We start from the raw sequence: 55,986 nt of genomic DNA, 5'->3' as shown, positions 1-55,986 counted from the left end.
AACGTCCGCGTGGTCAGGACCGTCGACCGAGACCTCTACCGCGAACGCAACAAGGTCGAACGGTTCTTCAATCGTCTCAAACACTTCCGCGGCATCGCAACGCGATACTTCAAAACCGCAGCAAACTTCCTCGCCGCACTTCACCTCGCTTGCTCAAGGCTCTGGATCAGACATTATGAGTCCACGACCTAGCCCGGCGCGCCTCTGGTGAGCCGGGTTTTTCTTGCCCGGCCGCGTCGGGACTACGTAGTCTCTGATATGGGAATGATTCCCAATTTGGGGATGGAAATGACGGATCTGAACACACGGCTGGCGGCGCGGTTGCGCAGCGAACGGGAGGACCGCAGGCTTTCGCTGGAGGCGGTTGCGCGGGAAAGCGGCGTGAGCCGGGCCACGCTCTCGCGCATGGAAACGGGCGCAACCAGCCCGACGACGGAGGCGCTGGGGCGGTTGTGCCGGGTCTACGGGCTGCCGATGTCCGCGCTGCTGCTGGCGGTCGAGGAGCAGCCGCAGGCCCGTGTCGCGCGCGACGAGCAGGCCGAGTGGTGGGATGCGGACGCCGGTTTCCGCCGCCGCGCGGTCTCGCCGCCGGCGCGCGGCTTTGCCGGCGAACTGCTGGAATGTCAGCTCGCTCCGGGAGCGGACATCCGCTACGACGGGCCGCCGACACCGGGGTTGGAACACCACCTCTACCTGTTGGACGGCGCGCTTGAGGTCATCCTCGGGGACGTTGCCCATGCATTGAAGGCCGGGGATGCGCTGCGCTACCGGCTCTACGGAAACAGTCGCTTCCGCTGCGCCGCCGAGACGGGCGCGCGCTACGTGCTCGGCATCGTCCGGCCGGGGGGCATGGCATGACGGTCGAGATCTCCGCGATGGACAGGCTCGCCGGCGGCCCGGACCTCGAAGCGCTGGCCGAGGTGCTGTCGGCCTGCGTGCTGGACGGGGCAAGCGTCGGCTTCATCCTGCCGTTCGGCCGCGGCAAGGCTCGTGATTTCTGGGCTTCGCGGATCGCGCCCTGCGTGGCATCGGGCGCGCGCAGGCTGTTCGGCGCGCGGGTGGAGGGGCGGCTCGTGGGCACCGTGCAACTGGTGCTGGACATGCCCGAGAACCAGCCCCACCGGGCCGAGATCGCCAAGCTTCTGGTGCATCCGCAGGCCCGGCGCAGGGGCGTTGCGCGCGCGCTGATGGCGGCGGCCGAGGCCGAGGCGCGCGGGCTGGGCCGCAGCCTGCTCACGCTCGACACCCGCACGGGCGACAGTGCCGAGCCGCTCTATGCCAGCCTCGGGTTCGAGGTGGCCGGGGTGATCCCGGGCTACTGCCGCGCCGTGGACGCAGCGCGGCTGGAGTCCACCACCTACATGTTCAAGCCGCTTTAGACCTGCGCGTCAGACCCACTTCGCCAGCGGCGGCAGGCTCATCAGGACGGCATTGGCGTCATGCCCGGTTTCCAGCCCGAACTTGGTGCCGCGGTCGTAGACGAGATTGTATTCGGCATAGAGCCCGCGATGCACGAGCTGGGCGTCCTTGTCTGCCTCGGTGAAGGGCTGGTTGCGGTGCGCCTCCACCGTGGGCAGGAAGGCCGGCAGGAACGCCCGGCCGACATCCTGCGTGAAGGCGAAATCCGCCTCCCAGTCGCGGGTGTTCAGATCGTCGTAGAAGATGCCGCCGACCCCGCGCGCGCGGCCGCGGTGGGGGATGAAGAAATAGTCGTCCGCCCAGGCCTTGAAGCGGGGGTAGTAGGTGGCGTCGTGCTTGTCGCAATGGGCCTTAAGAGTGGCGTGGAAACTTTCGGTGTCGGCCTCGTATTCGATGCAGGGGTTCAGATCGGCGCCACCGCCGAACCACCAGCCGTGCGGTGTCCAGAACATGCGGGTGTTCATGTGGACGGCCGGCGTGTGCGGGTTCTGCATGTGCGCCACGAGCGAGATGCCCGACGCCCAGAAGCGGGGATCTTCCTTGATGCCGGGCAGATCCTTGCGCGCGGCCATGGCGGCCTGCGCCCGCTCGCCGAGCGTGCCGTAGACGGTGGAGACGTTCACGCCCACCTTCTCGAAGACGCGGCCGCCGCGCATGACGCTCATCAGCCCGCCCCCGGCATCGCCGCCGTCGGGTGCTGTGCGGCGGGTCTCGGAGACCTCGAAGCGGCCGGCCGGGCGCGCGGCGAACGGCCCTTCCACCTGGCTGTCCTCCAGTGCCTCGAAGGCGGCAACGATCTGGTCGCGCAGGCTGCGGAACCAGCCGGAGGCGCGCGCTTTGCGTTCGTCGAAATCTTCGCTCATGACGGGCCCTTCCCTTGCTGCGGCGCGCGGGGCGCCGGTTGCTCCCGCCCTAGCGGGTTTGCCGGCAAAGGGCCAGTGCGTGAATGGACGCGGGCAGGGGGGTGCGATCGGGGCTTGCGTGCGGGGGGCGTGCGTGCGGGGATTGCTGCGGGATTGTCCTTTCGGCAGGCTCGGTTAGGATGTTCCCATGACGCACCGCACGCTTTCCCTCGCCCTGCTTCCCGCCGCCGCGCTTCTGCTGGCCTCCTGCAGCACGCCGCGCGAGCGGTGCCTGAACGCGGCGACTCAGGATCTGCGCACGGTCGATCAGCTGATCCTCGAAACCGAGGCCAACATCGAGCGGGGGTTCGGGCTGACGACGGACTACCGCATCACCACCGGCTTTGACTGGTGCAGGGATCGCTGGGGCCGCATGTATACCTGCCCCACCCAGCGCGCCACGCCGGTGACGCGGCCGGTGGCCGTGGACGTGAATCAGGAGAAGGCGAAGCTGGCCTCGCTCAAGCAGCAGCGGCGCCGGCTGGCCAAGGAGGCCGAGGCGCCCGTGGCCGCCTGCAACGCGCAATTCCCGCCAGAGGCTGCGCCGGCCCCGCCTGCCAAGGCGGGCTGAGGCTGGCCGGCGCAAGGCGTGCCGGGTGACTTTGCTTCAGTGGTTGAAGTGGCTTCAGTGCGCCGCGGTCGTGACCGGATCCAGCAGCGTGCGCCCGCCGTCCACCGTCAGGATCTGCCCCGTCATGAAATCCGCCGCCGGGGAGGCGAGGAACTGCACCGCCTCGGCCACTTCGCTTGCCGAGGCGATCCGCTCCATCGGGGTGGAGGCGATGATCGTCTCGCGGTAGTCCGGCGTGTCTTTCAGAACGGATTGCAGGCTGGCGCTCATCACGCTGCCGAAGGCCACGCCGTTGACGCGGATCCTGTCCTTCGCCAGTGCCACGGCGAGCGAACGGGTCATCTGGTCCAGCGCGGCGGAACTGATCGAATAGGCCATCAGGTCGGGGTGGGTGCGGCGTGCGGCGATGGAGGAAAGGTTGATGATCGTGCCGATGGAGCCCTCTTCGGAGCCGTCTTCCTCGGCCTGGTGCTTCATGCGCTTGGCCACGAGCTGGGACAGGCGCAGCGACGTCAGCAGATTCTGGCGCAGCAGCGCTTCCACGGCGTCGTCGTCGGCGTTGAGCGGATCGGACTTGCAGACCTGCCGGCAGGCGTTGACGAGAATGTCCACCCGGTCGAAGGCATCAAGCGTGGCCGAGAGCAGGTTGGCGATGGTGAGCTTTTCACGCAGGTCGCCCGCGAAATAGCGGATGTTGCCTTCGTCCACCTGCTCGCCGAGTTCCTCCACGAGGCGGGTTTCGTCCATGTCGGCGAACATGACGTTTGCGCCCTGGTCGGCGAAGTGGCGCGCGATCGCGAGGCCGATGCCGTTGGCCGCGCCCGTCACGATGGCGGTTTTGCCGGAGATGGAGAATGACATGATGAGAGATCCTGCTGCTTTGCTGGCTCATGCCCCCCGGCGCTGGGCGGATCTGCGGCGCACGGGCCCTTGGGCATAGAAAATTTTGAAGCCGCTGTCACCGCCTGCTTCCGTAACGTCACGGAAGAGCGTTGCAAGCCTGCCCTCGTAGGGCAGGTGCCGGTTGGCGACCATCCAGAGGCTGCCGCCGGGCTTCAGGATGCGCGCGGCGGTGTCGATGAAGGCCTGCCCCAGCGCCGGATCCCCGGCGCGCCCGGCGTGGAAGGGCGGGTTCATCACCACCACGTCGCAGGGGCTGTCGGGGGTGAAGCTCGTGGCGTCGGCCCAATGGAACCGCGCGCGCGGATCGGCGACGTTGGCCCGGGCGCAGTCCAGCGCAAGGCGCTCGGCTTCCACCAGATCGAGCCTTTCCACCGCTTCGCGCGCGAGGATCGCGCGGGAGAGATAGCCCCAGCCGGCCCCGAGATCGACGACATGGCCCGCGAGCTTGGCGGGCAGCGCCTCGGCGAGCAGGGCGGAGCCGCGGTCGATCCGGTCGGCGGAGAAGACGCCGGGCACGGTGCGGAACCCTTCGGGCGAAGCGACGCGCGTCTCGGCCCAATCGTCGAAGGCGCCGCCGCCGGTGAACCAGAACAGCTTGCCATGCGCCTTGGAAAAGGCGCTGACGGGGCCGCCGGCCAGCTTGCGGGTGGCTTTCAGCAGGCTGTCCACGCCGTCCGTCTTCTGCCCGTCCACCAGCACGAGGCCGCCGTTCGTCGCGGCCACGGCCTGCGCGATCAGCAGCTGCGCTTCCGGCTTGGAGCGCGGCAGGAATACGATGGCGGCGGCATAGGGCGTGGGCGCGGGTGCGTCCAGAAGGTGAAAGCCGCGCGCCGTCAGCGCCGCGTGATCCGGTTGAAAGCTCTGGACGATGTCCAGCCGCTCCTTTGGAAGGGCCGAGAGATCGTCCTCGGCGCGCGCCCGCAGGCAGAGGATGCGGCCCTCGCCAGGCAGCTGGACCTCTTGCGCGGCGAGCGCGAGGGAAAGGCGTGCGTTCTGCATGGGCGGCGGGGCCGGGCCCGCTACTCCTTTTCCATGGTGCATTGCAGGGGATGCTGGTGGCGACGGGCGTAATCCATCACCTGCGTCACCTTGGTTTCGGCGATCTCGTGCGAGAAAACCCCGACGACGGCAACACCCTTCTTGTGCACGGTCAGCATGATTTCGAAGCTCTGCTGGTGGCTCAGGCCGAAGAAACGTTCCAGCACGTGGACGACGAATTCCATCGGGGTGTAATCGTCGTTGAGCAGCAGAACCTTGTACAAGGGCGGCCGGGCCGTCTTGCTGCGTGTTTTCGTCAGCACGCCAGTATCGCCGTCACCCTGATCGTTCTTGTCGGACATCAAGAAGGGCGTTTGTTTGGACATATGATGCAAAGCAGCTTCCGGTTTGGCCTCAGAGGCGACAATATATGCGCTTCTTCGTCAGAGAAAAGAGGGCAGGCCGACTCTGGCCGCCAATGCCTTGAAGATGCTTGAAAAACCCACAACCGTGGCCTTCGACGCCGACGACACGCTCTGGCAGAACGAGCAGTTCTTTCGGCTGACCCAGCAACGATTCGCGCTTCTGCTGAAGGATTTCGCCGACCCGGCCGATCTGGAGGCCCGGCTGCTGGAGGCGGAGCGGCGCAACCTCGGCCACTACGGCTTCGGCATCAAGGGCTTCGTTCTCTCCATGATCGAAACCGCGCTGGACGTCACGGAGGATCGCGTGCCGGGCAGCGTGGTGCGCGAACTGATCGCCGCTGGGCAGGAGATGCTGCGCCATCCGATCCACCTTCTGCCTGATGCCCGGGAGGCCGTCGAGGCGCTTGCGGACAGCCACCGGCTGCTGCTCATCACCAAGGGCGATCTGCTGGACCAGGAACGCAAGCTGGCGCAGTCGGGGCTGGGGGAGCTGTTCGACGGGGTGGAGATCGTATCGGACAAGACGGAGGCGACCTACAGGGAGATCTTCGCGCGCCACGGCGAGGGGGCGTCACGGGCGGTGATGGTAGGCAATTCGCTGCGTTCGGACGTTCTGCCGGCGCTGGCGGCAGGTGCGTGGGGTGTCTACGTGCCCCATCCGCTGACCTGGGTCTACGAGCATGGCGACACGCCGGAGGGCCACCCCCGCTTCCGGGAGATCGAGCGCCTTGGATTGTTGCCGGATTTGATACAGTCTTTTTAGAGATTTCGGCGCGGCGTTCGGGGCGCGCCCGGAACATCTTGGGGGTGGTTGGCACCGCGCCCCCAGATTTTGGAAATGCGCGTTGACAACAGGCGCAACTGCCAAGAAACAAATGGGTTTCCGCATCTCCCGGCCTATGTTACGGTTCAACCAAGGATAAAAAGGCCGACCGTGAAAACACGGCGGTTTGAGGCAGTTGAGAGGCAAACGACGTGGGACAGCGTCTCGAGCGGAATTTCCGTAGGTACTCCCTTGCATTGGCACTCTTCTGGGTTGTGCTGACGGCCCCGATCGTGGCCCTCGCCGCACCCTACGCGGACATGGTGATCGATGCGCGCACGGGGGAGGTGCTGCACTCCGAGAACGCCGATACCCGGCTGCATCCGGCCTCTCTGACGAAGATGATGACGCTCTACATCGCGTTCGAAGCCGTGAAGAACGGCGAGATCACGATGGATACGATGGTTCGGATCTCGTCCAAGGCCGCTTCCGAGCCGCCCTCCAAGCTCGGGCTGCGGGCCGGACAGAAGATCAAGCTGCGATACCTCGTGCGGGCGGCGGCGGTCAAATCCGCCAATGACGCCGCCACCGCCATCGGCGAGGCCATCGAGGGCAGCGAGGCCGCCTTCGCCCGCCGCATGAACCGCACGGCCAAGGCGCTGGGCATGACGCGCACCACCTTCAAGAACGCCCACGGGCTCACCGAAGAGGGCCACCTCTCCACCGCGCGGGACATGACGACGCTGGGGCGCCATCTCTTCTACGACTACCCGCAATACTACAATCTCTTCTCCCGCCGCTCCACCGATGCCGGGATCAAGACGGTGAACAACACCAACCGCCGCTTCCTCGCCGCCTACAAGGGCGCCGACGGGATCAAGACGGGCTACACCCGCGCCGCCGGGTTCAACCTCGTGGCCTCCGCCGAGCGCGGCAACGAGCGCATCATCGCCACCGTCTTCGGCGGCCGCTCCACCGCCACGCGCAACGCGCGGGTGGCGGAACTGCTGGACCTGGGCTTCCGCAAGGCGCCTTCCAACGCGCCGACCCGCAAGCCCTCCGGCCCGAACTACGCGCTGGCCGATGCCGGTGGGGTGATCGAGCGCAAGGTGACGGCGGTCAAGACGAGCCTGCGGCCCATGCCGCGCCCGGGCGCGACCGCCGATCCGGTGCTGCTGGCGCTGAAGAGCGACATCGAGCAGGCCGTGCAGGAGGCGCAGGAGGCCACCTACGACGAATCCCGCCTCGATGCGGAAGAGGGCGCCCCGACGGTCGCCATCACGCCGGTGACACGGCCGGAGGAAGTCACCCTGGCCTCGGTGAAGCCGGAAGGCCGCCTGTTCGACAACGTGCAGAGGGTGATCTCCCGTGCGACGCTGAACGGCGAGAAGCGCTACAGCGTGACGGTGGGCCTCTACAGTTCGCAATACATGGCCGAGAAGGCGCTGTTGCGCACCGCGCTGGACGAGATCGACACGCTCGAAGGGGCACAGCGCACCGTGGTGAAATCCCGCAAGGGCTTCGAGGCGCAGTTCCGGGGGCTGAGCGAGGGCAAGGCCGATCTCGCCTGCAAGCGCATCATCGCCCGCAACGGCGTCTGCGTGGTGAACGGCCCGGCCTGAGGCGTCAGACCTGCCTGCCGGAGTTGCGCGCGCGCCGGACCGCCCTACAGAGGCGGCAGCACCTTGCCGGGGTTCATCCGGTCGTCCGGGTCCAGCGCGGATTTGATCGCGCGCATCACGCTCACCGCCACCGGATCCTTGCGCCGGGCCATCGTCGCCTGCTTGGAATGGCCGATGCCATGTTCGGCCGAGAAACTGCCGCGCAGCTCGCCCACGATCTCTTCCACCAGCGCCCGCAGGGCATCGAGCACCTCGGGATCCTGCCGCTTGGGCCAGATCGTGTGGTGGATGTTGCCGTCGCCCAGGTGCGAGACCACGAGCGCCTCGGCGCCGGGGTCGATCTCGGGGAAACGGGCCTCGTAGGCCTCAAGGAAGGCGGCGACCTTGTCCACCGGCACCGAGATGTCGCTGTCCACGAAGGGGCGGCAGTGGAAGGCCAGCTCCGCCGCGCTTTCACGCACCTTCCAGAAGGCGGCGCGCTGGGCGGCGTTCTGGGCGATGGCCGCATCGCTCAGGCTGCCGTCCTCCAGCATCGCGGCCAGCACCTCCGTCATCTTCTCCGGCACATCTTTGGTGGCCGCGCCGACCTCGACGAGGATCTGCACCGGGTGCAGATCGGCGAGCGGCGGCTGCGCCTCGGGGAAGAGCTTGCGGTGGAGCGCCATGTAGCCCTCGGGCATGTATTCGAAGGCTTCCACCGCGCCGCCGGTCACGGATTGGAGCCGGTTGAGCAGATCCAGCGCCGCGTCCAGACGATCGAGCCCCACGAAGGCGGTGCCCCTGTGGGCGGGAAGCTCAACCAGTTTCACCACCGCGGCGGTGATCACGCCGAGCGTGCCCTCCGCGCCGATGAAGAGATCCTTCAGATCGTAGCCGGAATTGTCCTTGTGCAGCTCGCTCATGGCATCGAGCACGCGGCCATCGGGCAGCACCACCTCGATCCCCAGCACCAGCGCGCGGGTATTGCCGTAGCGCAGCACGTTGGAGCCGCCCGCGTTGGTGGACATCAGCCCGCCCAGCATGGCGCTGTCCTTCGCGCCGAAAGTCATTGGGAAGGTGAGACCATGGGGCTCGGTGGCGGCATGCAGGGCCGAGAGGATCACCCCGGCCTCCACCACCGCGAGCCTTGCGGCGGGGCGGATCTCGCGCACGCGGTTCATCCGTTCGAGCGACAGCACGAGGGCGCCCTCGGCCGCGCCGCCGCCCACGAGGCCGGTGCGCCCGGAGAGGGGCACCACGGCAGCGCCGTGGCGGGCGGCGATCCGCATCACCTGCGAAACCTCCTCGGTGCTCGCCGGGCGGGCCACGGCCAGCGGCTGCGTCTTGTATTTGCCCGTCCAGTCCTCGCCGTAGGGCGCGGCGTCGCGCCCCGTCAGAACGCCCTTCGCGCCCAATGCGGCGTGCAGATCCTCGACCAGTGTCATCGCGGCCCTCCCCTTCATGCGGAGCGACTATTTCCCATCACATTCGGATTGGCCAGAGGGTTGGACGGAAACATGTCGCCCGGTGGCGCCGCCGGGCAGTCCCCGCCCGCAGGCATCGGGCGGGAGCTTTGCCCCGAGTGCGGGAATCCGGCGTTGCCGCCAAGCGTTCTTGCAGTCCTAGACGGAGACCGAGGCCATGACCTCTTCCTTCGTGAGGCTCGCCTTGGAGCCTGAGAGAGAGACCGCGCCACGGGTGAGCACGAAGAACTCGTCGGCCAGCCCGTAGGCGAATTCGAAGTATTGCTCTACTAGCACGATCGCCATCTTGCCCTCGTCGCGCAGGTATTCGATCACCCGGCCGATCTGCTGGATGATGTTGGGCTGGATGCCCTCGGTGGGCTCGTCGAGCAGCAAAAGCTTGGGCTGGGCGATCAGGGCGCGGCCGATGGCGAGCTGCTGCTGCTGCCCGCCGGAGAGATCGCCGCCCCGGCGGCCTTCCATCTCCTTGAGCACCGGGAACAGCTCGAAGATCTGCTCGGGCACGAAGCGTTCTTCGCGGGGCAGGCAGGCGAAGCCGGTTTCGAGGTTCTCGCGCACCGTCATCAGTGGGAAGATGTCGCGGCCCTGCGGCACGTAGGCCACCCCCTTGCGCGCCAGCGCATGGGCCGGGGGCTTGGCGATCGCCTCGCCATCCAGCGTGTAGCTGCCACCGGAGCGGTGGTGCGTGCCCGACAGCGCCTTCAGCAGGCTGGTTTTCCCGACGCCGTTGGTGCCCATCACGCAGGTCACCTGCCCGCGCTCGGCGGCCATGTCGATCCCGTAGAGGATCTGGGAGCCGGAATAATGCAGGGTGAGATCTTTGGTTTGCAGCATGTCTTAGCGCCCCAGGTAGACTTCGATCACTTGCGGATCTTGGGTGACGTGATCGATCGAGCCCTCGGCCAGAACCGAGCCTTCGTGCAGGACGGTGACCTTGCACCCCAGCCGGCGCACGAACTCCATGTCGTGCTCCACCACGACGACGGCGCGGGTTTTGGCGGCCTCGCGCAGCAGGTCGGTGGTGTGTTCGCGCTCCGCCAGGGTCATGCCGGCGGCGGGTTCATCGACAAGCAGAAGGCGCGGTTCCTGCGCCAGCAACATGCCGATTTCGAGCCATTGCTTCTGCCCGTGCGAAAGCTCGCCCGAGGTGCGGTGCAGCTGGTCGGCCAGGCCGATTTCCTCCGCCAGCGCCTCGACCCTGGCGTCATCGGCGCGGCTGCGTTTGTAGAACAGCACCTCCAGCGGGCCGCGCTCGTTCTTGAGCGCCATCAGCAGGTTGTCGAAAACGCTCTGATCTTCGAAGACCGTGGGGCGCTGGAATTTCCGGCCCACCCCGGCCTGCGCGATCCTGGCTTCGCTCATCTTCAGGAGGTTCTGGCTCTTCTCGCCCCAGAGCACGCTGCCTTCATCGGGCCGCGTCTTGCCGGTCACGATGTCCATGAAGGTCGTCTTGCCGGCGCCGTTTGGCCCGATCACCGCGCGCAGCTCGGCCGGGCCGATCTGGAAGGAGAGGTTGTTGATCGCCTTGAAGCCGTCGAAGGAGACGGAGACGCCGGAGACTTCGAGAAGCGCGCTCATTTCGCATCTCCCTTGCGCACGAGGTAGTCAAACAGCCCGCCGATGCCCTTGGGCGCAAAAAGCGTGACGAGCACGAAGGAGAAGCCCAAGAGCACGAGCCACCAGTCCACCCAGTCGATGGTGTAGAAGCCGAGGTTGATGCTGGGCGCCTGCCCGCCGGTGAACCAGCTCGACAGCAGCGAGACGGTGGCCGCGCCGATGACGGCGCCGTAGAGCCGCCCGCGCCCTCCGATGGCGACCCAGACCGCGAGGTAGATCGAGGCGATGGGTGCGATCTCGGCCGGGTTGATGATGCCGGCCTGCGGGTAGTAGAGCGCGCCGGCGATGCCGGCGATCACGGCGGTGAGGGTGAAGACGAAGAGCTTGTAGCCCTCCACCGAGTAGCCGAGGAAGCGCACGCGGGCCTCATCGTCGCGGATGCCGCGCACTACGGAGCCGAACTTGCCCGACACCACCCAGGCCGCCAGCAGGTAGCCCAGAAGCAACGCGAGCGCGGAGGCCCAGAAGAAGTAGATCGAGATCTCCGACTGCGGGATGGCCTCGGCGCCGGGGATGTTCTGCAGGCCCGAAAGCCCGTTGTTTCCGCGCAGGCCGGAATCGTTCTGGAACAGGTAGAGCGAGAGCGCCAGCGTCATGGCCTGGGTGAGGATCGAGAGATAGACGCCGGTGACGCGCGAGCGGAAGGCGAGCCAGCCGAAGACGAGCGCCAGCAGGCCGGGCACCAGCACCACCAGCGCAAGCTGGATCGCGAGGCTGTCGGCGAAAGCCCAGATCGCGGGGAAATCGCTGCCCCCCACGACGCCGAAGATCTGGTTGCCGATGGCGTCCGTCACCTCCTGCGCGGTGGGCGGGATCTCGGCGTTGGCCAGCGAGGCCACCACGATCTGCTCGGTGCGCGCATACATCAGCCACATGCCGATCATGTAGCCGCCCAGCCCGAAGAAGGCGAAATGGCCGAGGCTGAGAATGCCGCAGTAGCCCCAGACGAGATCCATCGCGATGGCGACGAGGCAGAGGCAGAGCGTCTTGCCCAGCGTCTTCACGAAACTGGTGGAGATCACGGCGGTGCCGAAGGCCTCGCTCATGAGCGTGACGCCCAGGGTGAAGAGGCCGAGGCAGGCGATGAAGATCAGGACGGACGGGTTGTTCGCGATGAAAGACCGTTTCATGGGTGGCGCTCCGTGGGGAAGGCGCGGGGGGCCAGCCCCCCGCGACCCCCCGGGATATTTCTGGAACAAAGTGGGGTGGTGCTGGGCATGGAGTGCATGGTCAATCTCCTGCCGTGCGGCCTTTGAGGGCGATGATCCCTCGGGGGCGGAACTGGATGATGAGCACGGATCAGGCGAGGCTCCGGGGGAGCCTTGCCCCGTGCGAACGGCTGAGCGCAAGCGAAGGCGGACACGGCGGTTCGGGAAGGGCACGGCATGGTCAGTCTCCCGCCGCGCGGCCCTTGAGAGCGATGATCCCTCGGGGGCGGAACTGGATGAAAATGATGATGAAGATGATCATGTAGGTCTGGGCGGCCAGCGTGTTCGACGGGTTGAAGAACTCGATGCCCTTCTGCAGGAAGCCGATCAGCGTGGCGCCTGCGAGCGTGCCCCAGATGTTGCCGACGCCACCGACGACGACCGTCATGAAGCTCTGCACGATGTAGTCGGAGCCCAACTCGCTGGTGACCTTCGCGAAGAGCCCGATGGCGACGCCCGCGATGCCGGCGATGCCGGAGCCCAGCCCGAAGGTGAGCATGTTGATGCGGTCGGGGTTGATGCCCATGGAGGCGGCCATGCGCGGGTTCTGGGTGACGGCGCGCACTTCGAGCCCGAGCCGCGTTCGGTTCAGCACGAAGAGCAGCAGGGTGAGGAAGATCAGCGCCAGCACGAAGATGGCGATGCGGATGTAGCTGATGGAGACCACGTCGTTGAGCACCCAGGCGCCGTCGAGCCAGGCCGGGGAGGTGAGCGGGCGGGCCTGGGTGCCGAAGATGTTCTTGGCGATCTGCTGCAGTGCCACGGAGATGCCGAAGGTCGCGAGCAGCGTTTCCAGCGGGCGGTGGTAGAGGTGGCGGATCACCAGCCGCTCCATCGCCACGCCGGCGGCGAAGGTGACGGCGAAGGCGAGCGGCAGGGCGATGATGATGGAAAGCGTGTAGTCGGGCACGACCTGCTGCACCACGTAGCCAGTGTAGGCGCCCATCATGATGAACTCGCCATGGGCCATGTTGATCACGCCCATCACGCCGAAGGTGATGGCCAGGCCGATGGCGGCGAGGAAGTAGATCGAGGCCAGCGAGAGCGCGTCCAGCCCGAGATCAAGCGCCTGGTTCACTCCGACCCTTGCGTTGATGCCGGCGAGGGTTTCCTCGGCGGCCCGCGTGACGGCGGCGGAGGGCTCTTCGTAGATGTCGTAAAAGCGGTGCCTTGCGAGCGCTTCGGCCTTGTCGGCCTCGGTGACGAGCGGGGGCACGAGGCCCTGCGCGGCGAGGCCGGCGTAGGCGCGCGCGCTTCGTCCGTGTCGAGCCTGGCCACGGGGACGCCGGCGACGCGGCCTTCGGTGATGTTTTCGGCGAGGGCTGCGCGGATCTCTTCGCGGGTCGGCGCGGCGGGGGCGAGCCCTTCGGAGACCAGGAGCGCATAGGCCTCGGCCTCGGGCAGGGCGGCGCTGCCCGGCGTGAGCGTGGCGGCGATGTTGCCTTCGACCGGCGTGGCGGAGGCGATGCGGCGGGTGGCGAGGATCGGGTTCAGCGCGGCGCGGGCGCCGACGGAGAGATCGCCGGCGAAGCTTTCGATGGCGGCCACGCGCTCGGCCTCGCTTGCGCCGAAGCGGATGGTGAGAAGGCGCTCCAGCGTCTGCTTATGGGCCTTGATCGCCGGATCGGTCTCGCCGTCGATGGCGCCGCGCAGGGCGGCGAGGTGGCTGGCTTCCGGATCGCGTTCGATCGCGGTGAGCGCGGCGCGGCGCCTTTCCGGGTCCGGGTCCATGAGTTGGAACTGCACCAGGGCCGCCCCGATCAGCCCGCGCACGCCCGCGTTGGGCTTGATCTGCTTGAGCGCCTTCTTCTCGGCGCTTCCCGCTTCGGCGCCGGTGGTGGGATCGAAGAGGCGGTAGCTGCCGTCCTCCTGTTTCTCGGCGGTGAAGAAACGCTTGTCCGCCTTGCGCTGCCAGAGCTCCTTGGCCTGCCATTTCTCGAGGATGGCCTGGGCCTCCGGAAGGCCGCTGGTCTTCAAGGCGTCGATGGCGGGTTCGATCGTCTTGCGGGAGCCCTTGGCGATGATCGCCTCGTGTTCGGCAAGGATCGTTTCGATGGTGGCGGGCTGGGCCGGGGCGGCCACGAGGCTTGCCACCAGCGCGGCGATGGCCACGCAGAGGGTCAGGACGTGCTTGATCATGGAAGGTGGGCTGCTCTGCTCGGAAGGAAGGGGGCCGAAGCCCCCTTCTGTCTGTTCGGATGGGCTGAAGCGATCAGTAGTTGGACTTCAGCTGCACGCAGGTTTCGGTCTCGGTGTTGTACATCCCGCAGCCGAGATCTTTCCAATCGGACTTCAGAACTGCGCTTTCCGGCAGGAAATCCGTCCAGGCGTCACCCGGCACTTCTTCCGTTTGCGAGATGATGTCGAACTGGCCGTCTTCCTGGATCTCGCCGATCAGCACCGGCTTGGTGAGGTGGTGGTTGGGCAGCATCACGGCGGTGCCGCCGGTCAGGTTCGGGAATTCCTGCCCGTACATCGCCATGCGCACGGCGTCCACGTCGGTGGTGCCGGCATCGGTGACGGCGTTCACCCACATGTTGAAGCCGATGTAATGGGCTTCCATCGGGTCGTTCGTCACGCGGTCTTCGCCCATGCGGGCTTTCCATTTGGCGACGAAGGCTTCGTTGGCTTCGGTGTCGGCGGACTGGAAGTAGTTCCAGGCGGCGAGGTGGCCGACGAGGTTGGTGGTGTCGAGGCCGGAGAGCTCTTCTTCGCCCACGGAGAAGGCCACGACGGGGATGTCGTCGGCGGAGACGCCCGCGGCGGCGAGTTCCTTGTAGAAGCCGATGTTGGCGTCACCGTTGATGGTGGAGATCACGCCCACCTTCTTGCCGTCTTCGCCGAGCGCGACGACGTCGGCCACGATCTTGGACCAGTCGGAGTGGCCGAAGGGCGTGTAGTTCACGAAGATGTCCTCGGCAGGGATGCCTTTGTCTTTCAGGTATTGCTCGAGGATCTTGTTTGTGGTGCGCGGGTAGACGTAGTCGGTGCCCAGAAGCGCGAATTTCTCGACGCCGAGTTCATCGAGGAAGTAATCGGTGGCCGGGATCGCCTGCTGGTTGGGGGCGGCGCCGGTGTAGAAGACGTTCTTGGAGCTTTCCTCGCCCTCATACTGCACCGGGTAGAACAGCATGCCGTTCAGCTCTTCGATCACGGGCAGCACGGACTTGCGGGACACCGACGTCCAGTTGCCGAAGATCACGTCCACGTCGTGCACGGTCAGCAGTTCGCGCGCCTTCTCGGCGAAGAGCGGCCAGTCGGAGGCGGGATCGACGACGACGGCTTCAAGCTCGCAGCCCAGCAGGCCACCCTTGGCGTTCTGGTCGTCCACCAGCATCAGGATGGTGTCTTTCAGGGTGGTTTCGGAGATGGCCATGGTGCCGGAGAGCGAGTGCAGCACGCCGACCTTGATCGGATCGGTGCATTCGGCCTGGGCGGCGCCGGCAAGGCAGGCCAGGGCCGTGGTGGTGGCGAGCAGTTTCTTCATCATGAGTGTGTCCCTTCGTTTCGTCGATCGCCGGGCAGCGCCAGCGTCGCCGTAACGGTTAAGGATTAGGCTGTTGCTGTCTGTAGCAAAATATGGCACGTACTGTTGCATATTTTGCAACGCGATGGGGAGGCGCGGATGCGACACTTGCAGATCTACGCCGCCATCCGGGCGATCGTGCGAGCGGGATCCTTTCGTAAGGCTTCGGAATCCTTGGCGATTTCACCCTCGGCCCTGAACAGGCAGATCAAGGCGCTGGAAGCGGAGATCGGAGCGCCGCTGTTTGATCGCCTGCCGCAGGGGGTGAGGCTCTCTACCGTGGGAGAGATGTATTATCGCCAATTCGTTGCGCACCTTGATGAAATTCGCGGCATAGGCGAAACGGTTTCGGAGTTGCAGGGCACAAGAATCGGGCATGTGCGCGTGGCGGTCAGCCCGGAATTGGTGCACGGATTTCTCCAGGCCGAGGTGAACCGCTTCCGAAACGCCCACCCCGGCGTGAGCTTCGAGATCGGCGTCGCCGCCTCGGACGGCTTCTCGCAGGCGCTTTCGGAGGGGCGGTGCGATCTCGCGCTCATCCTGCAGCCCCAGTATCGCTCCGGCGTGACGACGCTGCTCTCGGAACCCGTGGCGCTGTGCGGCGTCGTGCCGGCGGATGCGGGCGCGCCGCCGGTGCTGCACAACCAGCATTTCCTGGAACATGACGTGATCCTGCCGCCGGAGGGCTCCGGGCTGAGGGAGTTCATCGACGTGCAGTTCAAGGCGCGGCGGCTCGAGGTCGCGCCGGGGCAGGTGACGGAGGGTCTGATGCGGCCGCACCGGGCCACGGGCCGGCCGACGCTCCAGATCTGGCCGCGGATGGATGTGCCGGAGGCGTGGCGTGACGGGGCGGAGGCCGCGGCGCTGGAGATCTTCAAGTTTCCCGCCGCGCGGCTGGTGCTGTGCCGGCAGGAAGGCCGGAAGCTGCCCAACGCGGCTGCGCGGTTTGCCGCGCAGCTTGCGGAAGCCTTGCAGGGCTGAGCTTGCATGCCCCTGCGTCAAGTGCCTAGTTTGGAATCGGAAACATCGCCGGACCCGGCGAAAACGATCCAGCGAATTGGAGATGACACCATGCGCATGACGGCCCCCGCCCTCGCCACTTTCACCGCGGCAGCCCTGCTTGCCGGCGGCGCCTTCGCGGCCGACCAGACCCTGACCGGCAGCGTGGCCTACAAGGACCGCAGCGCGCTGCCGCCCAACGCGGTGCTCGAGGTCGCGCTCGTGGATGTCTCCCGGATGGATGCGCCGGCGGTGACGCTGTCGTCGCGCCGTTGGGCGGTGCAGGGGCAGGTGCCGCTGGCCTACAGCCTGACCTATGACGATGCGCTGATCGACGAGCGCATGACCTATGCGGTGCAGGCTACGATCGGCGTGGACGGCAGGACGCTCTATCGCAACACGGTGATGACACCCGCGCTGACGCGGGGCGCTGGCTCGGAGGTGGATATCATGGTGGATCGCGTGGCGCAGGGCATGGCTGCGGACTCCGGGGCGGTATCCGGCGGCGAACTGGCCGGCAGCGCATGGGTGGTGACGGATTTCGGCGGGCCGATCCTCGTGGCCGAGAAGAAGCCGGAGATCGCCTTCGGTGAGGATGGCCGGATCGCGGGCTTCACCGGCTGCAACCGTCTGATGGGCGGCTATGAGGCCGCCGACGGCAAGATCAGCTTCACCCAGGGCGGGATGACGATGATGGCCTGCCCGGAGCCCTACGGCGAGATGGAAATGAAGTTCAACGAGCAGCTTGCTGCCGTCGCCCGCTACACGCTGAACGGCGACACCCTCGTTCTCGGCGACGAGAACGGCCGTGCGGTGATGCGCCTCGTGCGCAAACCCTAGGGCGGAACGGCAGGAGCGCGCTCCCGCGCGCGCCGGACCAGCGCTGGCGCGCGGATTTCGCCTTCGGCGAGGATATTTTCCGGAACAAAGTAGGAGGGGCAGGGCCTCTCCGTGCGGTTGATGGAGACGTGGCGCGGCTCCGTCACGCTTATGTCAGGACCATCTGACATGAACCGAAAGGTGCCATTCGCCCCGGTTGTGGCGCGGGTGCGCATCGATCCCGAACCGTCGCTCAGCCCACACCGGTGTTGTCTGCTTTCCTGAGATTTGCCGATGGAACCCATCCCAACGACCCCTTCGCATTTCGACAGAGGATCCACCCGTGTGTCGCCTCGATGCCGTCCAGCGTTTCACCGGGCTGGCAGGTCAGCTCCTGCGCCGAGAATGAGGCAGTGGCATATGTCCTGCCGCCGATGCGCTTGGGAAGGGTTTCTGGTATCCAGCCCTCTCTGCCGGCACGATCTCTTGCCCGGATCCAGGTATGGCCATTCCAGGCGTCGGACTTTCCCGACATCCACACTTCGTCACCCTCGTCGAGGGTGACAGGGTGCTCATACAAGGCCTTCCAGTCTGCAACGACGACAAAACGACTCATTGGCCCATCCCGGATGCTGTTGCGGAGGCGTGACGGGGCCCTTTTTCGGTTTCCCTGTCACTCCGCGTGGTGGCAGGCCACCTTGCTCGCGCCCACGAGGCGCGGCTCGGGGCGTTCCCGTTTGCAGAGATCCGTGGCCAGCGGACAGCGCGGGTGGAAGGCGCAGCCGGGGGGCGGGTTGATCGGATCGGGAATCTCGCCTTCGGGCGGCTCGATCTCGCGGCCGAAGCCGTCCATCTTCGGCGCGGCATCGAAGAGCATGCGCGTGTAGGGGTGTTTGGGATCGGCAAACAGCGCCTCGCGCGGGGCTTCCTCCACGAGGCGGCCCAGGTAGAGCACGCCGACGGTGTCGGCCATGTGCTGCACCACGGTGAGATCGTGGGTGATGAAGAGGTAGGTGAGGCCGAGATCCTCGCGCAGATCGCTCATCAGGTTCAGCACCTGCGCCTGCACCGAGACGTCCAGCGCGCTGGTGGGTTCGTCGCAGACGATCAGGCGCGGCTCGCTGGCGAGGGCGCGGGCGATGCAGATCCGCTGGCGCTGGCCGCCGGAGAACTCGTGGGGGAACTTTCCGGCGTCTTCCGCGGCGAGGCCGACCTGCTCCAGCAGGCGCTCGGCGAGGGCCTCGGGCTTCTTGCCTTGGGCGACGGCGGGCTCCTCGATGATGTCCTTCACGCGCCAGCGCGGGTTGAGCGAAGCGTAAGGGTCCTGGAAGATCATCTGGATGTCGGAGCGCACCTTCTCGATCTTCTCGGGATCCTGTTCGCGGGCGAGATCCACGCCTTCGATCGTGACGCTGCCCTCGGTGGGCGGCAGCAGGCCGACGACCATCTTGCCGATGGTGGATTTCCCCGAGCCACTTTCGCCCACCAGCGCGTAGACGCTGTTTTGCGGGATGTCGAAGGAGACGTCGGATACCGCCGTGAGCAGCGATTTCGGAAGCCGTTCGATCACGCGGTTGAGCCAGGGTTTGGAGACGTCGAAGATCCGGGTCAGGTGGGTGACGGACACGAGCGGTTTCATGCGGTGGCCTCCCGGGCGGCGCGGTCTTCATCGGTGAGCGGGTGCCAGCAGGCGGCGCGGCCGTTGCAGGCGGCCAGCGTCGGGCCGGGGTTGCTGCGGCAGCGATCGGTGGCGCGCTGGCAGCGCGGGTGGAAGGCGCAGCCATCGGGCAGGGCGGTGAGCCGGGGCATCGATCCGGGAATCTGGCGCAGGCGCTTCTGGCCGAGGCTCGCCAGCGGCGTGGAGCCCATCAGCCCGTCGGTATAGGGGTGCTGCGGGGCCTGCACGACCTGCTGCACCGGCGCCAGTTCCGCAAGGCGCCCGGCATACATCACCGCCACGCGGTCGGCGGCTTCGGCGATGACGCCCATGTCGTGGGTGACGAGCATCACGGCGGTGCCGCGCTCGCGGCAGAGCCGCTTCAGCAGGGCGATGATCTGGGCCTGAACCGAAACGTCGAGCGCGGTGGTGGGTTCGTCGGCGATCACCAGCGAGGGTTCGGCGCAGAGGGCGAGGGCGATCACCACGCGCTGGCGCATGCCGCCGGAGAACTCGTGCGGGTAGCTGTTGAGGCGCTGTGTCGCCGCCGGGATGCCGACTTCCTCCAGCGCCGCCAGCGCGCGGGCTTCGGCGTCTGACTGCGAGACAGGCAGGTGCGCGAGGATGGTTTCGGTGAGCTGTTCGCCCACTTTCAGCAGCGGGTTCAGCGAGGTGAGCGGATCCTGGAAGATCATGCCGATCTTCTTGCCGCGGATCTTGCGCAGGGCCTCGCCTTTGAGCTGGTCGATGCGTTCGCCCAGCAGGTGGATCTCGCCGCCGGTGATGCGGGCGGGGGGATCGAGCAGGCCGATGACGGCGTTGCCCGTCATGGATTTGCCGGCGCCGGATTCACCGACGACGCCGAGGATCTCGCCTGCCGCGATGTCGTAGGAGACGCCGTCCACCGGGCGCAGCACGCCGCGCCGGGTGGGGATTTCAACGGTTAGGTTGCGGACGGAAAGGACGGGATCGGTCATGCAGAAACTCCGCGATTTTCTTGCCCGGGACGCTTGCGGTCCGGGCCGCGCCCGCCGGCCCCCACGGCGGGCGCGTTCCGCGCCCACCCGGTCGGGCTCGGCCCTCTGTTGGTCTGAAGATCGGCCATCAGCGCAGCCTCGGGTTCAGCGCGTCGCGCAGCCAGTCGCCCAGCAGGTTGACCGAGAGCGCCAGTGCCAGAAGGGTGACGGAGGGGAAGAAGAGGATCCACCACTCGCCGGAGAAGAGGAAGCCCTGACCGATGCGGATGAGCGTGCCGAGCGAAGGCTGCGTGGGCGGCGCGCCCACCCCAAGGAAGGAGAGCGTGGCCTCGGCGATGATGGCGAGCGCGAGCGAGATGGTGGCGATGACCAGCACCGAGTTCAGCACGTTGGGAAGGATGTGGCGCATCATGATCGCGCCGGAACTGCGGCCGATCAGGCGCGCGGCCTGCACGTATTCGCGGTTCTTCTCCACCAGCGTGGCGCCGCGCACGACGCGGGCGAACTGCACCCAGTCCGACAGGCCGATGGCGAGGATCAGCACCCAGATCGCCATCTGGTCGCGGTATTCCACCGGCGTGATCCCCTTGGCGATGCCGAAGATCAGCATGGCCACGAGGATGGCGGGGAAGGTGAGCTGCACGTCGGCGACGCGCATGATGACGGTTTCGGTCCAGCCGCCGCGGTAACCGGCGAGCAGGCCCAGCGTGACGCCGAGGATCAGGGCGAAGAGCACCGCGGAAAAGCCGACGAAGAGCGAGATCCGCATCCCGTAGAGGATGGTGGAAAAGACGTCGCGGCCCTGGTCGTCGGTGCCCATGAGGAAGGTTTCGCCGGTGAAGGCGTTGGGCGTCATCGGAGGGGTGAAGCCGTTCATCAGGTTCAGCGTGGCCGGGTCGAAGGGGTCATGCGGGGCGATCAGCGGCGCGAAGAGCGCGGCGAGCACCAGCGTCACCACCACGAGGAAGGAGACCACCGCCACCGGCGAGCGGCGGAAGGAATAGAGGAAATCGGAATCCCAGGCGCGGGCAAGGGCTGTCATGGTGTTATCCTTTCGCCGCCGTGCGATCGACGCGCAGGCGCGGGTCGATGGCGAAGTAGAGCAGGTCCACGATCAGGTTGATCATCACGAACATCACCGAGATCAGCATCAGGTAGGCGGCCATCACCGGGATATCCACGAACTGGATCGCGTTGATGAACAGGAGGCCGACGCCGGGCCACTGGAAGACGGTTTCGGTGATGATGGCGAAGGCGATGATGGAGCCGAGCTGAAGGCCCGTCACCGTGATCACCGGCACCAGCGTGTTCTTCAGCGCGTGGCGGAAGTGCACGGCGCGATCCTTCAGGCCGCGGGCGCGGGCAAAGCGGATGTAGTCCTGCCGCAGCACTTCCAGCATCTCGGTGCGCACGAGGCGCATGATCAGCGTCATCTGGTAGAGCCCCAGCGTGATCGAGGGCAGGATCAGCGCCTTCAGGCCAGAGGCGGTGAGGAAGCCCGTCGTCCACCAGCCGAGATCGACGACTTCCCCGCGCCCGAAACTCGGGAGCCAGTTCAGCTCGACGGAGAAGATGTAGATCAGCACGATGCCGATCAGGAAGGTGGGCAGCGAGACGCCCACGAGGCTGAGCGTCATGATCGTGTTGGCGGCCCAGCCGTTGCGGCGCAGCGCGGTGAAGACGCCGAGCCCGATGCCGAAGGTGATGGCGAAGAGCCCGGAGACGAAGGCCAGCTCCAGCGTGGCGGGCGCGCGTTCGGCGATGATCTCGGCCACGGGGCGGCCCTGGCGGTAGCTGACGCCGAAATTGCCCTGGATCGCGTTCTCGAGGAAGCGCAGGTATTGCACCGGGAAAGGCTGGTCCAGCCCCAGCTGCGCGCGCAGGCGGGCGATGTCGGCGTCGGTGCGTTCCTGGCCGAGCATGTTGTCGATCGGATCGCCCACGAAGGTGAACATCGAGAAGGCGACGAGGCCGACGACCAGAAGGACGATCAGCGATTGGAAGACGCGGCGGATGACATAGGCGAGCATGGGATCTCTTCCGGCTGGCGGTTCGAGGGGCCGCCCCTAAAGCGGCCCCGTCAAAAAGGCAAGGCTCAGTTCACGGTGACCCAGCGCAGGATGAAGAAGTTGTCCGGGCGCTGCGTCAGATCGATGTTGGCCCCGGTGCCCCACAGAAGCGGCTGCACGTAGAGCGGCACGTAGGCCACTTCATCCTGGAGGATCTTCGCCACCTCGTCGAGCATGGCCTGGCGCTTGGCGTCGTCGATCTCGGACTGGATCATCGGCAGCAGCTCATCGACGCGGGGGTTGGAGTAATCCCCGAAGTTCCAGCTGCCGAGCTTCTTCTCCGCGTCCGGCGTGTGGGCGAGGAAGCGGATCGGGTGCTCGGCGTCGAAGGTGCCCGGCGACCAGCCCAGCAGATACATGTCGAAGTTGTCTTCGCGCAGCTCCGGCCAGTAGTTGCGCACGGGCATCGCGTCGAGCTCCGCCTTCAGGCCCACCTGCGCAAGCATGCCCACGATGGCCTGGCAGACGGCCTCGTCGTTCAGGTAGCGGTCGTTGGGGCATTTCAGCCCGAAGGAGAAGCCCTCGGGATAGCCGGCTTCGGCCAGAAGCGCTTTGGCGGCTTCCACGTCGTATTCCGGCCGGGCGTCGAGCCCCTTGGAGTAGCCGCGCATGGCGGGGCTGACGAGCTGGCTGGCCGGCTCCGCGTTGCCGCGCATGATGGTTTGCAGGATCGCCGGCACGTTGATCGCGGCGGCAACCGCCTGGCGCACCTTCACTTCCTTGAACGGGTTGGGATCGCCTGCGTTCGCGCCGTATTTGAGCGTTTCGGCGGCGTGGGGCATGCCCAGCATGATCACGCGGGCCTCGATGCCGCGGATCACCTTGACGTTGCCCTGGCCTTCGAGCCGGGCGGCGTCCTGGATCGGCACCGGGTTGATCATGTCCACGTCGCCCGACAGCAGCGGCCACGGCGGTGGCCGGGTTCTGGATCGGGGTGAACTCGGCGCGGGTGATGTTGTGCTCCGGCGTGCCCCACCAGCCGTCGAAGGGCTCGAGCACCGTCTTGAGGCCGGGCTGGCGCTCGGTCACGCGGAAGGCGCCGGTGCCGTTGGCGTTGAGGGTGGCGAAATTCTCGGAATCCTTGGCCGGGCGCTCGGCGCCGTTGGCGGCGGCCCAGCCGGAATCCATGATCATCCAGTTGGCGATGGAATCCGGGAAGATCGGATTGGGGGCGTTGGTGTAGATCTCGACGGTGTAGTCGTCCACCACCTTCACCTCGGAGACCGGGGAGAACCAGCTCGCGGTATCGGCCTGCTCGGAAGAGGCACGCTCGTAGGAAAACAGCACGTCTTCGGCGGTGAAGGCGCTGCCGTCGTGGAAGGTCACGCCCTGGCGCAGCTTGAAGCGCCAGCCTTCGGAGCCGATGGGCTCCCAGCTTTCGGCGAGCGCACCTTCGATCGACATGTCCTTGCCGCGGCGCACGAGGCCTTCGTAGACGTTGTTGAGAAAGCCGAGAACGGATGCGGTGTTCACGGCGTGGGGGTCCATCGTCTGGGGGTCGGTGGTGCCGGCCCAGCGGAAGGTTTCGGCCTGCGCGGCGCTGCCCAGAAGGGCGGCCACGGTGGCGGCGAGGGTCAGGGTCTTCATTGGGATTCTCCCGAGGTCTGAGGAAACGCCACCCGCAGGGGGGGCGCAGGAACTGCCCGAGATTGGTGGCGCCGGGCGGAGCGGGGCCGCCCGGCGCGTTCGGGTTTTACTTCAGCATGAAGTATTTGAAGTGGGCGGCATCATCCGGCGCCACGATGGTATCGACCTTCTCGGCCATGCCCCAGTTGAGCACCTGGTGGTGGATCGGCAGGTAGAGGATCTCATCCTGCACGACTTCCCAGATCTCCGCGATCATCTGGTCACGTTTCTCAAGATCGGTCTCGCTGGCCAGCGCCTCGATCTTCATGTCGAGATCCGGATCGGAGAACCGGGTGCCGTTCCAGGAGCCGTATTTCTCACCCTTGGTGTGGACGAGGAAGTTGAAGATGTATTCGGAGTCGTAGGTCGGCACGCCCCAGCCCAGCATGTAGAAATCGGTTTCCAGCTTGTTGATGAGCGGGAAGTGCTGCGCCTTGGGCTTGGCGTCGAGGTTCACGGTGATGCCGATCTGGGCCATCATGCCGGTGATCGCCTGGCAGATCGCCTCGTCGTTGATGTAGCGATCGTTCGGGCAGTCGAGCTGGATGGAGAAGCCATCGCCGTAGCCCGCATCCGCCATCAGCTGGCGCGCGGTTTCGATGTCGGTCGCCGGAACGGCGTCCAGTTCGGCGGTCCAGCCGTTCACGAAGGGCGGCGAGATCATGCCGGCGGGCTGGGATTGCCCGCGCATCACGACCTGCTTGATGGCATCGCGGTTGATGGCCATGTTCATCGCCTGCCGCACGCGCTTGTCGGCGAGCGGGTTGGCGCCTTCGACGGAGTCATTGGCCAGATCGGCGTCGCCCTGGTTCATGCCCAGGAAGATCACGCGGTTCTGCGGCGCGGTGATCACCTTCAGGCCGTCGGCATTGGCCACGCGGTCCAGATCCTGCACCGGAACGTCCTGGATGAAATCCACCTCACCCGAGAGCAGCGCGGCCACGCGGGTGGCAGCGTTCTGGATCGGGGTGTAGACGATCTCGGTCACGTCGAGGGGGAACTCGTCCTTGCCCCAGTAGTTCTCGTTGATCGTCAGCACGGTCTTCACGTCGGGCTCGCGCGAAACCAGCTTGTAGGCGCCGGTGCCGTTGGCGTTCTTGGCCGCGAAGGTGTCTTCGCCGCCTTCGTAGTCCTGCACCTTCACCGCGTTGTTGGCCTCGGCCCAGCCCTTGTCCATGATGAACATGTTCGTCAGGTTGTTGGGCATGATCGGGTTCGGGCCGTTGGTCACGATCTCGATGGTGTATTTGTCGGGCGCGCGGACTTCCACGACGCTCGCCAGCAGTTCCTTGTAGTCGGAATCCGGCGTCATCGCGCGGTCGAGCGAGAATTTCACGTCTTCGCTGTCGAACTCAGCGCCGTCATGGAAGGTCACGCCTTCGCGCAGCTTGAAGACCCAGACGGTGGGATCGTCGGGGCTGGGGGCCCATTCGGTGGCCAGCGCGGGCACCATCGCGCCCGTCATGTCGCGCATCACCAGCGGCTCCATGATCTGGTGCGCCAGCGCGGAAGTGGGCCCTTCGTTCTGGGCGTGGGGGTCCAGCGTCAGCGCGTCGCCGGCACGGGCCCAGCGCAGCGTGTCGGCATGGGCCGCAAGGCTGGTGCTGGCGAGCAGCGTGGCGAGGAGAACGGGTTTTGTCATGTTCATTGGTAATCTCCCTGTTGATGCGGTGATGATTAACCATCCTCCCCAAAAGGCAACCCCCCTGCCCAAAGATAATTGGCAACGTCAAACAACTGCCGCGAGGGAAGTGCCTCGCGCGGGGCGGCTGCGAAAAAAAGATACACAAAGGGCCGTCAGCGGATAATCTTTCTTCGAACGGCCGGAAAAAAGCGCCGAAAGGAAGGGAGATCCCATGGGACACGGTATTCGGCGATTGCTGATCGCGGCGGCCTGCCTTGTCGCTTTCGCGCTGGGCGGCGGGCAGCTGCAGGCGCAGGATACCGCCGTGCCGGACCTTGCGCCGGTCGTCGTGGATGGCAAGGAGCTGTTCGTTCTGCGCGGGCTGACGGCGCTGCCCGCCCGGCTGCGCGCCTCCCGCGTGGCCGAGAGGATCGAGGAATTCGCCGCTTCCTCGGATGATCCCGTCGTCGAGATGTCGATCGATCCCCACCCGCTGGGGCGGGAGATCAGCATCGACGGCACCCCCATGCTTCTGCTGATCGAAGACGACGCCGCCTTCGACCAGGTCAGCCTCGACGTGCTGGCGCTGGTGAACGGCGAGCGCGTCAAGCAGGCGATCGAGGAATACCGGGCGGAGCGTACGCCGGAGGCCCGGCGCGAGGGGTTCATCAACGTCGGGCTCTGGTCCGTGGGCTTCGTCTTCGTGATCTCCGTCCTGCTCGTCCTTCAGCGCAAGGTGCCCAAGTTCCTGCGGCGCAAGACGGAGGCGCGGCTGGACAGGATCGAGGCGGCCACGGCGGAAATCGTGCGCGGCAAGGCCATCGCCGAACTGATCGGCTTCCTGATTCGGCTGGTGTTCTGGGCGCTCATCCTGGTGACGATCTACTACTTCATCTCGATCGTGCTCTTCTCCTTCGCGGAGACCCGCCCCTTCGCGATGATCCTGATCACCTACATCTCCGATCCGATCTTCGAACTGCTGAAGTCGATGCTGGAGTTCCTGCCCAATCTCGTGACGCTGACGGCGATCTTCTTCGCCACGCGCTACCTGCTGAAGATGCTGCGCACGGTGTTCGAGAACATCGAGGCCGGCACGCTGAAGTTCGAGGGCTTCGAGGCGCATTGGATCTGGCCTACGTTCCACATCATGCGGGCGATGATCCTGCTTTTCGTGATCATCCTTTCCTATCCCTACGTGCCGGGCGCCAGTTCGCAGGCCTTCCAGGCGGTGTCGATCCTCGTGGGGCTGATGGTCTCGATGGGCTCCAACAGCGTGGTGTCCAACGCGCTGGCCGGGGTCTTCGTGCTCTACCGGCGCTCCGCCAACGTGGGCGACAGGATCAAGGTCGGCGAGCATTCGGGCGACGTGGTGGAGATCAAGCTGATGGAGACCTACATCAAATCGCTCAAGAACGAGCTGATCAGCATCCCCAACGCCCAGATGCTGAACTCGGAGGTGATCAACTATTCCTCCCGGATCGACGGACGCGGCCTGCTGGTGCACACGACGGTGGGCATCGGCTACGACGAGCCGCGCCAGAAGATCGAGGCGCTGCTTCTGGAGGCCGCCGCGCGCACGCGCTACATCAAGAAAAGCCCCGAGCCCTTCGTGCTGCGCACGAGCCTCGGGGATTTCGCCGTGAACTACCAGATCAACGGCTACACGACACGGGGCAACTACCTGCCCAAGATCGTGTCCGAGCTGCACGCCAACATTCTTGACGTGTTCCACTCCAACGGGGTGCAGATCATGTCTCCGCACTACGAGGGGGATCCGGCGGAGGCCAAGATCCCGCCTGTGCCCACGCCCGAGGAGATGGAGCAGGCCAAGCGGGAGGCCGAGGAGGCGCGCGAGGCCGAGGCGCAGGCCGAGGCGGAGGCCGAGCGGAAGGCGAAGGAGGCGCTGGAAGCGGCGCGGGCCGCGCGCGCCAAGCCCAAGCCCAAGCCGCGCAAGCGTCGGATCGGGCGGCGGCCCAAGACGGGCTGATCAGACTTTGCGCTGATCCCGCAGGCGGGTGAAGCTGTCGCGCAGGGCGTTGGACCAGTCTTCCGAAAGGGCGATGAACTCCGGGTCGCGCTCATCGATGCGCAGCTGCTCGGAGATGCGGCATTCATCCGTGCGGATGATGGTGAGATCCAGCGGCATCCCCACCGAGAGGTTCGAGCGCAGGGTGCTGTCCATCGACAGCAGCACCGCGAGGCGGCCATCGGCGATGGAGGTCTCCGGCGTGATCACGCGGTCCAGGATGGGCTTGCCGTATTTGTGCTCGCCGATCTGGATGAAGGGCGTGTCGGGGGTGGCCTCGATGAAGTTGCCTTCCGGGTAGATCAGGAACATGCGCGGCGCGCCGCCCCTGCGCTGCCCGGCCACGATCATGCTGGCGGTCGCGGATTGCTGCATCCGGTTCATCTTGGCCTGGATCTCGGTGGAGACCTGCGAGAGCATGTTGCCCACGATCTCGGCCACGGCCAGCATGCTGCCGGCCTGCATGATCGAGCCGCCGGGGTGGGCATCGGGATCGTCGATCGCTTCCTGCAGCTTGGCGATGACCGTCTGGGTGACCGAAAGGCTGCCGGCGGTGAGGATCGCGATCGCCCGCTCGCCCGGCTCCTCGAAGAGGTAGGTCTTGCGGAAGCTGGCGATGTTGTCCACGCCCGCGTTGGTGCGCGTGTCCGACAGCAGCACGAGGCCCTCGTTCAGCATCAAGCCTACGCAATACGTCATCTCTGCCTGTCCGCTCCCGGAGTTTCTACTGCTGGCTCTGCCCCAGCGAGACGGTGAGCGAATACTCCATCGTCTCGCTGCCGGCGCCGAAGCTCATGCCTCTTACGGGGGCCGCGTGCAGGGCGTCAAGGCCGGAGCCGATGCGCACGTAGCGGTCATCCGGGCAGCACCGGTTGGCCGGATCGAAGCCGACCCAGCCCAGCCCTTCCACGAATAGCTCCGCCCAGGCGTGGCTGGCCTCGTGGGCTTCGCCGGAGGCGTCGCTGTGCAGATAACCGGTGACGTAGCGCGCGGGCAGGCCGCTGAGGCGCGCGATGGAGATCAGCACGTGGGCGTGATCCTGGCAGACGCCCTGACCGAGATCGAGCACCTGCGCCGCCGGCACGCCGGCCTCGGTGGCGCCGATCACGTAGTCGACGCGATCGCGGGTGGCGCCGGCAAGCGCATGGGCGAGGGAGAGCGCGCCGTCATGCCCGCCCGCGCCCACGTCCGCCGCCAGCGCGCGCAGGGCTTCGCTGGGGGCGGTGAGCGGGGTGTCGCGCAGGTAGGCGAGGGGGGGGATCGACTCCTTCAGGCCGGTGAGCACGCCGGCGGTGTCGGTGGTGTCCACCACGCCCTGCACGCGGATTTCGACGGATTCCACGTTGGTGCCCTTGGTCAGAAGGAGCACCACGTCGCCGGCGCCGTCCACGAAGCGCGCGCCGATCTGGGCGCCATCGCTGGAGATGTCCCACGAAAGGATCTTCTGGCTCTTCAGCTGGGCCGGGGTCAGGCGCAGGCTCTGGGTAATCCGGCGCTGCGGCTGTTCGTAGAGGTAGCGGGTGGTGTGGTCGATCGTCAGGCGCATGGTCTCACTGCCCCCAGAACATGTAGGAGCGGTTCACCGCTTCATCGAGCTTGCGGGTCTGGGCGATGAAATCGCTCAGGAACTCGTGCAGCCCGTCTTCGACGATCCGGCGCACGTCGTTCTCGGCCAGATCGCCATACATCCCGGCGGCGAGCCGGCCGGCGAGGCTGCGCTGGCCGTAGGCCCGCCCAAGCCGGCTCAGGTGGTGGTCGATCCGCTCGCAGCAATGGATCAGCGAGCGCGGGCAGATCGGGTTCAGGATCAGGAAGTGGGCGATCTTCTCGGGGGAGTAATCGCCCTTGTAGGCCCAGTGGAAGGCCCGCCGCGCCGAAACCGCGCGCAGCAGCGCGGCCCATTGATACTGATCGACGCCCCCGCCCACCATGTCGATCGTGGGCAGCAGCACGTAGTATTTCACGTCCAGCAGGCGGGCGGTGTTGTCGGCGCGTTCGATGAAGCAGCCGAGGTTGAAGAAATCGTAGCCCTCATCCTGCAACTGCGTCGTTTCGAAACTGCCGCGCACCGCGGCCGCGCTGGCCTTCGTCCATTCGCACATCGAGAAGAGGTCGCGCCGCGCCGGCGGCCCCTGGAGCAGGTCGAGGAATTGCAGGTAGGCGCTGTTGAGCGTTTCCCAGACATCGGAAGTCAGCGAGGGCCGCGCGGCACGCACGTTTTCGCGCGCGGCCGCGATGCAGTTGCGGATGCTCGAAGGGTTGCTCTCGTCGAAGATCATGTATTGCGTCACGGCCTCGGCCGTGGGCTGCTGCCCGGTGGCGGCGAAGGCCTGCGACACGCCGGCGGCGGCGAGAATGGAGGCCCATTCGTTTTCATGCCCGTCGCCCGCCGTGGGCATGAGCGACATGCGGTAGGCCACCATCAGCAGCCGCGCCGCGCTTTCGGCGCGCTCGATGTAGCGGGAGGCCCAGTAGAGGCTTTCTGCGGTTCTGCTCAGCATGGTCTCAGTCCGCCACGATCCAGGTGTCTTTCACGCCGCCGCCCTGCGAGGAGTTCACCACCAGCGAGCCTTCCTTCATGGCCACGCGGGTGAGCCCGCCGGGGGTGAGCCGCACCTCCTTGCCGACAAGGCAGAAGGGGCGCAGGTCCACGTGGCGCGGTGCGAGGCCGGAGTCCACGAAGGTGGGGCTGGTGGAGAGCGCCAGCGTCGGCTGGGCGATGTAGTTGGACGGGTTCTTCTTGATCAGTTCGGCGAATTCCGCGATTTGCGCCTTGGTGGAGGCCGGGCCCACGAGCATGCCGTAGCCGCCGGAGCCATGCACTTCTTTCACCACCAGTTCGGGCAGGTGATCCATCACGTACTTGAAGGAATCCGCCTCGCCGCAGCGCCACGTCGGCACGTTCTTCAGGATCGGCTCTTCGCCGAGGTAGAAGCGCACCATGTCGGGCACGTAGGTGTAGATCGCCTTGTCGTCGGCTACGCCCGCGCCGGGGGCGGAGCAGATCTGCACCCCGCCGGAGCGGTAGACGTTCATCAGCCCCGGCACGCCGAGCATGGAATCAGGGCGGAAGCACAGCGGATCAAGGAAGGCATCGTCGATCCGGCGGTAGATCACGTCCACCCGCTGCGGCCCGCGCGTGGTGCGCATGTGGACGAAATCGCCGTCCACGAAGAGATCCCGCCCCTCCACGAGGTCGATCCCCATCTGATCGGCGAGGAAGGAATGTTCGTAATAGGCCGAGTTGAAAGCGCCGGGGGTGAGGATCACCGCCGTCGGCTCGCCTTCGCATTTCGCCGGGGCCACCTCGTGCAGGGTGCGGCGCAGCAGGTCCGGGTAGCTGTCCACCGGCGCGATGCGGGCGGAGCGGAACAGCTCCGGGCACATGCGCATCATGATCTCCCGGTTTTCCAGCATGTAGGAGACGCCCGAGGGTGTGCGGCAGTTGTCTTCGAGCACGTAGAATTCATCGGGCCCGGTGCGCACGAGATCGGTGCCGACGATGTGGGAATAGATGTTGAGCGCCGGGTTGATGCCCACCACGGCCGGTTCGTAGGCCTCGTTGCGGTAGACGAGTTCGGCCGGGATGCGTCCGGAGCGCACGATCTCGCCCCGGTGGTAGACATCCCAGAGAAAGGCGTTGAGCGCGCGGCTGCGTTGCTTGACGCCGCGCTCCAGCCTGTCCCATTCGCTGCGGGTGAAGACGCGGGGCATCAGATCGAACGGGATCAGCCGCTCGGTGCTGCCGCCCTCGCCGTAGACGGCGAAGGTGATGCCGATCCGGCGAAACAGCGCCTCGGCCTCGGCCTTCTTGAGCGCGAGCGTTTCCGCGCCCAGGTCGTCGAACCACTTGGTCACCTTGGCGTAGGCCGGGCGGATCGCGTCGCCGTCATACATCTCGTTGAAGAAAACGGGTTTGGTGCTCATGACGGCAGCCTCGGCCCAAGCCGGCAGCTAAGTCAAGCGCATCACGCCGGGCGAAACCCGCCGCCGTGCCTGTATCGGGGCCATCTGCCCAAGAAATGGGCGCCGGCGGAACTAGGCCTGCGCCCGGTGGCCGATCCTGTCGAGGAACCCGGTGAGGATCTCGGCATAGGCGGCGGGCTGCTCGACGCAGGGCAGGTGGCCGCTGCGGCGGATCAGGCGGAAATCGGCGCCGGGAATCAGATCGACCGTTTCGCGCACGAGGTCCGCCGGGGTGGAGCCGTCCTCGCTGCCCGCGATGCCGAGCGTCGGCAGGCGCAGGCCGGAGGTGGGGGTGTAGAAATCCGTGCCCGAAACGGCGGCGCAGCCGCCCAGGTAGCCCGCCGCCGGCGTGGCCTCCAGCCGCGCGCGCCAGAGGGCGGCCTCGGGGCTGGAGCGGTTGCCGCGGGCGAACCAGCGCTCGATGGTGGCCGGGGCGATCGCGGCCATGCCGCCGGCCTCGACAGCAGCCATGCGCGCCTGCCATTGCTTCGGGGTGCCGATCTTCGCGGCGGTGTTGGACAGCACTAGCCCGCGCACGAGGTCCAGCCGCTTGACGGCCAGCCCCTGTGCCACCATGCCGCCGATCGACAGGCCGACGAACACTGTCTCCTTCAGGCCGAGGCCGTCCAGCAGCCGCTCGGTGTCGCGCACCAGCGCGCCCATGGAATAGGGCGGCTGCGGCACCGCGGAGCGCCCGTGCCCGCGCAGATCATAGGTGATGAGCCGCAGGCCGCCCGGCATCAGGGGCAGAAGGGCGTCCCACAGCCGCGCATCGGTGCCCAGCGCATGGGCGAAGACGACCGGTGCGCCCTGCGGGTCGCCGGCTTCCTGCCAGTGCAGGGTGACGTCGGGCAGGGTGATCTCGGGCATGGGGGCTCCTCGTGAATGCGTTGCGCCGTCAGAGACGGCTCGGCTGGCTGCGGGCGCGCGCGGCCCGGCGTGCCGCGCTTGGCGCGCAGCCGTAGCGCAGACGGAAGGCCCGCGAAAGGGCACTGGCGTTCTCGTAGCCGCAGCGCACGGCGATTTCGGCGATCTCGATGCCGGTGTGTTCCACTATCCGTTTCGCGGCGGTGAGCCGGATGTGGCGATAGACCTTGCCGGGGCTGGCCCCGAGCGCCGCCTCGAAGCGCCGGGCGAGCTGTTTTTCGTGGCAGCCCAGTTGCCGGGCGATCGCCGGCAGCGGCAGGGGCGTTTCCAGTTCGGCGCGCATCCTGTCGAGCGCGGCGGCAACGAGCCTGTCGCGCGAGACGGGCCCGTGGCGCAGTTGCAGGTTGCGGCTTTCGCGCAGGAAGAAGCTCTCGATGTCCACGCTCAGCGCGGTGCCGTGGCGCGCCTCGATCAGGCGCAGGACGAAATCGAAGCTGGCCATGGCTCCGGCGCAGGTGGCGCGGTCGCCGTCGAAGACATGGGGTGCGCGCTGGGCGGAAACCCCGAGGAAGCGCTCCTCGAATTCGGGCAGCGCATCCCAGTGCACGGTGGCCTCGCGCCCCTCCAGAAGGCCGGCTTCGGCCATGATCCAGCCGCCGGTATCAAGCCCGGCCATTAGCCCGGCGGAGCGGGCGGCCCGGCGCAGCCCGGTGAGCGTGTGGGGCGTTGAGAGGGCGCGGTAGTTGTAGCTGGCGATGACCATGAAGATGTCGCACGGCCCGCAGGCGCCCAGCGCGCCGTGGGGCAGGATCGGCAGCCCCGAGGAAGACTGCACCGGCTCTCCGGTAGGCGTGAGGAACTGCCAGTGGTAGACGGGCCGGCCCAAAATCGTGTTGGCCGCGCGCAGGGGCTCCAGCGCGTTCGCGAGGCAGTGGTTGGAAAAATCGTCGAACAGCAGCAGCGAAACTTGCTGCGGTGCGGCGGGTGATTTTGTCCATTTCTGCATGATCTATGTCTAAAGTGGCCAATCGCCTGCCTGCAAGCCGTGATTGGGTATCTCATCCGAAACCCGAGCCACGGAGCCTGCCATGCCGCTTTCCATGAACCGCGAGGTCTTCATCACCTGCGCCGTTACCGGATCCGGCGGCACGCAGGATCGCTCGCCCCACGTGCCGCGATCGCCCAGGCAGATCGCCGAGAGCGCCATCGATGCGGCCAAGGCGGGCGCTGCCATCGTGCATTGCCATGTGCGCGATCCCGAAACCGGCGCGCCCTCGCGCAGGCTCGATCTCTACCGCGAAGTGACGGAGCGAATCCGCGACGCCGAGGTGGACGTGGTTCTGAACCTCACCGCCGGCATGGGCGGCGATATGGTCTTTGGCTCCACCGAAGCGCCGCTGCCGGTGAACCCGGCGGGCACCGACATGATCGGCGCAACCGAGCGCGTGGCCCATGTGGCCGAATGCCTGCCGGAAATTTGCACGCTGGATTGCGGCACGATGAATTTCGCCGAGGCCGACTACGTGATGACGAACACCCCCGGCATGCTGCGCGCCATGGGCACGATGATGACGGAGCTGGGCGTGAAGCCCGAGATCGAGGCTTTCGACACGGGGCATCTCTGGTTCGCCAAGCAGCTGGTGGAGGAAGGCGTGCTCTCGGATCCGGCCCTCGTGCAACTCTGCATGGGGGTGCCCTGGGGCGCGCCGGACGACCTGAATACCTTCATGGCGATGGTCAACAACGTCCCGCAGGGCTGGACGTTCTCGGCCTTCTCGCTGGGGCGCAACCAGATGGCCTATGCCGCCGCCGCCGTGCTGGCGGGCGGTAACGTGCGCGTGGGGCTGGAAGACAACCTCTGGCTCGAAAAGGGCGTGCTGGCCACCAACGCGCAGCTGGTGGAGCGGGCGGTGACGGTGGTGGAAAACATGGGCGCGCGGGTGATTGGCCCGGCGGAGGTTCGGGCTAAGTTGGGCTTGCAGAAAAGGAGCCCACGAACATGATCTTCCGCACCCTCGCCGCCACCGCGCTTTTCGCCCTCGCCACGGCCCCTGCCGCCCTGGCCGACAAATACCGCGACCGCGACGTGCCGATCGCCGCCGTCGAGAGCCTCGACGTGGAGCGCTACCTCGGCCTCTGGTATGAAATCGCCCGCTTTCCCAACTGGTTCGAGAAGGGCTGCGCCGGGGTCACGGCGGAATACGCCCTGCGCGAGGATGGCCAGATCTCCGTGGTCAACACCTGCCGTGACGGGGGGCTGGACGGCGAGGTGAAGCAGTCCGAAGGCGTCGCCCGCGTGGAGGCGCCGGGCGAGCTGAGCGTCACCTTCGTGCCCTGGCTGCCGCTGCCCTTCGTGCGCGGCGACTACTGGGTGCTGGACGTGACCGAAGGCTACGACGTGGCCGTCGTGGGCAACCCCAAGGGCTCCACCGGCTGGATCCTGGCCCGCACACCGCAGATTTCCGACGCCCAGCTTGCGGCCGCCAAGTCGGTGCTGGCCGGGGCCGGCTACGACACCTCGAAACTCTTCTACCCCCAACAGCCCGGCAACTGAGGTGGCCACGCCGCCCGCGCGCAGGATCGACAAGGAGCCCCGCCCATGAGCAAGACGGCAGCAATCATCGGAGGGGGCGTCATCGGCGGCGGCTGGCTTGCGCGCTTCCTGCTCAACGGCTGGGACGTGCGGCTCCATGATCCGGACCCGGAGGCCGAACGCAAGGTTGGTGCGGTGCTGGCAGGCGCGCGGCGCGCCCTGCCGATGCTCTATGACCGCGCCTTGCCGCCGGAGGGCAGGCTCACCCTCTGCGGTTCCGTCGCCGAGGCCGTGGCGGGCGCGGATTGGGTGCAGGAGAGCGTGCCCGAACGGCTCGACCTCAAGCATCGGGTGCTGGCGGAGATCACGGCGCACGCCCCGCGGAACGCGGTGATCGGCTCCTCCACATCGGGCTTCACGCCGAGCCAGTTGCAGGAGGGGTTGTCCCGCCCCGGCGCGGTGCTCGTGGCCCACCCGTTCAACCCGGTCTACCTGCTGCCGTTGGTGGAGCTTGTGCCTTCCGCCGCCACCCGTCCCGAGGTGCTGGACACGGCCAAAGCCACGCTCACCGGCCTTGGCATGTTCCCGCTGCACGTGCGCGCCGAGATCGACGCCCATATCGCCGACCGTCTGCTCGAAGCCGTCTGGCGGGAGGCGCTCTGGCTGGTGAAGGACGGGATTGCCACCACCGGCGAGATCGACGAGGCGATCCGCATGGGCTTCGGCCTGCGCTGGGCGCAGATGGGGCTGTTTGAAACCTATCGCATCGCCGGGGGCGAGGCGGGGATGAAGCACTTCATGGCCCAGTTCGGCCCGGCGCTGAAATGGCCCTGGACGAAGCTGATGGACGTGCCGGAGTTCACCGACGATCTGGTGGAACTGATCGCCGGGCAATCGGATGCGCAATCCGGCCACATGGGCATTCGGGAGCTGGAGCGGCTGCGCGATGACAACCTCGTGGCCATGCTGCGCGCGCTGCGCCAGCGCGATGCTGCCGCCGGGGCGCTTCTGAATGCCCACGAAGCCGCGATGGCACAGCCCCTTGCCGATACCGTGCCGCTGATCACCGTGCGCCGGACGGTGCCGGTGGACTGGACGGATTACAACGGCCACATGAACGAAGGCCGCTACGGGCAGGTATTCTCGGACGCCGCCGATGCGGTGATGGCCCATGTCGGGGCCGATGCCGCCTATATCGCGGGCGGAAACAGCTATTTCACCGTGGAAACCTCGGTGAAATACCTGTTCGAAACCCATGCGGGTGAAGCCATCGAGGTGGCGACGCGCGTGACCACGGGCGCGGGCAAGAAGTTGGGAATGTCCCACGAAATGCGCCGCGCCGCCGATGGTGCGCTCCTGGCCACCTGCACCCAGTTCTTGCTGCACGTCAGCCTTGAAACCCGCAAATCCTGCCCGCCGCAGCCCGAGGTTCTGGCGCGCGTCGAGGCACTGGCAGCCGCACATCGGGAGGCGTGACATGCAGTTCGGTCTGAGCGAGGAACAGGAGATGATCGTCTCCACGGTGCGCAGCTTCGTGGAGCATGAGATCTATCCCCACGAAGCTGAAGTTGAGCGCAGCGGGCAGGTCCCCCGCGCGCTCGGCGAAGCGATCAAGCGGAAATGCATCGACCTCGGCTTCTACGCCTGCAATTTCCCCGAAAGCGTGGGCGGCGCGGGGCTGTCGCACCTCGATTTCACGCTGGTGGAGCGCGAACTGGGCCGCGGCTCCATGGCGCTCACCCATTTCTTCGGCCGCCCGCAGAACATCCTGATGGCCTGCAACGAGGAGCAGCGCGAACGCTACCTCCTGCCCGCCGTGCGCGGCGAAAGGATGGACGCGCTCGCCATGACGGAGCCCGATGCGGGCTCCGACGTGCGCGGCATGAAATGCGCGGCGCGCCGGGAGGGCGGCGATTGGGTCGTCAACGGTTCCAAGCACTTCATCTCCGGTGCGGAGCACGCGGATTTTTTCATCGTCTTCATCGCCACGGGGGAGGACGACACCCCCAAGGGGCCGAAAAAGCGCATCACCACCTTCCTCGTGGACCGCGGCACGCCGGGGTTCGAGGTGCGCGAGGGCTACACCTCGGTCAGCCACAGGGGCTACAGGAACTACGTGCTCACCTTCGATGACTGCCGCCTGCCGGATGCGCAGGTGCTGGGCGAAGTGGACGGCGGTTTCGCGGTGATGAACGAATGGCTCTACGCCACGCGCCTCACGGTGGCCGCCTTCTGCGTGGGACGGGCACGGCGCTGCTTCGACTACGCGTTGAACTATGCCGCCGAACGCAAGCAATTCGGCCAGCCCATCGGCAAATTCCAGGGCGTAGGCTTCCAGATCGCCGACATGATCACCGAGATCGACGCGGCGGACTGGCTCACGCTCGCCGCGGCCTGGCGGCTCGATCAGGGCCTGCCCGCCAACCGCGAGATCGCCTCCGCCAAGCTCTACGCCTCCGAGATGCTCGCCCGCGTCACCGATGCCACGCTGCAGATCTTCGGCGGCATGGGGCTGATGGACGATTTCCCCATCGAGCGTTTCTGGCGCGATGCGCGGGTGGAGCGCATCTGGGACGGAACCAGCGAAATCCAACGCCACATCATCAGCCGCGATCTGCTGCGGCCACTTGGAGCCTGAGGCCATGAAGAGAGACCTGAGCCGCCTTCTCAAGCCTGCCAGCATCGCCGTCATCGGCGGCGGTGTCTGGGCGGAGAACGTGATCCAGAACTGCCGCGCGCTGGGCTACGTCGGCCCGATCTGGGTCGTCCACCCCACGCGCGACAGCCTCGCGGGCGCCCCGGCCTACCCGAGCGTCGCGGATCTGCCCGAAACGCCGGATGCCGCGCTGATCTGCGTCAACCGCCATGCCTCCATCGACGCGGTGGAGGCGCTCTCGGCGCAGGGCTGCGGCGGCGTCGTCTGCCTCGCCAGCGGTTTCGCCGAGGCCAGCGCCGAGGACGGCTCCGCCTCCGATCTCCAGGCGCGGCTGCTGGAGGCCGCCGGCGAGATGCCCCTCATCGGCCCCAACTGCTACGGCTTCGTCAGCTACCTCGACGGAGTCGCGCTCTGGCCCGACCAGCAGGGCGGGCAGCGGGGCGAAAGCGGGGTGGCGGTGATCAGCCAGTCCTCCAACATCTCCATGAACATCTCGATGACCCAGGGCGGCCTGCCGCTGGCCTACGTGGCCACGGCGGGCAACCAGGCGCAGCTGAGCCTGGCTGCCATCGGCGAAGCGATGCTGGCAGATCCGCGCGTCACGGCGCTGGGGCTGCACATCGAGGGCGTGAACGATACGGCGGCCTTCGAGGCCCTGGCCGAGACCGCGCGGCGGCTGAGAAAGCCGGTTGTGGCGCTGAAGGCCGGGCGCAGCGCGCTGGCGCAGCAGGCCACGATCAGCCACACCGCCTCGCTTGCCGGCAGCGACGCCGGCGCGCGCGCCTTCCTGAAACGGCTCGGCTTCGCGCAGGTCGAAAGCCTGCCGCAACTGCTGGAAACGCTCAAGCTGCTCCATGCCGTCGGCCCGCTTCCGAGCAACCGCATCGCCTCGCTCTCCTGCTCCGGCGGCGAGGCTGGGCTGATCGCCGATGTCGCCGAGGGCCGGGGCGTCTGCTTCCCGCCGCTGAACGCCCGCCAGCGCCGCGATCTGCGCGCCGCCCTCGGGCCGATGGTGGCGCTCAACAACCCGCTCGACTACCACACCTACATCTGGCGCAACACCGAGGCCCTGGGCGAAGCCTTCACCGCGATGCTCGATCCCGATCTCAGCCTCGCCTGCGTGATCATGGATTTCCCCCGCCCGGACCGCTGCGACGGCTCGGACTGGAATTGCGTGATCGAAGGCATGCGCATCGCCCGCAAGGCGCGCCCCACCCCGATGGCGCTGGTGACGACCCTGCAGGACACGATGCCCGAAGCCATGGCCCAGACCCTGCTCGCCGAGGGGATCGCGCCGCTGCACGGTCTGCGCGAGGCGATCACGGCGATCGAAGCCGCCGCCTATCTCGGCGAGAGCCTCGACCGTCCCCCCGCGCCCGCCGTCTGGCCCGCGCCCCGGAACGCCGGGGCGACCCGCGTCCTGAGCGAGGCGGAGGGCAAGGCGATGCTGGCCCGCCACGGCCTCCGCGTGCCGGCCTCGGGGCGCGCCGAAAGCCCCGAGGCGGCCGGGCTGCTGGCGGATCGCTTCGGGGTGCCGGTGGCGCTGAAGGGCGAGGGCGTGGCCCACAAGACGGAGGCCGGCGCGGTGAAGCTGGGCCTCTTGGGCGGCGAGGAAGTGCTGGCAGCCGCCCAGGCGATGCCGGCCGAAAGCTTCCTTGTCGAGGAGATGATCACCGATACGGTGGCGGAACTGCTGATCGGCGTGGTGGCGGACCCGGCCCATGGCTACGTGCTGACGCTGGCCGCCGGCGGCGTCCTGACCGAGCTGCTGGCCGACAGCGCCTCGCTGCTGCTGCCGCTCACCGAGAGCGAGGTGCGCGCCGCGCTGGAAGACCTGAAGATCCACAGGCTGCTGGCCGGCTACCGGGGCATGGCCGCCGCGGACATGGACACCGTGGTGCAGGCGGTGCTTTCGGTGCAGGATTTCGTCGAAGCCCACCGCGGCGCCGTGCAGGAGGTGGAAATCAATCCGCTGATGTGCACCCCCTGGGCCGCCTACGCCGCCGACGCCCTGATCCGCATGAAGGAGGAGCCCGCACCATGAGCGCAGACCCGATCCGGACCCGCCGCGAAGGCGGCATCCTCGAAGTCACCCTCGACCGCCCCAAGGCCAACGCCATCGACCTCGCCACCAGCCGCCTGATGGGTGAAACCTTCCGCGCCTTCCGCGACGACGACGGCCTGCGCGTGGCGATCCTGCGCGCCGAAGGCGAGAAGTTCTTCTGCCCCGGCTGGGATCTCAAGGCCGCCGCGGAGGGCGACGCGGTGGACGGCGACTACGGCGTGGGCGGCTTCGGCGGCCTGCAGGAACTGCCGGGGCTCAACAAACCGGTGATCTGTGCCGTCAACGGCATCTGCTGCGGCGGCGGGCTCGAACTGGCGCTCTCCTGCGACCTGATCCTCGCCAGCACCACCGCCACCTTCGCCCTGCCCGAGATCCGCTCCGGCACCGTGGCCGACGCGGCCTCCGTGAAACTGCCCAAGCGCATCCCCTACCACGTCGCGATGGACCTGCTGCTCACCGGGCGCTGGTTTGACGCAGAGGAGGCGCTGCGCTGGGGCCTGCTGCGGGAAATCTGCGCTCCGGACGCACTGCTGGAAAAGGCATGGGACCTCGCGCGCCTTCTCGAAAGCGGCCCACCCCTCGTCATGGCGGCCATCAAGGAGGTGGTGCGCGAGGCGGAAGACATGAAGTTCCAGGACGCGATGAACCGCATCACCAAGAGCCAGTTTCCCACCATCGAACGGCTCTACAACTCCGAAGACCAGCTGGAAGGCGCCCGCGCCTTCGCGGAGAAACGCGATCCGGTCTGGAAGGGGCGCTGATCCCCTTCCTCTCGCGTCAAATACCTCGGGGGTGCGGGGGCAGAGCCCCCGCCGGCGACAGCCGGTCCAGGATCCGCGCCGATGCAGCCTCAAGGCGCAGGATGGGCAGCCCGGTCTCCACGTGGATCTCCTCACCCGCGGGCGCGAAGGCGCGGGCGGCGTAGAAGGCGCGGGCGGGCCGGTTTTCGGTGAACACGAACACGTGGAGTTCGGGCGCCGTCGTCGCCGCCCAGGCCAGGAGCCGGCTGCCGATGCCGCGCCCCTGGTATGCCGGATCCACGAAGAGCCCGGCCACCTCGGCGCCGTGGACGCTGATGAAACCCTCCGGCGTTCCCGGCGCGCCGATGACGCGGCTGCGGGTTGCGGGCAGGTAATGAGTCCGGAGGTTGCCTTGTTCCGCCGCGATGAAGCTTTCGGGCAAGGCCGGCGCGCCGCCGCGCAGGGCCGCGCCGTAGAGCGTGCAGAGGGCCGCCACGTCCCGTGGCAGCACTGCGCGCGGGGGGCGGGCCGATGCGATCACCGGTCCGCCGCCGCCGATCTTACAGGTTCGGGTAGAGCGGGAAGGCCTTGCACAGCTCGGCCACCTTCGCACGCACGGCGGCTTCCACGTCGCCGTTGCCCTCTTCGCCGTTGGCGGCGAGCCCGTCCACCACTTCCACGATCCAGTCCGCGATCTGGCGGAACTCGACCTCGGTGAAGCCACGGGTGGTGCCGGCCGGGGTGCCGAGGCGGATGCCCGAGGTCACCATCGGTTTTTCCGGGTCAAACGGGATGCCGTTCTTGTTGCAGGTGATGTGGGCGCGGCCAAGCGCCTTCTCGGTGGCATTGCCCTTCACGCCTTTGGGGCGCAGGTCCACGAGCATCACGTGGGTGTCGGTGCCGCCGGTTACGATGTCGAGCCCGCCCTTCATCAGCTGGTCCGCCAGCGCCACGGCGTTCTTGCGCACCTGCTGCTGGTAGATCTTGAACTCGGGCCGCAGGGCCTCACCGAAGGCGACGGCCTTGGCCGCGATCACATGCATCAGCGGGCCGCCCTGGATGCCGGGGAAGATAGCGGAGTTGACCTTCTTCGCGATCGTTTCGTCGTTCGTCAGGATCATGCCGCCGCGCGGGCCGCGCAGGGTCTTGTGCGTGGTGGTGGTGGCCACGTCGGCATAGGGGAAGGGCGAGGGGTGCTCGCCGGCGGCCACGAGGCCGGCGAAATGGGCCATGTCCACCATCAGGTAGGCGCCCACGCTGTCGGCGATCTCGCGGAACCTGGCGAAATCGATCTGGCGCGGAATGGCGGAGCCGCCGGCGATGATCAGCTTGGGCTTGTGCTCATTGGCGAGCGCCTGCACTTGGTCGTAGTCCAGCAGGCTGTCCTGCTGGCGCACGCCGTATTGCACGGCGTTGAACCACTTGCCCGACTGGTTCGGCTTGGCGCCGTGGGTCAGGTGGCCACCGGCGTCCAGCGACATGCCGAGGATGGTGTCGCCCGGTTGCAGCAGCGCGGTGAAGACGCCCTGGTTGGCCTGGGAGCCGGAGTTGGGCTGCACGTTGGCGAACTCGCAGCCGAAGAGCTGCTTGGCGCGCTCGATGGCCAGGTTCTCGGCCACGTCCACGTATTGGCAGCCACCGTAGTAGCGGCGGCCCGGGTAGCCCTCGGCGTATTTGTTCGTCATCACCGAGCCCTGGGCTTCCATGACGGCGGCGGAGACGATGTTTTCCGAGGCGATCAGTTCGATCTCGTCGCGCTGACGGCCGAGCTCGTTCTGGATCGAGCCGAACAGCTCGGGATCGCGGGTTGCGAGGGATTCGGTGAAAAAGCCGCTGTCGCGCATTGCGTCGGTCATGGAGGTCTCCCAGAGGAACAAGAAGCGAGGTTGGCGCTATGTAACGAAAGTTTTTCTCCATCAAAAGCCCGGAAAACGACGCAGCCCCCCCGGCCTGCGGCATGGGTGAGGCGGAAAGGGGCCTTGTGTTTCCTTTCGGAGATCGCAAACTGGCCGCGGAAACAAGGGGGCAGCCATGCCGCAAGGGCCGAGGATCTGTTTTACCGCCAGCCGGGGCGAGATGGCGCAGGCCGCGCATCGTGCGCTTCAGAAGCGATTCGGTTCGGTGGATGCAAAGGAGGCGGAGGTGATCGTCGCGCTCGGGGGCGATGGCTTCATGCTCCAGACGCTCCACGCCACCCAGGCGCTGGACGTGCCCGTCTACGGCATGAACTGCGGCACCGTGGGCTTCCTGATGAACGAATACCGCGAGGACGATCTGCTAGAGCGCCTCGGCGAAGCGCAGGAAGAGGTGATCAACCCGCTTTCCATGCGCGCCGAAACCAGCGACGGCTCCGTCCACCATGCCCTTGCGATCAACGAGGTCTCGCTGCTGCGGGCCGGGCCACAGGCCGCCAAGCTGCGCATCACGGTGGACGGGCGCGTGCGCCTGCAGGAACTGGTCTGCGACGGGGCGATGCTCAGCACGCCGGCCGGATCCACCGCCTACAACTATTCCGCCCACGGGCCGATCCTGCCGATCGGCTCCGACGTGCTGGCGCTCACCGCCGTGGCGGCCTTCCGCCCGCGGCGCTGGCGCGGCGCGCTGCTGCGCAACACCTCCACCGTGCGCATCGACGTGCTGGAAGCCGAGAAACGCCCGGTGATGGCCGATGCCGACAGCCGCTGGGTGGAGAACGTGCTGGCGGTGGAAATCCGCTCGGAGCCCGAGATCCGCCACCGCATCCTGTTTGATCCCGGCCACGGGCTGGAGGAACGGCTTCTGAGCGAACAGTTCGTCTAGGCCATCTTCAGCCCCCGGATGGCGACCCTCCGGTGCTTTCGAAGCGCTTCATGGCGGCCAAGACCTGCCACGGATCGAGCATCGCGCGCCTTTTCCAAATCGCCAGCCCTCGGGGAGGGGCTGACGATGGCCGGGCCGCTGCGCGGCTGTTCACCGGCTTGCTTGCAGAGAAAATGGGTCTGTGCAGGGTCTGGTTTCGTCCCTGGGCTCCGACCGGACCTTCGCTGCACATGAGGCGAATGGCAGCTACCGGTTCGGGGAAGCGGCTCCGCCACACACGCGCCGAAGCCATCCGCAACCTACGCTTGTCCGCAAGGTTTGGCCCCGCCGAAAGACGGAGGGGCCAAACACCTGCTTGCGCCTTGCCTATTTCGACGGAAACCCGATCGCGGCCAGCGCGCTCTTGATCTCGTCGATGATGGCCGGATCGTCGATGGTGGCGGGCATCTTGAACTCCTTGCCGTCGGCGATGGAGACCATGGTGCCGCGCAGGATCTTGCCCGAGCGTGTCTTGGGCAGGCGGTCCACCACCGTGGCCAGCTTGAAGGCCGCCACGGGCCCGATCTTCTCGCGCACCAGCTTGACGACTTCCTGCGTGACCTCCTCGGCGGAGCGCTGCGTGCCGGCGTTGAGGCAGAGGAAGCCCAGCGGCAGCTGGCCCTTCAGCGGATCGGAAACCCCGATCACGGCGCATTCCGCCACGTCCGGGTGGCTGGCGAGAACCTCTTCCATGGCGCCGGTGGAGAGGCGGTGCCCGGCCACGTTGATGACGTCATCGGTGCGGGCCATGATGTAGAGGTAGCCGTCTTCGTCGATGTAGCCGGCGTCGCCGGTCTCGTAGTAGCCGGGGAAGTTGTCGAGGTAGCTCTTGCGGAAGCGGTCCTCGGCGTTCCAGAGGTTGGGCAGGGTGCCCGGCGGAAGCGGCAGCTTGATCGTGATCGCCCCCAGTTCGCCCGCGGGCAGGGGCTTGCCGGCATCGTCGAGAATGGCGAACTCGTAGCCCGGCACCGGAACGGACGGCGAGCCCAGTTTCACCGGAAGCTGCTCGATCCCCAGCGGGTTGCAGAGCGCGGGCCAACCGAGTTCCGTCTGCCACCAGTGGTCGATCACCGGCACGCCGAGCTGATCCTGCGCCCAGACGATGGTGTCGGGATCGGCGCGCTCACCGGCGAGGAACAGGGCTTTCAGCCCGGAGAGATCGTATTTCTTCACGAATTCCCCGGTGGGATCTTCGCGCTTGATGGCGCGGAAGGCCGTGGGCGCGGTGAAGAAGGTGCGCACGTTGTATTCTTCGATGACGCGCCAGAAGGTGCCGGCGTCCGGCGTGCCCACCGGCTTGCCCTCGAAGACGACCGTCGTGTTGCCGTGCACCAGCGGTGCGTAGCAGATGTAGCTGTGGCCCACGACCCAGCCCACGTCGGAGGCGGCCCAGAAGACCTCGCCGGGTTCGGCGTTGTAGAGGTTCTTCATCGACCAGTTCAGCGCCACCAGCTGCCCGGCGGTGTGCCGGATCACGCCCTTGGGCTGCCCGGTGGTGCCGGAGGTGTAGAGGATGTAGCTCGGGTGGTTGCCCGGAACCGGGACGCATTCGGCAGGTTCCACGCCGTATTGGAAGGCGTGCCAGTCCACGTCGCGGCCCTCGATCAGCTTCGCCACCTCCTGCTCGCGCTGCAGGATCACGCAGAAGTCGGGTTTGTGCGTGGCTGCTTCGATGGCGCCGTCCAGAAGGGGTTTGTAGTGCACCACGCGGCCCGGCTCGATGCCGCAGGAGCCGGCGATGATGCACTTGGGCTTCGCGTCGTCGATGCGCACCGCCAGTTCGTTGGCCGCGAAGCCGCCGAACACCACAGAGTGCACCGCGCCGATGCGGCCGCAGGCGAGCATCGCCTCCAGCGCCTCGGGCACCATCGGCATGTAGATCACCACGCGGTCGCCCACGCCCACGCCCTTGGCGCGCAGGGCGCCGGCGAGGCTGGCCACGCGATCCTTCAGCTCGGCGAAGCTGATGGTGTGCTTGGTGTGGGTGACGGGGCTGTCATAGATGATGGCTGTCTGGTCGCCGCGCCCGGCCTCCACGTGGCGGTCGACAGCGTTGTAGCAGGTGTTCACCTCCGCGTCGGCAAACCACTCGTAGAGGGGCGCGTTCTCATCGAACAAGGCCTTGCTGGGCTTCTTGAACCAGGAGATCTCCTCGGCTGCTTCCATCCAGAAGGCTTCCGGGTCGGATTTCCACCGGTCATAGGTTTCTTGGTAACTCACGGCAGGCTCCTCTTCCTTCCGCTCACGCTCTCGCGAACTGTGTAGCCCGCGGCTTTCCGGAAGGGCAAGCCTGCCCGCTGCGCCGGTTTGACACTTTTAGCGCTAACTGCCTGTAAAGGCGTTTACAGATTGCCGCGTCGCAGCGTCAAATTCCTGTAAAACATGGAAAAATTCGCTGCGGCGCAGGGAGGGAGGTCGTCAATCAGCCGTAGTGGGCCACCGGGGTGCCGGCCACGGCCGACATGTTCAGCAGGCCGCGCGCGGTGATCGACGGGGTGACGATATGGGCGCGGTTGCCCATCCCCATCAGGATCGGGCCGACTTCGAGCCCGTTGCCCTTCACCTTCAGGATGTTGCGCACGGCGGAGGCCGCGTCGGTGGAGGTGAAGACGAGCACGTTGGCCGCGCCCTCGAAGCGGCTGCCGGGGAAGACCCGGTCGCGCAGGGCCTGGTCGAGCGCGTTGTCGACGTGCATCTCCCCTTCGTAGAGGAAATCGCGCGGCTCGGAATCGAGGATCTCCAGCGCGGCGCGGGCCAGGCGGCCGGAGGTGCAGGCGTGGTTGCCGAACTGGGAGTAGGAGCACAGCGCGATGCGCGGCTCCAGCCCGAAGCGCCGCACGTGGCGTGCGGCGCCGATCACGTTCTCGGCGATCTGCTCCGGCGTCGGTTCGGTGTGGACATGGGTGTCGGCGATGAAGAGCGGCCCGTCCTCGAGGATCATCAGCGAGAGGGCGCCCACAGGGTGCAGCCCGCCGGTGCCCAGAACCTGCGTCACGTAGTTCAGGTGCCACTGGTATTGGCCGAAGGTGCCGCAGATCAGGCTGTCGGCGTCGCCCCTGTGCACCGCCACGGCGCCGATGGCGGTGGTGTTGGTGCGCATGATCGCCTTGGCGAGATCCGGCGTCACCCCCTTGCGGGCCATCAGGCTGTGGTAGGTTTCCCAGTAGTCGCGGTAGCGGTGATCCTGCTCGGGGTTGATGAGCACGAAATCCTGGCCCGGCCGGATCGACAGCCCAGCCCGTTCGAGCCGGGTTTCCACCACCTCGGGGCGGCCGATGAGGATCGGCTTGTCGGTGGTTTCCTCCAGCATGGCCGAGGCGGCGCGCAGCACGCGCTCGTCTTCGCCCTCGGCGAATATAATCGTGCGCTCGGCCTTGGCGGCCGCTTCGAAGACGGGGCGCATGATGAGCGCCGATTTGAACACCGAGGCGTCCAGCTTTCGCTTGTAGGCGGCCACGTCGGGCAGGGGGCGCGTGGCGACGCCGCTTTCCATCGCGGCGGAGGCCACGGCGGTGGCCACCACGCCCATCAGGCGCGGGTCGAAGGGCTTGGGGATCAGGTAGTCGGCGCCGAAGGTCAGTTGCTCGCCCTTGTAGGCGGCGGCGGCCTCCGCCGAGGTCGTGGCGCGGGCCAGTTCGGCGATGCCCTCGACGCAGGCGACCTTCATTGCGTCGTTGATCTCGGTCGCGCCCACGTCCAGCGCGCCGCGGAAGATGAAGGGGAAGCAGAGCACGTTGTTGACCTGGTTGGGGTAGTCCGACCGGCCGGTGGCGATGATCGCATCCGGTTTCGCCTCGCGGGCCACCTCGGGCAGGATCTCGGGCGTCGGGTTCGCCAGCGCGAAGATGATCGGGCGATCGGCCATCTTGGCGGCCATCTCGGCGGTCAGAACGCCGGGGCCGGAGAGGCCGAGGAACAGGTCCGCGCCCTCGATCACCTGATCCAGCCTGCGCAGATCGGTGGCCTGCGCGTATTCCGCCTTCTGCGGCGTCATCTCTTCTTCGCGCCCCTCGTAGACGACCCCCGCGATGTCCACGAGCCAGACGTTCTCGCGCTTCACGCCCAGCTTCAGCAGCATGTTGAGGCAGGCGATGCCAGCCGCGCCGCCCCCGGTGGACACGACCTTGATGTCCTCGAAGCGCTTTCCGGCCACGCGCAGCGCGTTCAAAGCCGCCGCGCCCACCACGATGGCGGTGCCGTGCTGATCGTCGTGGAAGACGGGAATGTTCATCCGCTCGCGGCAGATCTTCTCGACGATGAAACAGTCCGGTGCCTTGATGTCTTCGAGGTTGATCGCGCCGAAGGTGGGCTCCAGCGCGCAGACGATCTCGGCCAGTTTCTCCGGGTCCTTTTCGTCCAGCTCGATGTCGAAGCAGTCGATGTTGGCGAATTTCTTGAAGAGGACGGCCTTGCCCTCCATCACCGGCTTGGAGGCCAGCGCGCCGATGTTGCCCAGCCCCAGCACCGCCGTGCCGTTGGAGACGACGGCCACGAGGTTGCCGCGTGCGGTGTAGCGGCTGGCCAGCGCCGGATCTTCTTTGATCTCGACGCAGGCCTCGGCGACGCCGGGCGAATAGGCGAGCGAGAGGTCGCGGCCGTTGGCCAGCGGCTTGGTGGCCCGCACCTCGAGTTTCCCGGGCTTGGGGTGCTCGTGGTAGAAGAGGGCGGGGGTCTGGGGTTTGTCCTGCGGTGCGTCGCTCACGATGGTCTCCCGGGCCAAGGGCGTTTAGTTTAGCATTAAACTATCCTTCAAGGGCGATACTCCCTCCTTGCCATCGCGTCAACATGGCATCGCGGCGCGGGCAAAAGGGTGCCCAAGGGGCGGCCCGCCGGGGCATGGGAAGAAGGGTGAAAAGGGCGCAGGACTTCAATAGACTGCTTGCATCTGGCCCGGGTCGGGGGCAAGAAACCTGACCGACAAGTCAAATTCGATAGCCGAGGAGTGCCCGATGTCCTTGCTGGAAGCTGCCCTCGCGGTGCGCGAGAAAGCCTATGCCCCCTATTCGAAGTTCAAGGTCGGCGCCGCGGTCCGGGGCGCGGACGGCAGGATCTATGCCGGGTGCAACGTGGAGAACGTGGCCTATCCGGAAGGCACCTGCGCGGAGGCCGGCGCCATCGCGCTGATGGTGGCCAGCGGGGAAACCCGGCTCTCCGAGGCGCTGATCGTCGCCGACAGCCCGCTCCCGGTGAGCCCCTGCGGCGGCTGCCGCCAGAAGCTCGCGGAGTTCGGGGCGCCCGACACGCAGATCACCATGACGACGCTCGACGGCAACACGCGCACGATGAGCCTTGCCGAGATCATCCCCGGCGCTTTCGGGCTGGCGCACATGGAAAGCGAGTGAGCGTGGACGCCCGCGCGATCATAGCCAAGGTGCGCAGCGGCGAAAGCCCGACCCCGGAAGAGATGGGCTGGTTCGCCGAGGGGCTGTCGGACGGGGCCGTGACGGATGCGCAGGCCGCGGCCTTCGCCATGGCGGTGCTGCTGAACGGGCTGAGCGAGGAGGGCCGCGTCGCGCTGACCCGCGCGATGCGCGATTCCGGTGATGTGCTGGCCTGGGATCTGCCCGGCCCGGTGCTCGACAAGCATTCGACCGGCGGCGTCGGCGATTGCATCTCCCTTCTGCTGGCGCCGGCGCTGGCCGCCGCCGGGGCCTACGTGCCGATGATCTCGGGCCGCGGTCTCGGCCACACCGGAGGCACGCTCGACAAGCTCGAAGCGATCCCCGGCGTGAACACGCAGGTTGAAATCGCGCGGCTGAGGCGGATCGTGGAGAACACCGGCTGCGCCATCGTCGGCGCCTCGGCCCGCATCGCGCCGGCCGACAAGCGGCTCTACGCGATCCGCGACGTGACGGCGACCGTGGAAAGCGTGGATCTGATCACCGCGTCGATCCTCTCCAAGAAGCTGGCCGCCGGGCTCGATGCGCTCGTGCTCGACGTGAAATGCGGCTCCGGTGCCTTCATGAAGACGCCGGAAGAAGCGATCGCGCTGGCCGACGTGCTGGTGCGCACCGCCAACGGGGCGGGCTGCCCGACGCGCGCGCTGGTGACGGACATGAGCCAGCCCTGCGCCACCAGCCTCGGCAATGCGCTGGAGGTGATGGAGGTCATGGCGGTTCTCACCGGCGAGGCCGGAAACCCGGTGCTCACCGATCTGACCGTTGCGCTGGGGGGCGAGCTTCTGGCCCTCGGCGGAGCGGCCACCGACAGCGCGGCGGGGCAGACGGCCATCGCCGATGCGCTGCAGAGCGGGGCGGCGGCGGAGCGGTTCGGCCGGATGATCTCGGAGCTGGGCGGGCCGGGCGATTTCGTGGAGCATTGGCGGGACCGCCTGCCGGCGGCGCCCGTGGTCGTGGACGTGATGCCTCAGGTGCGCGGCCGGCTTGCGGCTGTGGACGGAGAGCGCCTCGGCCAGGCCGTGGTGCGTCTGGGCGGCGGGCGGTTGCGGCAGGACGATCGCATAGATCCGGCGGTGGGGCTTTCCAACATGCTGCGGCTCGGCGAGGCGGTGGACCCGCACACGCCGCTCTGCCGCATCCATGCCGCCAGCATGGCGGATGCGGAGCAGGCCGCCGCGGCGATCCGCAGCGCCTGCACGGTTCAGGAGGCGGCGCCCGAGCCGGTGCCGCTGGTTTTCAGGAGGCTGGGCTGATGGCGCGTGCCTTTCTCGTGGTGCTGGATTCCGTGGGCTGCGGCGGCGCGCCCGATGCGGCGGATTTCGGCGATGCCGGCAGCAACACGCTTGCCCATATCGCACGCGAATGTGCGCAGGGGCGGGCCGAGGACGGGCGTTCCGGCCCGTTGCACCTGCCCAATCTGGACGCGCTCGGCCTCGGCGCGGCCATCGCGCTGGCCTCGGGCGAAGCCGCGCCGGGGCTGGGCGCCGCACCGCGTGGGCTCTGGGGGGCGGGCACCGAGGTTTCGCCCGGCAAGGATACCCCTTCGGGCCACTGGGAGCTTGCCGGCCTGCCGGTGCCGTGGGATTGGCACTACTTCCCCGATACCAACCCCTGTTTTCCGCCGGAGCTGGTGGCCGAAGTCTGCCGGGTGGCGGGCACCGAAGGCATTCTCGGCAATCGCCATGCCTCGGGCACCGTGGTGATCGCCGAAGAGGGCGCGCGCCACGTCGAGACGGGCTGGCCGATCTGCTACACCTCCGCCGACAGCGTGTTCCAGATCGCCGCGCATGAGGAACACTTCGGGTTGGAACGCCTTCTGAAGCTTTGCAAGGATCTCGCGCCGCTGCTGCACGGGATGAAGGTGGGTCGCGTCATCGCGCGCCCCTTCGTGGGCGATGCGCAAATCGGTTTCACCCGCACCACGAACCGCAAGGATTTCGCGATCCTGCCGCCGCAGGACACGCTGTGCGATTGGGCGCAGAAGGCGGGCCGCAAGGTGCATGCCGTCGGCAAGATCGGTGACATCTTCTCGATGCGCGGCATCGACGACGTGCGCAAGGGCAGCGACGCCGCGTTGATGGAGCATCTTCTCGAGGTGATGGACCTTGCCGAGGAGGGCAGTTTCACATTCGCCAATTTCGTGGAGTTCGACAGCCTCTACGGCCACCGGCGCGACGTATCCGGCTACGCCCGCGCGTTGGAGTGGTTCGATGCGCAGGTGCCGCGCCTGCTGGCGCGCCTGCGTGACGGCGATCTGATCCTCTTCACCGCCGATCATGGCAACGATCCCACCTGGCACGGCACCGATCACACCCGCGAGCGGGTGCCGGTGCTGGGCGCAGGCGTGGGCGAAAAAGCGATTGGGCAGGTGGGTTTTGCCGATGTGGCGGCGTCCATCGCCGATCATCTGGAGATACCGGCACAGGGGCCGGGAAGGAGTTTTCTATGAGTGTCACCGATCTGCCGAAGGTCGAACTGCACCTGCACATCGAGGGCGCGGCGCCGCCGGCCTTCATCCGGGGGCTGGCGCAGGAGAAGGGTGTGAACCTCACCGGGGTGTTCGACGAACAGGGCAACTATGCCTTCACCGATTTCTGGCACTTCCTGAAGGTCTATGAGGCCGCCACGGAAGTTCTGAAGACGCCCGAGGATTTCGGCCGCCTCACCCGTGCCGTGCTGGAGGAAAGCGCGGCCAACGGGGTGATCTACACCGAGGCGTTCCTTTCGCCCGATTTCTGCGGGGGCGGCGATCTGGGTGCGTGGAAGGAGTATCTCCATGCCATCGAGGAAGCGGCCCGTGCAGCGGAGGCCGCCGACGGCATCATCCTGAAGGGCATCGTGACTCCCGTGCGGCATTTCGGCCCCGAGAAGGCAAAGAAAAGCGCGCTCTGCGCGGCCGAGACGGCGGGCAGCTTCATCACCGGCCTCGGCATGGGCGGCGACGAGAAGGCCGGCAAGCCGGGCGATTTCGCCTATGCCTTCGACATGGCCCGCGAGGCCGGCCTGCGGCTCACCTGCCATGCTGGCGAGTGGGGCGGCCCGGAAAGCGTGCGGCAGGCGCTGGACGATCTGCGGGTCGAGCGCATCGGCCACGGCGTGCGCGCCATCGAGGATCCGGCGCTGGTGGAGCGGCTGGCCGAGGACGGCATCGTGCTGGAGGTCTGCCCCGGCTCCAACGTGGCGTTGGGGCTTTACAAGACATGGCAGGATCACCCCGTCGAGCGGCTGCGCGAAGCGGGGGTGAAGGTCACGGTCTCCACTGACGATCCGCCCTTCTTCCACACCACGATGAACCATGAATACGATCGCCTCGCCGATACCTTCGGTTGGGACGAAGGCAGTTTCGCCGAGATCAACCTGACCGCCGCCCGCGCGGCCTTCTGCGATGAAGAGACCCGCGCGGCCCTGATCAAACGCCTGGAGGCCGCAAATGACTGATCACCTCACCGTCGTCGACCACCCGCTCGTGCAGCACAAGCTTACCCACATGCGCGAGGCGGGGGCCTCCTCGAGCAAGTTCCGCCGCCTGCTGCGGGAGATCAGCCAGCTTCTGGCCTACGAGATCACGCGGGAGATGGAGATGACGACCAAGCGCATCGACACCCCGCTTCAGCCGATGGACGCCCCGGTGCTGGCCGGCAAGAAGCTCGCCCTGATCTCGATCCTGCGCGCGGGCAACGGGCTGATGGACGGCATCCTCGAACTGATCCCCTCCGCGCGGGTCGGCTTCGTCGGGCTCTACCGTGACGAGGAGACGCTGCAGCCGGTGCAGTATTACTTCAAGGTGCCCGACAGCCTTGAGGATCGCCTCGTGATCGCCGTGGATCCGATGCTGGCCACGGGCAATTCCTCGGTCGCGGCCATCGATCTGCTGAAGAAGGCCGGGGCCAACAACATCCGCTTCCTCTGCCTTCTGGCCGCCCCCGAGGGTGTGGCCCGGATGAAGGAGGCGCACCCGGATGTGCCCATCGTGACGGCCGCGCTCGACGAGCGGCTGAACGAGATGGGCTACATCGTCCCCGGGTTGGGGGATGCGGGCGATCGGATGTTCGGGACGAAATAATCCATCGATTCGGAGACAGTGGGTTTACAGATTCGGCAATATCCTGCGTCCTGACACAACATTTTGTGGGGGGGCAGCGATGCGAGCAGTAAAGACCGCCGCCCTCGGACTGGCCGTAATTCTTGCGAGTGCCACTCTCGCGCCGGGCCAGTCTCTGAGGGATTCCACCGGGCCTGCCGAATTTCCGCCGGCAAGCTTCAAAGGCACCCAATACGTCGACAGCAGGGGTTGCGTCTTCGTGCGAGCCGGGGTCGGTGACGCGGTGACATGGGTGCCGCGGGTGACGCGGGATCGCAAGATGGTCTGCGGCGCCAAACCCACCTTCGCCACGGCCCAGCCACAGCAGGTGCCGGTGATCAAGGATCCGCCCGCCAGCGCGGCTCCGAAGGCGGCCACGGCCGCCACGGCGGCGCCCAAGCCGGCGCCGACCCCCGCCCCCAAGCCCAAACCGGCCGCGCCGGCCGCGGCCACGGCCGCCACCGCACCGGCCAAGGCGGCGCCCAAACCCGCGCCCAAATCGACCCGCTCCACGGGCCGCGCCGCCAGCGAGGAATGCCCGGGCGCCTCCGTGATTTCGCGGCAGTACATCGGCGACGGCAGCCGCTACGAGGTGCGTTGCGGCCCGCAGAAGGATCACCCCGGCAGCTACGGCGTGGGTCCGCGCGTGGCGCCGAAATCCCCGGTATCGCCGCAGTCCCGTGTCATCCGTCCGGCGGTGCCGCAGCTTCCGAAGGGCTACCGCCCGGCCTGGGATGACGACCGGCTGAACCCCTATCGCGCCCGCCGCACGGCGGAAGGCGAAGCGCAGATGCGCCTCGTCTGGACGGACACCGTGCCGCGCCAGCTCGTGGAGGTGGAGGCCGGGCAGGACAAGCTCCTGAAGCAGGCGCAGATCCAGTATCGCAAGGCCAACCCGCAATATGCGCGGGCCAAGGCACCGAAACCCGAAACCGCCCGTGCCAAGGCGCAGCCCGCCAAGGCGCGCTGGGTGCAGGTGGGGGCCTTCGGCAACCCGGCCAATGCCGAGGCCAGCGCCAAGCGTCTCCAGAAGCTCGGGCTGCCGGTGCGCTACGGCAAATACAGGAAGAACGGCAAGGAGATGAAGCTGGTGCTCGCCGGGCCGTTCACGAGCCAGAAGGATTTGTCCCGCGCGATGCAGAAGGCCAGGGCTGCGGGATTCAAGGATGCGGTCTACCGCAAGTAGTTAGGCAGGCGAAGAAGAGAGGGGGCCTCGGGTGCAAACTGGCACGCGGGGCCCCTTCCGCTTTGTGCCCGCCTCGTGCCGGCCCCGCTTGTTTGGGGGGCTCTGCCCCCGCCGCGCCTTCGGCCCGGCTCCCCCGGGATATTTCCGGAAGGAAGTGGGATCAGAGATCCTCTTCGAACGGGTCCCATTCGTCGGCGACTTCCGGAAGCGCCTCGGCGGCAGCTTCGGCGGCGATCTCCTGCGCGGTGCGGATGTCGGTGATGCGGGCCTGCGGGAAGGCGCTCAGCACGGCCTGCACCATCGGGTGCTCGCGCGCTTCGGCTTCGAGCTTCAGGCGTTCGGCATCGCGCTCCTCGGCGATGGTGCGCCCGCCGCCTTCGTTCTCGACGATCACCGCCCAGCGGGCCCCCGTCCAGTTCTGAAGCTTGCTGCCGAGGCGCTGCGCCAGATCGGGCGGCGCGTCGGGCGTGGGCTGGAAGGTGATGCGGCCCGGGCTGTAGGAAATCAGGCGCAGGCAGGTTTCGATTTCCACGAGGAGTTTCACGTCCCGGTGGCGGCGGATGAGTTCGAGCACCTGCGGAAAGCGGGCATAGCGGGCCAGCGCGTTTTCCGGATCCTCGGCCACCGCGAGGGCGGCGCGCGGCCCGGAGCCGCCCGAAGGCGCGCCGCCGTGGCCGCCGCGGGCGATGGGAGCGCCTGAGCCGGCGCCGCCGGATGACGGTGCGCCGGGCTGGCCGCCGGGCGAAGGCGGCGGCGGGCCGTCCTGCAGTTTCTGCACCAGTTCGCCGGGGGTGGGCAGGGTGGACACATGGGTGAGGCGGATCAGCGCCATCTCCGCCGCCATCATCGTGTTGGGTGCGAGGGCGACCTCTTCCAGCGCCTTCAGCAGCATCTGCCACATGCGCGTGAGGGTCGGAATAGACAAGGTTTCGGCAAGCGCCTGCCCGCGCGCGCGCTCGTCGGGAGAGACCGTCGGATCCTCCACCGCGTCGGGGGTGATCCGGATCATCGAGATCCAGTGGGTGATCTCGGCGAGATCGCGCAGCACGGCCATCGGGTCCGCGCCGTCGGCATATTGCGCGGCCAGTTCCTGCAGCGCGCCGGCGGCATCGCCCTTCATCACGAGATCGAAGAGATCCAGCACCCGGCCGCGATCGGCCAGCCCCAGCATGGCGCGCACCTGTTCGGCGGTGGTTTCGCCGGCGCCGTGGGCGATGGCCTGGTCCAGCAGGCTCATGGCGTCGCGCACGGAGCCCTCGGCGGCGCGGGTGATCAGGGCCAGCGCGTCATCGGCGATCCGGGCGTTTTCCTTTTCGGCCACGCTCCTGAGGTGCGCGATCATCACCTCCGGTTCGATCCGGCGCAGATCGAAGCGCTGGCAGCGCGACAGCACCGTGACGGGCACCTTGCGGATCTCGGTGGTGGCGAAGATGAACTTGACGTGGGCCGGGGGCTCTTCCAGCGTTTTCAGCAGCGCGTTGAAAGCGCTGTTGGAGAGCATGTGCACCTCGTCGATGATGTAGATCTTGTAGCGCGCCGAGGCCGCGCGGTAGTGCACCGAATCGATGATCTCACGGATGTCGCCCACCCCGGTGCGCGAGGCGGCGTCCATTTCCATCACGTCCACGTGGCGCCCCTCGGCGATGGCCACGCAGTGCTCGCAGACGCCGCAGGGCTCGGTGGTGGGGCCGCCGGTGCCGTCGGGGCCGACGCAGTTCATCCCCTTGGAGATGATGCGCGCGGTGGTGGTTTTGCCGGTGCCGCGGATGCCCGTCATGATGAAGGCCTGCGCGATGCGGTCGGCCTGGAAGGCGTTCTTCAGGGTGCGCACCATCGCGTCCTGCCCGATCAGGTCGGCGAAGGTGGCCGGGCGGTATTTGCGGGCAAGAACCTGGTAGGCGGTTTCGGCGGTGTCGGACATTTCGGCTCCCTGATGGTTGGGGAGACCCTAAATCTGCCGTGCTCCGGCTTCAAGCTTGGCGGCGGCCTTCCGGGGCGCTAACCTGTGGATGGCCCTGCCTCGGGGGGCGTCTGATCCGCGGAAAGCTGCAAGGCACCCGAGAGACACGCGAAGCCTGACCATTAGGTTTTTGCCCGGCCCGGACGGCAGCGGATCACAGGGCCCCTTGCGGGAGAAACCGGATGCCCCAAACCCTCGATCACCTGAGCCGCGCGGCGCGGCGCCTTCAGAAATCCCACGCCGCCGGTGACTCCGATGCGCTCCGTCGCCTGCGTCTGCACCCGCCGCGCCGGGATGCGGGGGCGCTCAAACTGGCCGATTATCTTCACGTCATCGCACCGGAGAACGGTTTCGAAAGCTGGCCGAAGCTGAAGTTCGCAGCAGAGCCCGAGATGGCGGCCTTCCTGGCGACATGGGCCGAGGATCATCCGGAGCGGGTTTCGGAGGGTGGCATTGTCTGATCGCTTCGTCATCCGCAGGGTGCCGGCGGGCGCAGGGGAG

General features: G+C 67.2%; 50 protein-coding genes and 2 pseudogenes (1 of these 52 running past the window's edge). 24 read left to right on the top strand and 28 right to left on the bottom strand.

What is annotated here, in order from left to right:
* The 3 genes from PSA7680_RS10070 to PSA7680_RS10060 all read left to right on the top strand — a co-directional run.
* Positions 1-192, top strand: a 192-nt coding sequence (locus PSA7680_RS10070; RefSeq protein WP_217808310.1) for a transposase, incomplete at its 5' end; no start/stop codon positions are given.
* Between the two features lie 96 nt (positions 193-288).
* Positions 289-858 (top strand): helix-turn-helix domain-containing protein, encoded by a 570-nt coding sequence (locus PSA7680_RS10065; protein WP_085868588.1) that lies wholly within the window; start codon positions 289-291, stop codon positions 856-858.
* Positions 855-1,379: a GNAT family N-acetyltransferase gene (locus tag PSA7680_RS10060; RefSeq protein ID WP_085868578.1), complete on the top strand. Its 525-nt coding sequence runs from the start codon at positions 855-857 to the stop codon at positions 1,377-1,379. The genes PSA7680_RS10065 and PSA7680_RS10060 overlap by 4 nt, the downstream gene beginning before the upstream one ends.
* Positions 1,380-1,388: 9 nt before the next feature.
* On the opposite strand, the gene hemF is transcribed toward PSA7680_RS10060, so the two are convergent.
* Positions 1,389-2,282: an oxygen-dependent coproporphyrinogen oxidase gene (gene hemF, locus PSA7680_RS10055; protein ID WP_085868577.1), complete on the bottom strand. Its 894-nt coding sequence runs from the start codon at positions 2,280-2,282 to the stop codon at positions 1,389-1,391.
* A 187-nt stretch (positions 2,283-2,469) separates the two neighbouring features.
* On the opposite strand from hemF, the gene PSA7680_RS10050 reads away from it, so the two are divergent.
* The gene (locus PSA7680_RS10050) at positions 2,470-2,892 is read left to right on the top strand and encodes a hypothetical protein (protein ID WP_085868576.1); all 423 of its coding nucleotides are present in this window, start codon (positions 2,470-2,472) and stop codon (positions 2,890-2,892) included.
* 54 nt (positions 2,893-2,946) lie between these two features.
* On the opposite strand, the gene PSA7680_RS10045 is transcribed toward PSA7680_RS10050, so the two are convergent.
* The 3 genes from PSA7680_RS10045 to clpS are packed head-to-tail and all read right to left on the bottom strand — an operon-like array spanning position 2,947 to position 5,135.
* Positions 2,947-3,753: an SDR family NAD(P)-dependent oxidoreductase gene (locus tag PSA7680_RS10045; RefSeq protein WP_085868575.1), complete on the bottom strand. Its 807-nt coding sequence runs from the start codon at positions 3,751-3,753 to the stop codon at positions 2,947-2,949.
* A 27-nt stretch (positions 3,754-3,780) separates the two neighbouring features.
* The gene (locus PSA7680_RS10040; protein ID WP_085868574.1) at positions 3,781-4,794 is read right to left on the bottom strand and encodes a class I SAM-dependent methyltransferase; all 1,014 of its coding nucleotides are present in this window, start codon (positions 4,792-4,794) and stop codon (positions 3,781-3,783) included.
* Positions 4,795-4,814: 20 nt separating this feature from the next.
* Complete coding sequence (gene clpS, locus PSA7680_RS10035) at positions 4,815-5,135, bottom strand: ATP-dependent Clp protease adapter ClpS (RefSeq protein WP_085868587.1); 321 nt, start codon at positions 5,133-5,135, stop codon at positions 4,815-4,817.
* A gap of 127 nt (positions 5,136-5,262) precedes the next feature.
* Between clpS and PSA7680_RS10030 the strand changes: the two genes are divergently transcribed.
* The gene (locus PSA7680_RS10030; RefSeq protein WP_176244115.1) at positions 5,263-5,961 is read left to right on the top strand and encodes an HAD family hydrolase; all 699 of its coding nucleotides are present in this window, start codon (positions 5,263-5,265) and stop codon (positions 5,959-5,961) included.
* Between the two features lie 257 nt (positions 5,962-6,218).
* Positions 6,219-7,583 (top strand): D-alanyl-D-alanine carboxypeptidase family protein, encoded by a 1,365-nt coding sequence (locus PSA7680_RS10025; protein ID WP_245824575.1) that lies wholly within the window; start codon positions 6,219-6,221, stop codon positions 7,581-7,583.
* Positions 7,584-7,627: 44 nt separating this feature from the next.
* Here the strand turns inward: PSA7680_RS10025 and PSA7680_RS10020 are convergent, their stop codons facing one another.
* From PSA7680_RS10020 to urtA, 6 genes and pseudogenes are all read right to left on the bottom strand, one after another.
* A complete protein-coding gene (locus tag PSA7680_RS10020; protein ID WP_085868572.1) occupies positions 7,628-9,007 on the bottom strand; it encodes an FAD-binding oxidoreductase in 1,380 nt (459 codons plus the stop codon).
* A gap of 177 nt (positions 9,008-9,184) precedes the next feature.
* Complete coding sequence (urtE, locus tag PSA7680_RS10015) at positions 9,185-9,880, bottom strand: urea ABC transporter ATP-binding subunit UrtE (RefSeq protein WP_085868571.1); 696 nt, start codon at positions 9,878-9,880, stop codon at positions 9,185-9,187.
* Between the two features lie 3 nt (positions 9,881-9,883).
* Positions 9,884-10,624, bottom strand: a complete 741-nt coding sequence (gene urtD, locus PSA7680_RS10010) for an urea ABC transporter ATP-binding protein UrtD (protein WP_085868570.1) — start codon at positions 10,622-10,624, stop codon at positions 9,884-9,886.
* Positions 10,621-11,793 carry an urea ABC transporter permease subunit UrtC gene (gene urtC / locus PSA7680_RS10005; RefSeq protein ID WP_085868569.1) on the bottom strand — a complete coding sequence of 391 codons (1,173 nt, stop codon included), beginning with the start codon at positions 11,791-11,793 and terminating at the stop codon, positions 10,621-10,623. The genes urtD and urtC overlap by 4 nt, the downstream gene beginning before the upstream one ends.
* Positions 11,794-12,052: 259 nt before the next feature.
* Positions 12,053-14,010 (bottom strand): annotated as a pseudogene (gene urtB / locus PSA7680_RS10000) (urea ABC transporter permease subunit UrtB).
* A 73-nt stretch (positions 14,011-14,083) separates the two neighbouring features.
* Positions 14,084-15,361: an urea ABC transporter substrate-binding protein gene (gene urtA / locus PSA7680_RS09995; protein ID WP_085868568.1), complete on the bottom strand. Its 1,278-nt coding sequence runs from the start codon at positions 15,359-15,361 to the stop codon at positions 14,084-14,086.
* Between the two features lie 135 nt (positions 15,362-15,496).
* Between urtA and PSA7680_RS09990 the strand changes: the two genes are divergently transcribed.
* Positions 15,497-16,378: a LysR family transcriptional regulator gene (locus tag PSA7680_RS09990; RefSeq protein WP_085868567.1), complete on the top strand. Its 882-nt coding sequence runs from the start codon at positions 15,497-15,499 to the stop codon at positions 16,376-16,378.
* A gap of 90 nt (positions 16,379-16,468) precedes the next feature.
* On the top strand, positions 16,469-17,236 hold the full coding sequence (locus PSA7680_RS09985; RefSeq protein ID WP_176244114.1) for a YbaY family lipoprotein: 768 nt from the start codon (positions 16,469-16,471) through the stop codon (positions 17,234-17,236).
* A 232-nt stretch (positions 17,237-17,468) separates the two neighbouring features.
* Here PSA7680_RS09985 and PSA7680_RS18500 read toward each other — a convergent pair whose 3' ends face one another.
* From PSA7680_RS18500 to PSA7680_RS09955, 7 genes and pseudogenes are all read right to left on the bottom strand, one after another.
* The gene (locus PSA7680_RS18500) at positions 17,469-17,831 is read right to left on the bottom strand and encodes an SH3 domain-containing protein (protein ID WP_139838605.1); all 363 of its coding nucleotides are present in this window, start codon (positions 17,829-17,831) and stop codon (positions 17,469-17,471) included.
* Between the two features lie 57 nt (positions 17,832-17,888).
* Entirely contained in the window at positions 17,889-18,854 is a 966-nt protein-coding gene (locus tag PSA7680_RS09980) for an ABC transporter ATP-binding protein (RefSeq protein WP_085868565.1), read from the bottom strand.
* On the bottom strand, positions 18,851-19,849 hold the full coding sequence (locus PSA7680_RS09975) for an ABC transporter ATP-binding protein (protein WP_085868564.1): 999 nt from the start codon (positions 19,847-19,849) through the stop codon (positions 18,851-18,853). Before PSA7680_RS09975 ends, PSA7680_RS09980 begins: the two co-directional genes overlap by 4 nt.
* Before the next feature lie 127 nt (positions 19,850-19,976).
* Positions 19,977-20,891 carry an ABC transporter permease gene (locus tag PSA7680_RS09970; RefSeq protein ID WP_085868563.1) on the bottom strand — a complete coding sequence of 305 codons (915 nt, stop codon included), beginning with the start codon at positions 20,889-20,891 and terminating at the stop codon, positions 19,977-19,979.
* Between the two features lie 4 nt (positions 20,892-20,895).
* Entirely contained in the window at positions 20,896-21,879 is a 984-nt protein-coding gene (locus PSA7680_RS09965) for an ABC transporter permease (protein WP_085868562.1), read from the bottom strand.
* A gap of 65 nt (positions 21,880-21,944) precedes the next feature.
* Positions 21,945-23,505, bottom strand: a pseudogene (locus tag PSA7680_RS09960) (ABC transporter substrate-binding protein).
* Positions 23,506-23,611: 106 nt separating this feature from the next.
* Positions 23,612-25,192, bottom strand: a complete 1,581-nt coding sequence (locus tag PSA7680_RS09955) for an ABC transporter substrate-binding protein (RefSeq protein WP_085868561.1) — start codon at positions 25,190-25,192, stop codon at positions 23,612-23,614.
* 208 nt (positions 25,193-25,400) lie between these two features.
* On the opposite strand from PSA7680_RS09955, the gene PSA7680_RS09950 reads away from it, so the two are divergent.
* Positions 25,401-27,155 (top strand): mechanosensitive ion channel family protein, encoded by a 1,755-nt coding sequence (locus PSA7680_RS09950; protein ID WP_085868560.1) that lies wholly within the window; start codon positions 25,401-25,403, stop codon positions 27,153-27,155.
* Here the strand turns inward: PSA7680_RS09950 and PSA7680_RS09945 are convergent, their stop codons facing one another.
* From PSA7680_RS09945 to PSA7680_RS09920, 6 genes are all read right to left on the bottom strand, one after another.
* Complete coding sequence (locus PSA7680_RS09945; RefSeq protein WP_085868559.1) at positions 27,156-27,893, bottom strand: Ntn hydrolase family protein; 738 nt, start codon at positions 27,891-27,893, stop codon at positions 27,156-27,158.
* A gap of 25 nt (positions 27,894-27,918) precedes the next feature.
* Positions 27,919-28,740 (bottom strand): transglutaminase family protein, encoded by an 822-nt coding sequence (locus PSA7680_RS09940; RefSeq protein ID WP_085868558.1) that lies wholly within the window; start codon positions 28,738-28,740, stop codon positions 27,919-27,921.
* A 4-nt stretch (positions 28,741-28,744) separates the two neighbouring features.
* A complete protein-coding gene (locus tag PSA7680_RS09935; protein WP_085868557.1) occupies positions 28,745-29,695 on the bottom strand; it encodes an alpha-E domain-containing protein in 951 nt (316 codons plus the stop codon).
* Between the two features lie 4 nt (positions 29,696-29,699).
* A complete protein-coding gene (locus PSA7680_RS09930) occupies positions 29,700-31,121 on the bottom strand; it encodes a circularly permuted type 2 ATP-grasp protein (RefSeq protein ID WP_085868556.1) in 1,422 nt (473 codons plus the stop codon).
* Positions 31,122-31,232: 111 nt separating this feature from the next.
* Positions 31,233-32,030, bottom strand: coding sequence for a 3-oxoadipate enol-lactonase (gene pcaD / locus PSA7680_RS09925; RefSeq protein WP_085868555.1), 798 nt, complete (start codon positions 32,028-32,030; stop codon positions 31,233-31,235).
* 28 nt (positions 32,031-32,058) lie between these two features.
* Positions 32,059-33,033 carry a GlxA family transcriptional regulator gene (locus PSA7680_RS09920; RefSeq protein ID WP_085868554.1) on the bottom strand — a complete coding sequence of 325 codons (975 nt, stop codon included), beginning with the start codon at positions 33,031-33,033 and terminating at the stop codon, positions 32,059-32,061.
* A gap of 82 nt (positions 33,034-33,115) precedes the next feature.
* On the opposite strand from PSA7680_RS09920, the gene bcoG reads away from it, so the two are divergent.
* Genes bcoG through PSA7680_RS09890 form a run of 6 tightly spaced genes read left to right on the top strand, consistent with a single transcriptional unit; the run spans position 33,116 to position 40,042 of the window.
* Positions 33,116-34,030 (top strand): 3-dehydrocarnitine:acetyl-CoA trimethylamine transferase BcoG, encoded by a 915-nt coding sequence (gene bcoG / locus PSA7680_RS09915; protein ID WP_085868553.1) that lies wholly within the window; start codon positions 33,116-33,118, stop codon positions 34,028-34,030.
* Positions 34,027-34,581 carry a lipocalin family protein gene (locus tag PSA7680_RS09910; RefSeq protein ID WP_085868552.1) on the top strand — a complete coding sequence of 185 codons (555 nt, stop codon included), beginning with the start codon at positions 34,027-34,029 and terminating at the stop codon, positions 34,579-34,581. Before bcoG ends, PSA7680_RS09910 begins: the two co-directional genes overlap by 4 nt.
* Positions 34,582-34,626: 45 nt before the next feature.
* Positions 34,627-36,036 (top strand): carnitine 3-dehydrogenase, encoded by a 1,410-nt coding sequence (locus PSA7680_RS09905; RefSeq protein WP_085868551.1) that lies wholly within the window; start codon positions 34,627-34,629, stop codon positions 36,034-36,036.
* A gap of 1 nt (position 36,037) precedes the next feature.
* Complete coding sequence (locus PSA7680_RS09900) at positions 36,038-37,198, top strand: acyl-CoA dehydrogenase family protein (protein WP_085868550.1); 1,161 nt, start codon at positions 36,038-36,040, stop codon at positions 37,196-37,198.
* A gap of 4 nt (positions 37,199-37,202) precedes the next feature.
* Positions 37,203-39,260, top strand: a complete 2,058-nt coding sequence (locus tag PSA7680_RS09895; protein ID WP_085868549.1) for an acetate--CoA ligase family protein — start codon at positions 37,203-37,205, stop codon at positions 39,258-39,260.
* Positions 39,257-40,042 carry a carnitinyl-CoA dehydratase gene (locus tag PSA7680_RS09890; RefSeq protein WP_085868548.1) on the top strand — a complete coding sequence of 262 codons (786 nt, stop codon included), beginning with the start codon at positions 39,257-39,259 and terminating at the stop codon, positions 40,040-40,042. The genes PSA7680_RS09895 and PSA7680_RS09890 overlap by 4 nt, the downstream gene beginning before the upstream one ends.
* A gap of 16 nt (positions 40,043-40,058) precedes the next feature.
* Here the strand turns inward: PSA7680_RS09890 and PSA7680_RS09885 are convergent, their stop codons facing one another.
* Together PSA7680_RS09885 and glyA are read right to left on the bottom strand one after the other, a co-directional pair.
* Positions 40,059-40,562 carry a GNAT family N-acetyltransferase gene (locus PSA7680_RS09885; protein WP_176244113.1) on the bottom strand — a complete coding sequence of 168 codons (504 nt, stop codon included), beginning with the start codon at positions 40,560-40,562 and terminating at the stop codon, positions 40,059-40,061.
* A gap of 19 nt (positions 40,563-40,581) precedes the next feature.
* Complete coding sequence (gene glyA, locus PSA7680_RS09880) at positions 40,582-41,877, bottom strand: serine hydroxymethyltransferase (protein WP_085868585.1); 1,296 nt, start codon at positions 41,875-41,877, stop codon at positions 40,582-40,584.
* A gap of 175 nt (positions 41,878-42,052) precedes the next feature.
* Here glyA and PSA7680_RS09875 point away from each other — a divergent pair, with 175 nt between their 5' ends.
* Complete coding sequence (locus tag PSA7680_RS09875) at positions 42,053-42,820, top strand: NAD kinase (RefSeq protein WP_085868546.1); 768 nt, start codon at positions 42,053-42,055, stop codon at positions 42,818-42,820.
* Between the two features lie 366 nt (positions 42,821-43,186).
* Here the strand turns inward: PSA7680_RS09875 and PSA7680_RS09870 are convergent, their stop codons facing one another.
* Entirely contained in the window at positions 43,187-45,079 is a 1,893-nt protein-coding gene (locus PSA7680_RS09870; protein ID WP_085868545.1) for a propionyl-CoA synthetase, read from the bottom strand.
* Between the two features lie 202 nt (positions 45,080-45,281).
* Complete coding sequence (locus tag PSA7680_RS09865) at positions 45,282-47,561, bottom strand: NADP-dependent malic enzyme (RefSeq protein WP_085868584.1); 2,280 nt, start codon at positions 47,559-47,561, stop codon at positions 45,282-45,284.
* Positions 47,562-47,769: 208 nt separating this feature from the next.
* Here PSA7680_RS09865 and PSA7680_RS09860 point away from each other — a divergent pair, with 208 nt between their 5' ends.
* The 6 genes from PSA7680_RS09860 (at position 47,770) to PSA7680_RS09835 (ending at position 53,525) form a co-directional block, all read left to right on the top strand.
* A complete protein-coding gene (locus tag PSA7680_RS09860; RefSeq protein WP_275936526.1) occupies positions 47,770-48,201 on the top strand; it encodes a cytidine deaminase in 432 nt (143 codons plus the stop codon).
* A gap of 2 nt (positions 48,202-48,203) precedes the next feature.
* Complete coding sequence (locus tag PSA7680_RS09855; protein WP_085868543.1) at positions 48,204-49,511, top strand: thymidine phosphorylase; 1,308 nt, start codon at positions 48,204-48,206, stop codon at positions 49,509-49,511.
* Positions 49,511-50,707, top strand: a complete 1,197-nt coding sequence (locus tag PSA7680_RS09850; RefSeq protein ID WP_085868542.1) for a phosphopentomutase — start codon at positions 49,511-49,513, stop codon at positions 50,705-50,707. The genes PSA7680_RS09855 and PSA7680_RS09850 overlap by 1 nt, the downstream gene beginning before the upstream one ends.
* A complete protein-coding gene (locus PSA7680_RS09845; RefSeq protein ID WP_085868541.1) occupies positions 50,704-51,696 on the top strand; it encodes an adenosine deaminase in 993 nt (330 codons plus the stop codon). The genes PSA7680_RS09850 and PSA7680_RS09845 overlap by 4 nt, the downstream gene beginning before the upstream one ends.
* Entirely contained in the window at positions 51,689-52,321 is a 633-nt protein-coding gene (gene upp, locus PSA7680_RS09840) for a uracil phosphoribosyltransferase (protein ID WP_085868540.1), read from the top strand. Before PSA7680_RS09845 ends, upp begins: the two co-directional genes overlap by 8 nt.
* 238 nt (positions 52,322-52,559) lie before the next feature.
* Entirely contained in the window at positions 52,560-53,525 is a 966-nt protein-coding gene (locus tag PSA7680_RS09835) for an SPOR domain-containing protein (protein ID WP_139838604.1), read from the top strand.
* A gap of 160 nt (positions 53,526-53,685) precedes the next feature.
* On the opposite strand, the gene PSA7680_RS09830 is transcribed toward PSA7680_RS09835, so the two are convergent.
* Positions 53,686-55,446 carry a DNA polymerase III subunit gamma/tau gene (locus tag PSA7680_RS09830; RefSeq protein WP_085868538.1) on the bottom strand — a complete coding sequence of 587 codons (1,761 nt, stop codon included), beginning with the start codon at positions 55,444-55,446 and terminating at the stop codon, positions 53,686-53,688.
* 221 nt (positions 55,447-55,667) lie between these two features.
* Here PSA7680_RS09830 and PSA7680_RS09825 point away from each other — a divergent pair, with 221 nt between their 5' ends.
* Complete coding sequence (locus PSA7680_RS09825) at positions 55,668-55,946, top strand: hypothetical protein (protein WP_085868537.1); 279 nt, start codon at positions 55,668-55,670, stop codon at positions 55,944-55,946.
* Positions 55,939-55,986, top strand: partial view of a protein-tyrosine phosphatase family protein gene (locus PSA7680_RS09820; RefSeq protein WP_139838603.1) — the 5' portion only. It continues 435 nt past the right edge of the window; only the first 48 of its 483 coding nucleotides appear in the window; it begins with the start codon at positions 55,939-55,941; its stop codon lies off the right edge, out of view. Before PSA7680_RS09825 ends, PSA7680_RS09820 begins: the two co-directional genes overlap by 8 nt.

The organism is Pseudoruegeria aquimaris, assembly GCF_900172235.1.
In the GTDB taxonomy this organism is placed as follows: domain Bacteria; phylum Pseudomonadota; class Alphaproteobacteria; order Rhodobacterales; family Rhodobacteraceae; genus Pseudoruegeria; species Pseudoruegeria aquimaris.
The sequence above is the reverse complement of the archived record's forward strand: the minus strand, read 5'-3'. Positions and strand labels throughout refer to the sequence as shown.

Bases quoted from the DNA above. Each gene is read 5' to 3' on its own strand.
- PSA7680_RS18500 (WP_139838605.1), bottom strand. From the start codon at position 17,831: ATGAGTCGTTTTGTCGTCGTTGCAGACTGGAAGGCCTTGTATGAGCAC.
- PSA7680_RS09945 (WP_085868559.1), bottom strand. From the start codon at position 27,893: ATGACGTATTGCGTAGGCTTGATGCTGAACGAGGGCCTCGTGCTGCTG.
- glyA (WP_085868585.1), bottom strand. From the start codon at position 41,877: ATGACCGACGCAATGCGCGACAGCGGCTTTTTCACCGAATCCCTCGCA.
- PSA7680_RS09850 (WP_085868542.1), top strand. From the start codon at position 49,511: ATGGCGCGTGCCTTTCTCGTGGTGCTGGATTCCGTGGGCTGCGGCGGC.
- PSA7680_RS10050 (WP_085868576.1), top strand. From the start codon at position 2,470: ATGACGCACCGCACGCTTTCCCTCGCCCTGCTTCCCGCCGCCGCGCTT.
- PSA7680_RS09920 (WP_085868554.1), bottom strand. From the start codon at position 33,033: ATGCAGAAATGGACAAAATCACCCGCCGCACCGCAGCAAGTTTCGCTG.
- PSA7680_RS09830 (WP_085868538.1), bottom strand. From the start codon at position 55,446: ATGTCCGACACCGCCGAAACCGCCTACCAGGTTCTTGCCCGCAAATAC.
- upp (WP_085868540.1), top strand. From the start codon at position 51,689: ATGACTGATCACCTCACCGTCGTCGACCACCCGCTCGTGCAGCACAAG.
- PSA7680_RS09905 (WP_085868551.1), top strand. From the start codon at position 34,627: ATGAGCAAGACGGCAGCAATCATCGGAGGGGGCGTCATCGGCGGCGGC.
- PSA7680_RS09900 (WP_085868550.1), top strand. From the start codon at position 36,038: ATGCAGTTCGGTCTGAGCGAGGAACAGGAGATGATCGTCTCCACGGTG.
- PSA7680_RS09875 (WP_085868546.1), top strand. From the start codon at position 42,053: ATGCCGCAAGGGCCGAGGATCTGTTTTACCGCCAGCCGGGGCGAGATG.
- hemF (WP_085868577.1), bottom strand. From the start codon at position 2,282: ATGAGCGAAGATTTCGACGAACGCAAAGCGCGCGCCTCCGGCTGGTTC.
- PSA7680_RS09985 (WP_176244114.1), top strand. From the start codon at position 16,469: ATGCGCATGACGGCCCCCGCCCTCGCCACTTTCACCGCGGCAGCCCTG.
- PSA7680_RS09935 (WP_085868557.1), bottom strand. From the start codon at position 29,695: ATGCTGAGCAGAACCGCAGAAAGCCTCTACTGGGCCTCCCGCTACATC.
- PSA7680_RS09975 (WP_085868564.1), bottom strand. From the start codon at position 19,849: ATGACCGATCCCGTCCTTTCCGTCCGCAACCTAACCGTTGAAATCCCC.
- bcoG (WP_085868553.1), top strand. From the start codon at position 33,116: ATGCCGCTTTCCATGAACCGCGAGGTCTTCATCACCTGCGCCGTTACC.
- PSA7680_RS09950 (WP_085868560.1), top strand. From the start codon at position 25,401: ATGGGACACGGTATTCGGCGATTGCTGATCGCGGCGGCCTGCCTTGTC.
- PSA7680_RS09845 (WP_085868541.1), top strand. From the start codon at position 50,704: ATGAGTGTCACCGATCTGCCGAAGGTCGAACTGCACCTGCACATCGAG.
- PSA7680_RS10020 (WP_085868572.1), bottom strand. From the start codon at position 9,007: ATGACACTGGTCGAGGATCTGCACGCCGCATTGGGCGCGAAGGGCGTT.
- PSA7680_RS09930 (WP_085868556.1), bottom strand. From the start codon at position 31,121: ATGAGCACCAAACCCGTTTTCTTCAACGAGATGTATGACGGCGACGCG.
- PSA7680_RS10030 (WP_176244115.1), top strand. From the start codon at position 5,263: ATGCTTGAAAAACCCACAACCGTGGCCTTCGACGCCGACGACACGCTC.
- PSA7680_RS09955 (WP_085868561.1), bottom strand. From the start codon at position 25,192: ATGAACATGACAAAACCCGTTCTCCTCGCCACGCTGCTCGCCAGCACC.
- pcaD (WP_085868555.1), bottom strand. From the start codon at position 32,030: ATGCCCGAGATCACCCTGCCCGACGTCACCCTGCACTGGCAGGAAGCC.
- PSA7680_RS10065 (WP_085868588.1), top strand. From the start codon at position 289: ATGACGGATCTGAACACACGGCTGGCGGCGCGGTTGCGCAGCGAACGG.
- PSA7680_RS09895 (WP_085868549.1), top strand. From the start codon at position 37,203: ATGAAGAGAGACCTGAGCCGCCTTCTCAAGCCTGCCAGCATCGCCGTC.
- PSA7680_RS09890 (WP_085868548.1), top strand. From the start codon at position 39,257: ATGAGCGCAGACCCGATCCGGACCCGCCGCGAAGGCGGCATCCTCGAA.
- PSA7680_RS09970 (WP_085868563.1), bottom strand. From the start codon at position 20,891: ATGACAGCCCTTGCCCGCGCCTGGGATTCCGATTTCCTCTATTCCTTC.
- PSA7680_RS09910 (WP_085868552.1), top strand. From the start codon at position 34,027: ATGATCTTCCGCACCCTCGCCGCCACCGCGCTTTTCGCCCTCGCCACG.
- PSA7680_RS09965 (WP_085868562.1), bottom strand. From the start codon at position 21,879: ATGCTCGCCTATGTCATCCGCCGCGTCTTCCAATCGCTGATCGTCCTT.
- PSA7680_RS09980 (WP_085868565.1), bottom strand. From the start codon at position 18,854: ATGAAACCGCTCGTGTCCGTCACCCACCTGACCCGGATCTTCGACGTC.
- PSA7680_RS10060 (WP_085868578.1), top strand. From the start codon at position 855: ATGACGGTCGAGATCTCCGCGATGGACAGGCTCGCCGGCGGCCCGGAC.
- PSA7680_RS10040 (WP_085868574.1), bottom strand. From the start codon at position 4,794: ATGCAGAACGCACGCCTTTCCCTCGCGCTCGCCGCGCAAGAGGTCCAG.
- urtE (WP_085868571.1), bottom strand. From the start codon at position 9,880: ATGCTGCAAACCAAAGATCTCACCCTGCATTATTCCGGCTCCCAGATC.
- PSA7680_RS10045 (WP_085868575.1), bottom strand. From the start codon at position 3,753: ATGTCATTCTCCATCTCCGGCAAAACCGCCATCGTGACGGGCGCGGCC.
- urtC (WP_085868569.1), bottom strand. From the start codon at position 11,793: ATGAAACGGTCTTTCATCGCGAACAACCCGTCCGTCCTGATCTTCATC.
- PSA7680_RS09990 (WP_085868567.1), top strand. From the start codon at position 15,497: ATGCGACACTTGCAGATCTACGCCGCCATCCGGGCGATCGTGCGAGCG.
- urtA (WP_085868568.1), bottom strand. From the start codon at position 15,361: ATGATGAAGAAACTGCTCGCCACCACCACGGCCCTGGCCTGCCTTGCC.
- PSA7680_RS09825 (WP_085868537.1), top strand. From the start codon at position 55,668: ATGCCCCAAACCCTCGATCACCTGAGCCGCGCGGCGCGGCGCCTTCAG.
- PSA7680_RS09940 (WP_085868558.1), bottom strand. From the start codon at position 28,740: ATGCGCCTGACGATCGACCACACCACCCGCTACCTCTACGAACAGCCG.
- clpS (WP_085868587.1), bottom strand. From the start codon at position 5,135: ATGTCCGACAAGAACGATCAGGGTGACGGCGATACTGGCGTGCTGACG.
- urtD (WP_085868570.1), bottom strand. From the start codon at position 10,624: ATGAGCGCGCTTCTCGAAGTCTCCGGCGTCTCCGTCTCCTTCGACGGC.